The 56085-nt window shown below is 72.2% G+C and carries 49 protein-coding genes and 1 pseudogene (2 of these 50 only partly in view); 27 read left to right on the forward strand and 23 right to left on the reverse strand.

The window, feature by feature from the left end:
- A protein-coding gene (locus ACF07N_RS30475; protein ID WP_392119010.1) for a lectin crosses the window boundary here: on the forward strand, positions 1–487 show its end. It extends 1436 nt beyond the left edge of the window; 487 of the gene's 1923 nt are visible here — the last part of the coding sequence; the start codon falls outside the window, past its left edge; its stop codon occupies positions 485–487.
- 231 nt (positions 488–718) lie between these two features.
- Here ACF07N_RS30475 and ACF07N_RS30480 read toward each other — a convergent pair whose 3' ends face one another.
- Positions 719–1294: an AAA family ATPase gene (locus tag ACF07N_RS30480; RefSeq protein WP_392119013.1), complete on the reverse strand. Its 576-nt coding sequence runs from the start codon at positions 1292–1294 to the stop codon at positions 719–721.
- Between the two features lie 399 nt (positions 1295–1693).
- On the opposite strand from ACF07N_RS30480, the gene ACF07N_RS30485 reads away from it, so the two are divergent.
- Positions 1694–2230 carry a Dps family protein gene (locus tag ACF07N_RS30485; RefSeq protein WP_383326927.1) on the forward strand — a complete coding sequence of 179 codons (537 nt, stop codon included), beginning with the start codon at positions 1694–1696 and terminating at the stop codon, positions 2228–2230.
- A 32-nt stretch (positions 2231–2262) separates the two neighbouring features.
- Here ACF07N_RS30485 and ACF07N_RS30490 read toward each other — a convergent pair whose 3' ends face one another.
- The gene (locus ACF07N_RS30490; protein ID WP_392119016.1) at positions 2263–3771 is read right to left on the reverse strand and encodes a cryptochrome/photolyase family protein; all 1509 of its coding nucleotides are present in this window, start codon (positions 3769–3771) and stop codon (positions 2263–2265) included.
- 192 nt (positions 3772–3963) lie between these two features.
- Positions 3964–4980, reverse strand: coding sequence for an NADP-dependent oxidoreductase (locus tag ACF07N_RS30495; RefSeq protein WP_392119018.1), 1017 nt, complete (start codon positions 4978–4980; stop codon positions 3964–3966).
- Between the two features lie 143 nt (positions 4981–5123).
- Between ACF07N_RS30495 and ACF07N_RS30500 the strand changes: the two genes are divergently transcribed.
- Positions 5124–5675, forward strand: a complete 552-nt coding sequence (locus tag ACF07N_RS30500) for a TetR/AcrR family transcriptional regulator (protein ID WP_392119021.1) — start codon at positions 5124–5126, stop codon at positions 5673–5675.
- A 195-nt stretch (positions 5676–5870) separates the two neighbouring features.
- On the opposite strand, the gene ACF07N_RS30505 is transcribed toward ACF07N_RS30500, so the two are convergent.
- Together ACF07N_RS30505 and ACF07N_RS30510 are read right to left on the reverse strand one after the other, a co-directional pair.
- Positions 5871–6221: a hypothetical protein gene (locus ACF07N_RS30505; RefSeq protein WP_392119024.1), complete on the reverse strand. Its 351-nt coding sequence runs from the start codon at positions 6219–6221 to the stop codon at positions 5871–5873.
- 395 nt (positions 6222–6616) lie between these two features.
- Complete coding sequence (locus ACF07N_RS30510; protein WP_392119027.1) at positions 6617–7090, reverse strand: ATP-binding protein; 474 nt, start codon at positions 7088–7090, stop codon at positions 6617–6619.
- 237 nt (positions 7091–7327) lie between these two features.
- On the opposite strand from ACF07N_RS30510, the gene ACF07N_RS30515 reads away from it, so the two are divergent.
- Entirely contained in the window at positions 7328–7699 is a 372-nt protein-coding gene (locus ACF07N_RS30515; protein WP_392119030.1) for a hypothetical protein, read from the forward strand.
- Positions 7700–7845: 146 nt separating this feature from the next.
- Here ACF07N_RS30515 and ACF07N_RS30520 read toward each other — a convergent pair whose 3' ends face one another.
- From ACF07N_RS30520 to ACF07N_RS30535, 4 genes are all read right to left on the reverse strand, one after another.
- Positions 7846–9096: an NAD(P)/FAD-dependent oxidoreductase gene (locus ACF07N_RS30520; protein ID WP_392119033.1), complete on the reverse strand. Its 1251-nt coding sequence runs from the start codon at positions 9094–9096 to the stop codon at positions 7846–7848.
- Positions 9093–9290 carry a ferredoxin gene (locus tag ACF07N_RS30525; RefSeq protein WP_383326378.1) on the reverse strand — a complete coding sequence of 66 codons (198 nt, stop codon included), beginning with the start codon at positions 9288–9290 and terminating at the stop codon, positions 9093–9095. The genes ACF07N_RS30520 and ACF07N_RS30525 overlap by 4 nt, the downstream gene beginning before the upstream one ends.
- 53 nt (positions 9291–9343) lie before the next feature.
- Positions 9344–10261 (reverse strand): pyridoxamine 5'-phosphate oxidase family protein, encoded by a 918-nt coding sequence (locus ACF07N_RS30530; protein WP_392119036.1) that lies wholly within the window; start codon positions 10259–10261, stop codon positions 9344–9346.
- A 104-nt stretch (positions 10262–10365) separates the two neighbouring features.
- Positions 10366–10821, reverse strand: coding sequence for a VOC family protein (locus tag ACF07N_RS30535; protein WP_392119039.1), 456 nt, complete (start codon positions 10819–10821; stop codon positions 10366–10368).
- A gap of 180 nt (positions 10822–11001) precedes the next feature.
- On the opposite strand from ACF07N_RS30535, the gene ACF07N_RS30540 reads away from it, so the two are divergent.
- The 3 genes from ACF07N_RS30540 (at position 11002) to ACF07N_RS30550 (ending at position 13442) form a co-directional block, all read left to right on the forward strand.
- Positions 11002–11574, forward strand: coding sequence for a CGNR zinc finger domain-containing protein (locus tag ACF07N_RS30540; RefSeq protein ID WP_392119042.1), 573 nt, complete (start codon positions 11002–11004; stop codon positions 11572–11574).
- A 112-nt stretch (positions 11575–11686) separates the two neighbouring features.
- The gene (locus ACF07N_RS30545; protein ID WP_392119044.1) at positions 11687–12931 is read left to right on the forward strand and encodes an NAD(P)/FAD-dependent oxidoreductase; all 1245 of its coding nucleotides are present in this window, start codon (positions 11687–11689) and stop codon (positions 12929–12931) included.
- A 100-nt stretch (positions 12932–13031) separates the two neighbouring features.
- A complete protein-coding gene (locus ACF07N_RS30550) occupies positions 13032–13442 on the forward strand; it encodes an ATP-binding protein (RefSeq protein WP_392119047.1) in 411 nt (136 codons plus the stop codon).
- 125 nt (positions 13443–13567) lie between these two features.
- Here the strand turns inward: ACF07N_RS30550 and ACF07N_RS30555 are convergent, their stop codons facing one another.
- Positions 13568–15001 (reverse strand): glycosyltransferase, encoded by a 1434-nt coding sequence (locus tag ACF07N_RS30555; protein WP_392119050.1) that lies wholly within the window; start codon positions 14999–15001, stop codon positions 13568–13570.
- Positions 15002–15289: 288 nt separating this feature from the next.
- Between ACF07N_RS30555 and ACF07N_RS30560 the strand changes: the two genes are divergently transcribed.
- The 3 genes and pseudogenes from ACF07N_RS30560 to ACF07N_RS30570 form a co-directional block, all read left to right on the forward strand.
- Positions 15290–17365 carry a glycosyltransferase family 4 protein gene (locus tag ACF07N_RS30560; RefSeq protein ID WP_392119053.1) on the forward strand — a complete coding sequence of 692 codons (2076 nt, stop codon included), beginning with the start codon at positions 15290–15292 and terminating at the stop codon, positions 17363–17365.
- 157 nt (positions 17366–17522) lie between these two features.
- Positions 17523–17783: a WhiB family transcriptional regulator gene (locus tag ACF07N_RS30565; protein WP_392119056.1), complete on the forward strand. Its 261-nt coding sequence runs from the start codon at positions 17523–17525 to the stop codon at positions 17781–17783.
- A 37-nt stretch (positions 17784–17820) separates the two neighbouring features.
- Positions 17821–18025 (forward strand): annotated as a pseudogene (locus tag ACF07N_RS30570) (trypsin-like serine protease); the annotation flags it as partial.
- Positions 18026–18133: 108 nt separating this feature from the next.
- On the opposite strand, the gene ACF07N_RS30575 reads toward ACF07N_RS30570, so the two are convergent.
- On the reverse strand, positions 18134–19339 hold the full coding sequence (locus ACF07N_RS30575) for a cysteine desulfurase-like protein (protein ID WP_392119059.1): 1206 nt from the start codon (positions 19337–19339) through the stop codon (positions 18134–18136).
- Positions 19340–19484: 145 nt separating this feature from the next.
- Here ACF07N_RS30575 and ACF07N_RS30580 point away from each other — a divergent pair, with 145 nt between their 5' ends.
- The 4 genes from ACF07N_RS30580 (at position 19485) to ACF07N_RS30595 (ending at position 26485) form a co-directional block, all read left to right on the forward strand.
- Positions 19485–20732 carry a glutamate--cysteine ligase gene (locus tag ACF07N_RS30580; protein WP_392119062.1) on the forward strand — a complete coding sequence of 416 codons (1248 nt, stop codon included), beginning with the start codon at positions 19485–19487 and terminating at the stop codon, positions 20730–20732.
- Positions 20733–20834: 102 nt separating this feature from the next.
- Positions 20835–23027: a discoidin domain-containing protein gene (locus tag ACF07N_RS30585; RefSeq protein ID WP_392119064.1), complete on the forward strand. Its 2193-nt coding sequence runs from the start codon at positions 20835–20837 to the stop codon at positions 23025–23027.
- Between the two features lie 142 nt (positions 23028–23169).
- On the forward strand, positions 23170–25335 hold the full coding sequence (locus ACF07N_RS30590) for a discoidin domain-containing protein (RefSeq protein WP_392119067.1): 2166 nt from the start codon (positions 23170–23172) through the stop codon (positions 25333–25335).
- Between the two features lie 82 nt (positions 25336–25417).
- Positions 25418–26485, forward strand: coding sequence for a DUF1996 domain-containing protein (locus ACF07N_RS30595; RefSeq protein ID WP_392119070.1), 1068 nt, complete (start codon positions 25418–25420; stop codon positions 26483–26485).
- Positions 26486–26518: 33 nt separating this feature from the next.
- On the opposite strand, the gene ACF07N_RS30600 is transcribed toward ACF07N_RS30595, so the two are convergent.
- Positions 26519–27541: a LacI family DNA-binding transcriptional regulator gene (locus tag ACF07N_RS30600; protein WP_392119073.1), complete on the reverse strand. Its 1023-nt coding sequence runs from the start codon at positions 27539–27541 to the stop codon at positions 26519–26521.
- A gap of 242 nt (positions 27542–27783) precedes the next feature.
- On the opposite strand from ACF07N_RS30600, the gene ACF07N_RS30605 reads away from it, so the two are divergent.
- The gene (locus ACF07N_RS30605; RefSeq protein ID WP_392119076.1) at positions 27784–28170 is read left to right on the forward strand and encodes a gas vesicle structural protein GvpA; all 387 of its coding nucleotides are present in this window, start codon (positions 27784–27786) and stop codon (positions 28168–28170) included.
- A gap of 89 nt (positions 28171–28259) precedes the next feature.
- Here ACF07N_RS30605 and ACF07N_RS30610 read toward each other — a convergent pair whose 3' ends face one another.
- Positions 28260–31694 carry a CARDB domain-containing protein gene (locus ACF07N_RS30610; protein WP_392119079.1) on the reverse strand — a complete coding sequence of 1145 codons (3435 nt, stop codon included), beginning with the start codon at positions 31692–31694 and terminating at the stop codon, positions 28260–28262.
- A gap of 580 nt (positions 31695–32274) precedes the next feature.
- Here ACF07N_RS30610 and ACF07N_RS30615 point away from each other — a divergent pair.
- Entirely contained in the window at positions 32275–33468 is a 1194-nt protein-coding gene (locus tag ACF07N_RS30615; protein ID WP_392119081.1) for a serine hydrolase domain-containing protein, read from the forward strand.
- A 109-nt stretch (positions 33469–33577) separates the two neighbouring features.
- On the opposite strand, the gene ACF07N_RS30620 is transcribed toward ACF07N_RS30615, so the two are convergent.
- From ACF07N_RS30620 to ACF07N_RS30630, 3 genes are all read right to left on the reverse strand, one after another.
- Entirely contained in the window at positions 33578–34279 is a 702-nt protein-coding gene (locus ACF07N_RS30620; protein ID WP_392119084.1) for a class I SAM-dependent methyltransferase, read from the reverse strand.
- A 242-nt stretch (positions 34280–34521) separates the two neighbouring features.
- On the reverse strand, positions 34522–35127 hold the full coding sequence (locus ACF07N_RS30625; RefSeq protein WP_392119087.1) for a lytic polysaccharide monooxygenase: 606 nt from the start codon (positions 35125–35127) through the stop codon (positions 34522–34524).
- Positions 35128–35344: 217 nt separating this feature from the next.
- The gene (locus ACF07N_RS30630) at positions 35345–36073 is read right to left on the reverse strand and encodes an SDR family oxidoreductase (RefSeq protein ID WP_392119090.1); all 729 of its coding nucleotides are present in this window, start codon (positions 36071–36073) and stop codon (positions 35345–35347) included.
- Positions 36074–36149: 76 nt separating this feature from the next.
- Between ACF07N_RS30630 and ACF07N_RS30635 the strand changes: the two genes are divergently transcribed.
- The 3 genes from ACF07N_RS30635 to ACF07N_RS30645 all read left to right on the forward strand — a co-directional run bounded on the left by ACF07N_RS30635 (position 36150) and on the right by ACF07N_RS30645 (position 38430).
- The gene (locus ACF07N_RS30635) at positions 36150–36527 is read left to right on the forward strand and encodes a MerR family transcriptional regulator (RefSeq protein WP_383326434.1); all 378 of its coding nucleotides are present in this window, start codon (positions 36150–36152) and stop codon (positions 36525–36527) included.
- 111 nt (positions 36528–36638) lie between these two features.
- Entirely contained in the window at positions 36639–37214 is a 576-nt protein-coding gene (locus ACF07N_RS30640; RefSeq protein ID WP_392119093.1) for a hypothetical protein, read from the forward strand.
- A gap of 217 nt (positions 37215–37431) precedes the next feature.
- A complete protein-coding gene (locus ACF07N_RS30645; RefSeq protein ID WP_392119096.1) occupies positions 37432–38430 on the forward strand; it encodes a YdcF family protein in 999 nt (332 codons plus the stop codon).
- Positions 38431–38477: 47 nt separating this feature from the next.
- Here the strand turns inward: ACF07N_RS30645 and ACF07N_RS30650 are convergent, their stop codons facing one another.
- From ACF07N_RS30650 to ACF07N_RS30665, 4 genes are all read right to left on the reverse strand, one after another.
- Complete coding sequence (locus tag ACF07N_RS30650; protein WP_392119099.1) at positions 38478–39353, reverse strand: geranyl diphosphate 2-C-methyltransferase; 876 nt, start codon at positions 39351–39353, stop codon at positions 38478–38480.
- 14 nt (positions 39354–39367) lie between these two features.
- Complete coding sequence (locus ACF07N_RS30655; protein ID WP_392119102.1) at positions 39368–40711, reverse strand: family 2 encapsulin nanocompartment cargo protein terpene cyclase; 1344 nt, start codon at positions 40709–40711, stop codon at positions 39368–39370.
- A gap of 101 nt (positions 40712–40812) precedes the next feature.
- A complete protein-coding gene (locus tag ACF07N_RS30660) occupies positions 40813–42231 on the reverse strand; it encodes a family 2B encapsulin nanocompartment shell protein (protein ID WP_392119105.1) in 1419 nt (472 codons plus the stop codon).
- Between the two features lie 373 nt (positions 42232–42604).
- Positions 42605–44881, reverse strand: coding sequence for a catalase (locus ACF07N_RS30665; protein WP_392119108.1), 2277 nt, complete (start codon positions 44879–44881; stop codon positions 42605–42607).
- On the opposite strand from ACF07N_RS30665, the gene ACF07N_RS30670 reads away from it, so the two are divergent.
- Complete coding sequence (locus tag ACF07N_RS30670) at positions 44862–45479, forward strand: SAV_915 family protein (protein WP_392119521.1); 618 nt, start codon at positions 44862–44864, stop codon at positions 45477–45479. The genes ACF07N_RS30665 and ACF07N_RS30670 overlap by 20 nt on opposite strands.
- A gap of 143 nt (positions 45480–45622) precedes the next feature.
- Here ACF07N_RS30670 and ACF07N_RS30675 read toward each other — a convergent pair whose 3' ends face one another.
- Positions 45623–46384 carry an isocitrate lyase/phosphoenolpyruvate mutase family protein gene (locus ACF07N_RS30675; protein WP_392119111.1) on the reverse strand — a complete coding sequence of 254 codons (762 nt, stop codon included), beginning with the start codon at positions 46382–46384 and terminating at the stop codon, positions 45623–45625.
- A 194-nt stretch (positions 46385–46578) separates the two neighbouring features.
- On the opposite strand from ACF07N_RS30675, the gene ACF07N_RS30680 reads away from it, so the two are divergent.
- From ACF07N_RS30680 to ACF07N_RS30705, 6 genes are all read left to right on the forward strand, one after another.
- Positions 46579–47361, forward strand: coding sequence for an AfsA-related hotdog domain-containing protein (locus ACF07N_RS30680; protein ID WP_392119114.1), 783 nt, complete (start codon positions 46579–46581; stop codon positions 47359–47361).
- 102 nt (positions 47362–47463) lie between these two features.
- Positions 47464–48108: a methyltransferase family protein gene (locus ACF07N_RS30685; protein ID WP_392119117.1), complete on the forward strand. Its 645-nt coding sequence runs from the start codon at positions 47464–47466 to the stop codon at positions 48106–48108.
- Between the two features lie 8 nt (positions 48109–48116).
- Entirely contained in the window at positions 48117–50813 is a 2697-nt protein-coding gene (locus tag ACF07N_RS30690) for a PEP/pyruvate-binding domain-containing protein (RefSeq protein ID WP_392119120.1), read from the forward strand.
- Positions 50810–51781 (forward strand): hypothetical protein, encoded by a 972-nt coding sequence (locus ACF07N_RS30695; RefSeq protein WP_392119123.1) that lies wholly within the window; start codon positions 50810–50812, stop codon positions 51779–51781. Before ACF07N_RS30690 ends, ACF07N_RS30695 begins: the two co-directional genes overlap by 4 nt.
- Positions 51778–52794, forward strand: coding sequence for a zinc-binding dehydrogenase (locus ACF07N_RS30700; RefSeq protein ID WP_392119126.1), 1017 nt, complete (start codon positions 51778–51780; stop codon positions 52792–52794). Before ACF07N_RS30695 ends, ACF07N_RS30700 begins: the two co-directional genes overlap by 4 nt.
- 14 nt (positions 52795–52808) lie before the next feature.
- A complete protein-coding gene (locus tag ACF07N_RS30705; protein WP_392119129.1) occupies positions 52809–53333 on the forward strand; it encodes an NUDIX hydrolase in 525 nt (174 codons plus the stop codon).
- Here ACF07N_RS30705 and ACF07N_RS30710 read toward each other — a convergent pair.
- A complete protein-coding gene (locus ACF07N_RS30710; RefSeq protein ID WP_392119132.1) occupies positions 53319–53957 on the reverse strand; it encodes a TetR/AcrR family transcriptional regulator in 639 nt (212 codons plus the stop codon). The genes ACF07N_RS30705 and ACF07N_RS30710 overlap by 15 nt on opposite strands.
- A 456-nt stretch (positions 53958–54413) precedes the next feature.
- Between ACF07N_RS30710 and ACF07N_RS30715 the strand changes: the two genes are divergently transcribed.
- Positions 54414–55799: a helix-turn-helix domain-containing protein gene (locus ACF07N_RS30715; protein ID WP_392119135.1), complete on the forward strand. Its 1386-nt coding sequence runs from the start codon at positions 54414–54416 to the stop codon at positions 55797–55799.
- 91 nt (positions 55800–55890) lie between these two features.
- Here the strand turns inward: ACF07N_RS30715 and ACF07N_RS30720 are convergent, their stop codons facing one another.
- Positions 55891–56085, reverse strand: the 3' portion of a protein-coding gene (locus tag ACF07N_RS30720; protein WP_392119137.1) for a hypothetical protein. The gene runs 3 nt beyond the window's last position; only the last 195 of its 198 coding nucleotides appear in the window; its start codon lies off the right edge, out of view; it ends in the stop codon at positions 55891–55893.

Here is a 56085-nt window from a genome sequence, read left to right on the forward strand (position 1 = left end):
CGTGCGCGTCGACTGGGGAGGCCAGTCGTTCCACTACACGCTGCCCGCCCGCACCACCGCCACCTTCACCTGGTCCGGCACACCGTCGGGCAACCCGGGCGGCGCGACCGGCAGCCTCGTGGGACTCGCCGGGAAGTGCCTGGACGTCGCCGGCGGCGGCACGGCCGACGGCACGCCGGTCCAGCTGTACACGTGCAACGGCTCCTCGGCGCAGCGCTGGACGGTCGGCTCGGACGGCACCGTCCGCGCACTCGGCAAGTGCCTCGACGTCAGCGGGGCCTCGACGGCCGACGGGGCCAGGGTGCAGCTCTACGGCTGCAACGGCACCTCGGCGCAACAGTGGTCCTACAACTCCGCCACCCACGACGTGGTCAACACCGGAGCGGACAAGTGCCTGGACATCACGGGCAACAACTCCGCGGACGGCACTCCCGCCCAGATCTGGACGTGCACCGGCGGGGCGAACCAGAAGTGGACGCTGAACTGAGTGGACGACGAGCGTGCTGCCCTCCCGCGCGGTGAAGGGCAGCAGCCCGTCGGTGAGGTCCCGCGTCCGCAGCGCCGGTTCCGCCTGGACGGCCGCCACAAGGTGCACGCTGCGGGCGACGCGTACCTGCTCGACGGTCACGCCGGACAGGATGGCCGCAGGCCGGCCACGGGCTTCCGAGCGCGCGGCCGGGGAGCCCGTGGCCGGGAAGTGCTCCTCCGGCCGGCACGGTCAGGGGACGGCGCCCTCGGTCCAGGCGCGCTTCAGGATCTCGTCGACGGTCTCGTCGACCGTCTGGTGCGAGGTGTCGAGCCAGAGCCCCGTGCGGGGCGTGCCGTCCCGGAGCACCTTGTCCAGGTCCCTGGGCTGCCAGTCGGGCCCGTAACCCGTCTTGGAGCGCTTCTCCTCGCGCTGTTCCACGATGTCCGGGTCGGGTGCCAGCACGACGACGGCCAGCGGGCGGCTCTTGATCATCTCGGTGATCTCCGTCAGGTGCTCGCCGAGCAGGACGTCCTGCAGCACGGCCGTGAACCCGGCCTGGACGTAGGCGTCGGCGCACGCGGCGGCGAGCCGGTACCGCAGCCGCAGTTGGGCGACGGCCTCGGGCGGAGCCTCCGCGGTCATGTGCACCTGGCCGTTGACGATCATGCGGCGGAACGTGTCACCGCGCACGTGCGCCGAACGCGGCAGGCGCTCGGCGAGGGCCTGTGCGACGGTCGACTTGCCCGCGGCGGAGATGCCCGAGACGACGATGACGCCGGGGCGCCGGTCGCCGTGGACGGCGGCGGGACTGGGGTTGTCGGTCATGGACGGATGGGATTCCTCTCCTGCTCCGGAAAACGGGCGCCGGACGTGGCGCCCGGGCGACGCCGGCGCCTCAGGCCCGTTCGAGGACCGGCAGGTCCATCGAGGCCGGGCACCGTGTGCAAACGTCCCAGATCCCCGGTCGGGGGACCCGGCGCATACGCAGACCGTGCCGTTCCGCCACCGACAGCGGGTGCACCTTTCCGGCCGGGCGCGCGGTGCCGGCCCGATGGCCGACGTGCAGGCGCTCTGGATGCCACGGACCGGCGCCGCTCCGTACGGCCGTCCCGAACGGGCAGGCGCCCGGATCCGGTGGTTGTCTGGCACCGAGGACGTTGTTCCGCCGGCAGGAAAGGTACGGCCGTGGCTTCTGAGCCCTCCCTCCAGTACACCGTCCCGGGCATGTCCACCCGGGACAGTTCCGAGATCATCGAGCTGCTCCAGCGGCGGCTGCACTCGCTGAACGATCTGCACCTGACGCTGAAGCACATCCACTGGAACGTCGTCGGTCCGCACTTCATCGCGGTGCACGAGATGCTCGACCCGCAGGTCGAACAGGTGAGGTCGATGACCGACGACCTCGCCGAGCGCATCTCCACCCTCGGCGGTGTCCCCCAGGGCACCCCCGGCGCACTGGTCGCCGACCGCACCTGGGACGACTATTCCATCGGAAGGGCGGAGGCCATCGAGCACCTGGGCGCCCTCGACATCGTCTACACCCGGCTCATCGAGGACCACCGCGCGGCCATGGAGGCCACGGAGACCTCGGATCCGGTCACCCAGGACATGCTCATCGAGCAGCTGCGCGGTCTCGAGCTGTTCCAGTGGTTCGTCCGCGCCCACCTGGAGAGCAGCGGCGGGCGCCTGAGCACCGCCGACGCCAGGACGGAACACGCGGCCGCCGACCAGGCCGCCGACCAGGCCCGCCGACAGCCCTAGCGGCGCGACGCGGAAGCGGCCGTCCGCCCCCGTCACGGTGCCTCGTCGCCCCGGCGGCTCTCCTGGTCCAGCACTTCGTCGAGGTCGTGGAGCCGGTCCAGGCCCTGCACCGCGCGCCGCATCCGGGGGTTGCCCGACAGGCGGTGCCGGTGCCGGTGCAGGAAGGCCCAGTAGCCGGTGGTGTACGGGCACGCGCGCGGGCCGGTGCGGTCCGTCGGGCGGAAGGCGCACCCGCCGCACAGGTCGCTCATACGGTGGATGTAGGCACCACCGGAGGTGTACGGCTTCGTGGTCATCCGGCCGCCGTCGGCGTACTGGGACATGCCGACCACGTTCGGCAGCATCACCCAGTCGTAGCCGTCGACGAAGCAGCGGTGGAACCAGTCGGTGACGGCGGCCGGGTCCCAGCCGCGCTGGAGGGCGTGGCTGCCCAGCACCATCAGGCGGGGGATGTGGTGTGTCCACCCCGTGTCACGGACCTGGGCGAGGACGTGGGCCAGACACCGGGCGGTGACCGCGTCCGCGTCGAGTTCGCTGAAGTAGGCGGGCAGGCCGCCCCGGTGCCCGAGCGCGTTGCCGTGCCGGTAGTCCTCGCCGAAGTGCCAGTACAGCTGCCAGACGTACTCCCGCCAGCCGACGACCTGCCGGACGAACCCCTCGGCGCTGTTGACGGGCACGGAACCCTCCCGCCAGGCGCGTTCGGCGTGCTCCGCGCACTCGGCGGGGTGCAGCAGACCGAGGTTCATCGAGGACGACAGCAGGCTGTGCGCCATCACCGGGTCACCGGCCAGCATCGCGTCCTCGTACGGCCCGAAGGAGGCCAGCCGGTGCGCGACGAAACGCCGCAGTGCCGACAGGGCCTCCCGCCGGGTGGCGGGGAAGCGGCGGGGACCGTCCCGGCCCACGAACCGCACCCCGTCCTCGCGTTCCCACCGGTCGAGGTCCTCGCGGACCTCCGCGTCGATGTCGTCCTCCCGGGGCCGGTACGGCCCCGGCACGTCCAGCGCGGTTGCGCCCCGAGGCGGAGGCTCGCGGTTGTCGTGGTCGTGGTTGAACCGCCCACCGGCCGGACGGCCGCCCTCCATCAGCAGGTCGTGCCGTTCGCGCACCCAGTGGTAGAAGTTCTCCTGCAGCAGCCGCCGTCCGCCGAGTCCCTCGGCCCACCCGGCGAACTCCTCGTGCGCGACCAGGAAGCCGCGGGCGGGCAGCACCCGCACGCGTGGCAGGGAACGTACCAGCCGCAGGGCGGCGTAGGACGTGGGGTGGCACACGGTCACGGCGGCGTCGCCCACCGCGTGCCGCAGACCCTCCCGGTAGGTCTCCGCCCGCACGTACGTCACCCGCTCACCCAGCTCGGCCGCACGGTGCCGCATGGCGGAGAGCACCAGATGGGCCTTGGCACGGTGGAAGCGCCTGCGCCGGAACACCGAGCGGGCCTCGATCATCAGCACGGGCGCCCCCTGGCCGGGGCCCTGCTCGCCGGACGGGGTGAGGAAGTGCGGGCCGAGCTGGTCGCCGAAGAGCCAGTGCCAGGTGGTCATGGCGGGAAGCCTTCCGTCGCGGAGGGAGATGCGTACCGGCAGAGGAGGTTTCGCCGCCCGGGGCGATCCGGATGCGCCCGAGCGCGGGTGTTCCCCTGTTCGGCTGCCGGTGAGCCGAGAGGCCCGCAGCGTGCGCGACGCCCCGGCGGCCGGCCGGTCTCCGCGGGTGCGAGGCCGCGCGGCGGGTTCGGCTCAGGCGACGGTGAGCACGATCTTGCCCTGGACGTGACCGCGGGCGGCGCGTTCGTGGGCGGCTCGTGCCTCGGCGAGCGGGAAGGTGCTGTCGAGGGCGACCCGGATGGTTCCCGCGTCGAGCAGGAGCCCCAGCCGGGCCAGTTGCGCGCCGCTGGAGCGGACCTGGCCGGTGGACACGGTGACGTCACCACCCGCCTGTGCGAGCTCTTCCTCGCCGAACTCGCCCGGCAGTACCGGGTACAGGGCGCCACCCGGCTTGAGCGTGCGCAGGAACCGCCCGCTGCCGGGGCCGCCGACGGTGTCCACGACCAGGTCCACGTCGCGCACCAGATCCTCCGGGCGGGCCCTGGTGTAGTCGATGAACCGGTCGGCGCCGAGGTCACGCAGGAACGACGCGTGCACGCCCGACGCCACGGCGATCACCCGGGCCCCCTTCCACTTCGCCAGTTGCAGCGCGAAGTGCCCGACCCCGCCGGCGGCGCCGTTGACGAGCACTGTTGTGCCGGAGCCGAGCGCCATGGGGCGGTGCGGCGTCCGCTGGAAGGGGGAGGGGTGGTCGTGTCCGACGTCGATGAGGAACTGCCACGCGGTCAGGCCGGCCATGGGGACCGCGGCGGCGTGCGCGTGGTCGAGTCCGGCGGGCTTCGGCGCGAGGTCCGCCGCGGGCGCGGCCACGTACTCGGCGTAGGCGCTGCCGTCGAAGCCGGGAAAGCGCAGGAGGCCGAAGACCTCGTCGCCGACGGAGAAGTCGCGCACGTCCGCGGCGACGGCCTCGACCACGCCGGACACGTCGGTGCCGGGAATCACCGGCAGGCTCACCGTCGCCTCCGGCCGCCCCGGCACGGTGGTCATCCCGCCGCGCAGGTACCGGTCCGGAGGATTGACACCGGCCGCGTGCACGCGGACGAGCACTTCGCCGGGCCCGGGGTCGGGTACCGGCACCTCGTCGTAGCGCAGAACCTCCGGGCCGCCGTACTGGTGCAGCCGGATCGCCCTCATGGTGGGTGTGGCCATCGTCTTCTCCCGTGCATGCCGCGGTAGAGTCTTATCCGGATCGGTGGTCCGAATAAACGGATCGGTGAACCGAATATATGGATCGCTGATCCGGATGGTCAAGTGGGGCCACTGCGGAGGGCGAAGAGGGTGGCGAGAGGGCAATGAGGGCCGACGCGAGGAAGAACCGTGACCACGTGCTCGCCGTGGCGGGTGCCGCCATCGCCGAACAGGGCGTCGATGTGGCGATGCGGGACATCGCGAGAAGGGCCGGCGTCGGACTCGCGACGCTCCTGCGGCACTTCCCGACACGCGAGGCGCTCCTCGAGGCGCTCCTGCGGTCCGGCTTCGAGGAGCTGACGGCCAGGGCGGAGGAGCTGGAGTCGTCGAGTGCGCCCGCGCAGGCCCTCGGTACCTGGCTGCGCGAGTGCGTCGCGTGGACGACCGAGTACCGGGGGGTGACCGTGCTGATGGCGTCCGCCATCGACGACACGGAATCCGCGCTGCACGCCTCGTGCGTCACCCTGCGCGCGACCGGTGCGCGCCTGCTCACTCGTGCGCAGGCCGCGGGCGCGGCACGGAGCGACCTCGACGGCACCGAACTCTTCGCGCTGGTGGCGATGCTCGCCTGGGTCGGTGATCAGCCCTCGCTCGCAGCACGGGCCGATCACCTCTTCGAGGTCGTGGCGAGCGCGGTGCTGACGGACGCGGGGTGATGCCTCGGGCCGGGGCCGTGCGCTGATGCCGTGCGCTGACGCCGCGGGAGCGGACGGCGGCGGCCCGGCCCGCCCGGCCCGCCCGGCCGGTCCCGCCGTCGGCGAGACGCGCCCCGCTCCCGGCCGGGCCATGGGAAGGCCATGAGAAGGCCCATGGGAAGCGGGGCGACGCGTCCTGTCCCGGCGGCAGGGGGCTCAGCCGATGTCGAAGTGCAGGTTCGTCACGTACCAGGAGCCCTCGATCCTGCTGGACTCCACCTCGATGTCCAGCTGGTCCTCGGTCACCCCGGTGGAGTGGGACAGGACGATCTCGTCGAGACCCTGGCCGTCCACGGTGATCCTGTCCGCGGGAACCGTCACCTTCTGGCCGGTGGCCGGAGTCCGCGCCACCTCCACCTCCGGGGCGTCGGACGGCGGGTCGGGGGTGAACGACTCCTTGAACTGTCCGAGCGTCTGTTCCAGCCGCTTGCGCTGGGGCGCGTCGTCGCCGCACGTCTCCTCGCTGCCGACCCGCGCGGGCCCGGAACCGGCCGCCGGTTCCGCCATCAGCAGGCACGCCTCCCCGGCATCGCCCTCGATGACCGCCGCGACCCATCCGGCGACCGCCTTCTCGGCAGTCGACCGGTCGACCCCCGATGCCGGGGCCGTGGCCCCCGTCTCGCCTGCGCCGGCGGAGGGGGAGCTGCTCGCGGGCGTCTTCCCCTTCCCGCCGGCGGTCCCTTCGTCCGAACACCCCGCGAGCACCGTGACCGCCGCGACCACGGCTGTCGCGACCGCGCCGACCCGTCTCGTCCTCTGATCCACTGACACCACTCCGACAGCCTTCCTGGCAACGTCCAACTGCTCTCACGGAAGCCTGAGTTGTTCACGCGACGGCTCCGTACCACCGTGAGAACGGGTGCGTGGAGCGAGTGGTTCAGTTCGAGCGCGCGGTTCTTGCGTCACACCAGGTGGCCGGCCACGCCGCCGCCCGGGTCGTCGGCGAGCACGACCGAGGCCTTGATCCGCTTGCCCACCGGCTCCCGGTGCACCTCGATGCTGCGGCACACGGCCATCACGATCTCCAGCCCGTGCTGGCCCACCCGGTCGGGATCCGCGGCCCGGGCGGTCGGCAGGGCGGGCTCGCTGTCCCACACCGTCACCCCCACAGCCCCGTCGCTGACCTCCAGCGTCAGCAGGCAGGGGCCCGGAGCGTACTTGCGGGCGTTGGTCACCAGCTCGCTGACCACCAGCTGGACCATGCCCATCGCCCGGGCCGACACCGGAAGCCCGTGCACCGACTGCACCTCCGCCAGGAACGAACGGGCCAGCTCCCGGGCCTCGGCGATCTCCGCACTGCCCTCGAACGCGGCCGAGACCGACAGCGGCCCGCTGACCAGGTACGTCCGTCCCTCGCCCACTTCAGCCTGCACCATGCGTCCCGCCTCACACCCGGAGCCTCTTCGACCGCTCTCTGTGTCCTGCCCCCACACCCGGGTTTCAGGCTCCACGGGACAGGTGATCCAGGGAACATCGCTCACGTACGGGGACCTGGCGGATCTGCCGTGGGTCACCCACCGGCGGGCCGACCCCCTCGGTGGCGGGCGCCCGGGCGGAACTGCAGCGGCGCAGAGGCATGGGCCGATGACGGCTCCGGGCCCTAAGCTCCTGCCATGACCGCTTGGTACGTCCTCGTGGAAGAGGACACACGGGAGACCAAGTACGCCGAGGGCACGGAACTGAGGCTTCACCGCTGGAAGTTGGTGGTCACGCGGAGCGTCGGATCGACGGCGGAGGAGGCCGCCGCGGCAGCGGAGCGGCTCGCTCTCGAGCACGTCCCGGCCGTGATCGTCCGGCACGCCAGGCCTGGTGATCAGCCGGCCAGGGAGGCCTATCGCACGCCCGACGGCACCTGGGTGGTGTCCGTCAGGCAGCGGGGCCGGGAAGCCCATGTACGAGTGAGCGTCGCCCAGTTGATGCACAAGCGCACGGAACACGAGGACCCGCCTCCGAGCTGGCGGGAGAAGCTGCGCGAGGCCTTCTGACCGGCGCCGCGACGGCAGCTCTTCCGCCGCCGCAGCCCGGCCACCTCGCTGCTCGTCAGGGGGAAGGTCATGATCGCACCATAGGCCGTGGCACCGACCATGGTGGGAACAGCAGGACGCTCGGTGGTGGTGCCCTCAGGTATGCCTCACACGTGGGCCGGGAGCCCTGCCGCTGCCTCCACGGCCAGGCGTTCCCGCAGCGCGGCGCGGTACGACGCCAGGCGCCGCGTCCGGCCGATGGTCAGCGCTCCGACCAGGCGGCCCGCCCGGTGGTAGCTGATCTCTAGCCGGCGGCCCGCGAGGTCGTGCTCCACGACCCGCGTCTCGTCGGCGGCGGCGGGCAGGCCCACCGAGCGGACGCTCGCGCCGTGCAGGTCCGACCAGAAGGACGGCACGGCCGTGAACGGCACGGGCACCCGGCCGGGGTCCTGCCCGGCCAGGAGATTGGCGGCGGCCGCCGCGCCCTGCTCGACGGCGTTGGTCCAGTGACCGAGCGCCAGGCGCGCCCCGTCGGCCAGCGGTTGGGGCACACGCGCCACGTCACCGGCCGCCACCACGTCGGGCACGGCGGAACCGTCGGTGCGCAGGACGCGCAGATACGGGTCGCAGTGGACGCCGCCGTCATGGGCGAGGCCGGAGCCGGCCAGCCAGCTCGCCGAGGGCACGCCGCCCAGGGCCAGGACCGCCGTGTCGGCCCGCACCGTGGTGCCGTCGGAGAGACGGACGCCGGTCAGCCGGTCGTCGGCCCCGGCCAGGAATCCCTCGACGGTGGTGCCGGTTCTCAGGTCGACGCCCGCCTCGCGGTGCAGCGCGGCGACGTAGGCGCCCGCGGTGCCGCCGATGGCGCGCCGGAGAGGCTGGTCGGCGGCTTCCACGAGGGTGGTGTGCAGTCCTCGCCGCCGTGCGGCGGCCGCGATCTCGCCGCCGAGGAACCCGGCGCCGACGACGACGATCCGTCGCCCCGCGGCCAGCGCGGCCCGCAGCGCGAGCGCGTCGTCCCGGCTGCGGAGGGTGAACACACCGGCCGGGGGCGGGGGTTCGGTGGCCGGCCAGCCGCGGGCGGCCGATCCGGTGGCGATGACGAGTCCGTCGTACGGCAGTCGCGTGCGGTCGGCGAGGGTGACGGTCCGTGCCGTGAGGTCCAGGCGGACGGCCGCCTGCCCGAGCCGCCAGTGAGCCTCCAGCCCGTCCGGCAAAGGGAGTTCGACGCCGCGCGGCCGACCGGGGTCGGTCAGGACCCGCTTGGACAGCGGGGGCCGGTCGTAGGGCGGGTGCGGCTCGGCGCCCACGAGGGTCAGGGTGCCCGTGAACCCCTGCTCGCGCAGGGTCTGCGCTGCCCGCAGCCCGGCGAGCGAGGCGCCCACGACGAGCAGCCGGCGATCTCGGCCCGCCCTCATGAGGCGGCCGGCGAGACGGTGATGGCGCGGACCGGGCAGAGGGCCGCTGCCGTCTCGGCCCGGCCGGGCGGCGCGTCGGCCGGGGCGGCTTCGTACACCAGGCGGTCGTCGTCGTCGAAGGAGAAGAGCTCCGGTGCCGCGAAGACGCACTGGCCGTGGCTCTCGCACAGGTTCATGTCCACGGTGATCTGCATGGTCGCTCCGTTGGGGCCTGGGGTGGCGGTCGTCGGTGTGTGCGGTACGGCGGTCAGCCGACCGGGGGGTTGAAGCGCGAGTAGCCCGGGCTGGTCCACCGCAGCGGGGAAGCGGCGGTGATCTCCCGTACGGCTTCGACGGAGAACTCCACCAGGCGCTGCGCGCCCGGCACCCCGGCGATCTGCTCGGCGTCCCACACGGTGCGGGCGGTGCCGGACAGGTGCAGGGTGGTGCCCGTGGCCCAGTCGGGGAACAGCAGGCCCGCCGACGCGTTGAGCTGCAGGTTGCCCAGGGTCAGAAACATGGCGTTGCCGGCGTAGTCGGGCCAGCGCAGCAGGGTGGGGGAGAGCACCTGCACGAACCCGGGGTTGCCGCCGCGGTGGGAGGCGTCCGCGTCGCCGCGGTCGGAGGCGGTGGCGACGAAGAACGTGTCGGCCGCGCGCACCGCCCGCTGCTGGGCGGGACCGAGCGCGGTGCCCGCGGTGACGGTGGGCTCCGCCGCCCCGCCCTCGGCGGGACCGGCGCGGTGGTGGTCGCGCTTCTGCAGGTACTTGGGGCAGTTGGCGATGACCTGGTCGAGGTCGACGCGCAGGCCGTCGCCCTCCCGCCGGGCCCGGCCGTTGATCCGCATCCGGCGCCGGGTGGCGGGTTCGACGGCGATCATGCCGACCCGGACGGCCGACGGGCCGGTCAGGACGTCGGCCAGGGGGTCGAGCGGCAGGGGCAGGGCGCCGACGAGGACGGTGCGGGGATCGGGCACCCGCAGGAACCCGGCCTGGCCCGTCAACTGGGTGGCCCAGAGACGGCCGTCCCGGTCGGCGGCGCCCAGGACGATCATCGGCTGCTCGGCGAGGAAGTCCCTCGCGACGGGCGGGACGCTGTCGCCGATGCCGCCGAGCGAGAACTCCGCCTGCCGGGCGAGCCCCGCGCGTTCCTGCACCGCGATCTCACCGCTGTGGTACGTGGCCATGGCATGTCCTTTCCGTGGGTGCCGGTTCGACGGCCGTCGGGCGGCGGACGGTCCGCCGGGCCCTCGTACGAGCCCCGGCGGACCGTCCGGCCGAAGGGCTCTCCCTAGAAGAAGCCGCAGGTGGGGGCGCCGGGGGTCGGGGCGTCCGCCGGGTCGGCGCCCGTGGGCGCGTAGATCTCCAGGCGGATGCCGTCCGGGTCGGTGAAGAAGATGCCGCCGGAGGTGCCGTTCTCGCCGTGCGGGACGACACCGTCGTAGGCGAACTCCGTGCCCAGGCCGCGCAGCACCTCCGCGGTGGCCTTGACCTCCTCGACCGTGCCGACCTGGAACGACAGGTGGTGCAACCCCGGCCGGTCGGTGGGGAAGACGCCCGTGCTCTGCTGCCACAGCGTCACGAGCAACCGGTCGTCGCGGCCCAGGAACGCCCAGCGACGGTCGTCCTCCTTGCCCTCCGCCAGCACGTCGAAGTCGAAGACGGCGCGGTAGAAGGCGAGGGAGCGCTCGATGTCGGTGACGTTCACGCCCACGTGACCGGTCTGCAGGGTCTTCGCCTTAGCCATGGTCCATCACATGCCTTCACTCATCGTCACGGGCTCGTCTCGCCCGCAACCACTGAAATCGACTTTAAGGGTTAGGTGGAAAGAGCGTCAACCGCTGATCACTCGATGACCGGTTATGGTGGTTTCCGGATACCGCCTCGGCCGTGATGCCGCCGAGGCCGTGAAGGAAGGACGCCGCACGTGCCGCCGACTCCGGGGCCCGACCCTCGCCCGCTCACCGACGAGCCCCTCTGCATCGACCTGCTCAACACCCGCTGGATCGACGCCACCGGCCGGCACGACCTGCTGGACTCGCTCGACGGTCTGCGGACCTGGCTCGCCGGCCCCCACGTCAGCCGGTCCCTCGGCTTCGCGGCGGTCCCCGCCGACGAGGACACCCTGGAGCGGCTGCTCCAGGCGCGCACCGCCCTGGACCAGGCGATCGCCGACCCGCGGCGCCCGGACGCCGAGGCCATCGACGCCCTCAACGCCGTCCTCGCGCACGGCCGCCGCGGCCACCTGCTGCGCCCCGACGGACCGGACACCTTCGTCGAGGTCGAGACCCCCTCCTGGCTGCCCGCCTGGCGGGCGGCCGAGGACTATCTGCGGCTCCTCGCCGAACGACCCGAACGCATCCGCGCCTGCGGCAACCCCGAGTGCGTCCTGCACTTCTACGACGTGTCCAAGAACGGCACGCGCCGCTGGTGCTCGATGGCCGGCTGCGGAAACCGGGCGAAGGCACAACGCCACTACGCACGGCAGAAGAAGACCTGACCGCACCGGTCAGGGCTCGGCCGGCACGTCCACCGTCCGGGCGCCGGCCCGCATCCGCGGGGGGTGATCGCGGGGAAGCACCCGGGAGGCAACGCAACGCATCCGGGAGGTGGTGGCCGTGGTGGACACGGGCGCGGACGTCGTCGTGGTGGGGGCCGGAGTCGCGGGACTGGCGTGTGCGCACGACCTGGCCGCGGCCGGGCTCGGTGTCACGGTGCTGGAGGCCGGGGACGCGGTGGGCGGGCGGATGCGGACCGACCGCGTCGACGGCTTCACGGTCGACCGCGGCTTCCAGGTCGTCAACCCGGCCTATCCGCAGCTGCGCCGCCGCCTGCCCGCCCGGTTCCTCGCACCGCGCGCCTTCCTGCCGGGCGTCCTCGTGCACACCGGCGAGCGGCGCCTGCTGCTGGCCGACCCGCGCCGCCGCCCCGACGTGGTGGCCTCGCTGCTGTCCGCGCGGTTCGTCCGCCCGCGCGACGTGGCCGCCCTGGCCGTCCTCGGCGCCCGCGACGGGCTCGGACCGGCCCGGGCACTCAAGCACGCGCCCGAGCGCACCACGCGCACGGCGCTGGCCGAAGCCGGTTTCTCCGAGGCGTTCGTCGAGGACTTCTTCCGGCCGTTCGTGTCGGGTGTCTTCCTCGAAGACGCCCTGGAGACCTCCAGCCGGGTGTTCCACCTGGTGTGGCGCAGCATGCTGCGCGGCTCCCTGTGCCTTCCGGCGTTCGGCGTGCAGTCCGTTCCGCGTGCTCTGGCCGCCGCGCTGCCGGACGGCACCGTCCGGCTGGGCACGCCGGCCGACCGGATCGTGGAAGGGGGCGTGCTCACGGCGGACGGCACGGAGGTCACGGCCCGCGCGGTCGTGGTGGCGACGGACGCCGGAGCCGCCGCCACGCTGCTGCCCGGCCTCGACGTGCCCGCGCACCGCACGGTCACCACGTACTACCACGTCGCGCCGCGCTCTCCTCTCGGCCGGCCCGTCCTCCTGGTCGACACCCGCCGCCGCGTCCTGAACACGTGCGTCCTCAGCGACGTCGCGCCCGGGTACGCCCCGCGCGGCAGCGCGCTCGTCGCCACTTCGGTACTGGGCGGCGACGGCGGGCCCGTGCGGACGGCCGTCACCGCGGCCCTGTCCGAGATGTACGGCACGGATGCCACCGCCTGGGACCTGCTGACCGTGCGTACCGTCGCCGGCGCGCTGCCCGCCATGCCGCCGCCGTGGCCGCTGGCCCGCACCTGCCGCGCCGCGCCCGGCCGGTACGTGTGCGGGGACCACCGGGGCACTGGATCGGTGCAGGGCGCGCTCGCCTCCGGCGCCCGGGCGGCCCGGGAGGTGCTGCGCGACCTCGGCGGACGCTGAGGCGCCGGACACGGACCCGCTCCTTCCCGGCCCCCGGAATCCTTCTCGGACCCATCCGGAGATCCGACGGCTACGGATGACTCATGGGAGGAGGTGTCCCATGAGCAGCCACCACGACTGTCCCGGCGTCCCCGACCGGAGCGGCCCGCTGTCCGCGCTGCGGCACGGGCTGCGCGGGCAGCTGGGCGACTGGGGAGCGGACGCCGTGAGCGACGACGCCTGCCTGGTGCTGAGCGAACTCTTCGCCAACGCCCGCCGTCACGGAACGCCGCCGGTCCGCGTCGCCGTCACCCTGCGCACGGGCGGACCGGGCCCGCCGTCGATGCGCCTCGAGGTCGCCGACCGCGGCCCGGGGTTCGACGCCGACGCCGTGCGAGCCCGGTGGCGGCACCCCTCCTACCCGCTGGTGGAACGGGGCCGGGGGTTGTATCTCGTGGACCGTGTCAGCGTCGCCTGGGGAGACCGGCGTACCGACGCGGGCCACACCGTGTGGGCGGACCTCCGCGTGTGAGCCCCGCGGTGCGTCGGCGCAGGAACTTCAGGTCGCGCCAGAACCGCCGGAACAGCACGGGCCGGACAGGGCGCGGCGGCACGGGAGTGAGGGCCTCGGCGCAGACTCCCTCGGCCGCACTCCGTTCAGCGGACATGCGGCCCCCTCGCCTCCACGCCCGCCCCCGCATCCGATTCCCCACCCGTTCCCGCGTCCTCACCCACTCCTTCGCCCGTCACTGCGCCGGTACCCGTGGCCGTCTCCATGGCAGCCAGCAGTCGCCCGGCCGCCCACGCGGGGCCGCACCGCCGCAACTCGCGCGCCATACGGTTCGTACGCCTGCGCACGGGGCCCGCCATGGCCGCCGCGAGCGCGTCCGGTACGTCCGCCGCGCGCAGCGCGTTGGGGTCACGGACCACACCGACGCCCGCCCGTTCCGCGTCCCTCGCCACGCAGAACTGGTCGCTGGACATGGGCAGGACCAGGGCGGGCACGCCGGCGCGCAGGCATTCGGTGAAGGAGTTGCCGCCGCCGTGGTGGACCATGGCGTCCACGTGCGGCAGGAGCTGCCGCTGCGGAACCGTCGGCACCACCACGGCCCGGTCGCCCGTGAGATCCGCGAGCGCGTCGGCGCGGGCTCCCGCGGCCACGACGACGGCCGTGTCGTCCGTGCCGTCCAGCACCCCCGAGACCACGGCGCGCAGCACGTCGTCGCGTGCCGATAGGAAGGTTCCGAACGCCACGAGCACGACGCGTTCGGCCCGCTCGCGCAGCTCCCGCAGCCGGCGCGCCCAGTCGGTGGCCGGCGGCCCGTCGGGCCCCGCCATGTGCCCGGCGAACAGGTGGGCGGGCCCGGCAGGCCGTTCGGGCAACCACGGCAGCGAGGGGTAGGCGTAGACGACGGCGTGCGGCGAGGTCAGCGCGAAGGCGCGGCCCGGAGCGGGTGCCGACGGTGTACGGTCCCGGGCGAAGGCGGCGAACAGGTCGTCGAAGGCCCGGTCGTTGTCCCGTACGGCGGTGTGCAGCGCGGCCAGCTGCGACGGCGCCGGACGGACCGCGTCCGGCCAGTGGTGGGGCAGCCCGAAGTAGGCGCCGGGGCCGGAGAGCACGTAGCTGGGATGACCGGGGCAGTACGACGCGTAGGGCAGGCCCAGGCAGTGCAGGGCCAGGGTGGCCGCGTAGGCGAGCTGGTCCACGACGTACCAGTCCGGGCGCAGCCGCCGGTCGAGCGCCCGCAGGTCCTCGTACACGCCTTCCGGGTCGGCGAGCATGTCCGCGCGCCGGTGCCGGGCCTGGGTGAGCAGGGTCTCGACAGGGCCGTGGCGGGTGGCCGCGAGGAACTCTCCCAGGCGTGCCGCCTCTCGCGCGGTCTGGTCGGTCCGCTCCGCCACACCGGTGTTGGCGTTGCGCGTCACCGTCAGCGGCACGAACCGCACCCCGGCCCGGTCGGCCAGCGACTCGAACGCCGGACCGCACGCGAAGAACACCTCGCAACCGTCCGCCGCCAGCGCCGCCGCCAGCACGGACAGGGGAGCGGCGTGGGAGTGGAAGGGCGGGCTGACGATCACGATGCGCGGCATGTCGGGTGTTCGCCGGGCGGGGGCCCGGCGGATGCGGGCGCCGGGGCTGGTCCGCACCCGCGCCGGGGAACGCGCTATCGGGTCGGCTCCTCACCCGGCCCGGTGCGCGAGCGCCGTGCCCGGCCCGTGGGCGCTCCGCCGCCTTCCCTGCTCCGCCCTCTCCTACGCCGGAGGTGCCGGCGGCCGGGCGCCGGCCGCACGGACGGGTGACGCCTGCTGGGACCCGGTGCATCCGCACCGGGAAGGGCGGGCGAAACACACGCGTACCGACCGCACCGAGGAGGCCCCGTGTCCGTCCCCCCGCCCGCCCCCGCTCCGCCGCCGCTGCCGGGTGCCGGCCCGGCGCAGCCCGGTGCCGAGGGGGACCCGCTGGTGGCGGCCCGTACCGCGTTCTTCACCGGGGCGGAGGCTCCCGCGCACCGAGGCGCCGGAGCCGGCCCGCACGGTCCCGGTGCCGCTCGTCCGGGTGCCCTCGCACGCCTCCTGGAGGCCGAGTACGGCCCCTTGCCCCGCCTCCTGCCGGCGGAGGGTTCCACGGTGCCCGGGCGTGCGGACGCGGCCGTCGCGTCCCTGCGCCGGGCCTGCCGCCTGGATGTCCCGCTGACGCCCGACGCGCTCCTCGCGCACGGCGAGGACGGGCCGTTCCTGACCGCCGTCCTCACCGAGATGTGGCCGGCGACGGTACGGCGGCACGGACCCGCCTGGGCCGAGGAGGCGCTGCGGAAGCGGCTGCTGGACGGCGGGACGACGGCCGAGCGGACCGTGCTGCTGCTGGACCTCGCCGAGGCGGCCGGACTGCGGCCCCTCGGCGCCGCCGAGGCGGCGGACGCGGCCGCACGGGCGGGCCGTCCGGCCCGGCACGCCTTGTGGCGCCATCTGCACCGGCTGCCCGGGGGACCGTCGCATCTGCCCCCGGCATCCGCGGCGCGGGACGTCTACGAACGCCTGCTGCTCTCCCCACCGCCCCCGGTCGCCGCCACCGCATGGCCGGGCGGCGGACTCGTGGTGGCCCAGACAATGCTGCTGGGCCGGCTCGAACGGCCCGGGGAGGGGGCCAGCGGCGGACTGTCCGTGCTCCTCGACGGGCTCGGTGACGCCCTGGCCGGTACCGGCGAGATCGGCGCCGTGGTCACCGTCGTCCTCGCCGGCCGCGACGACCTCGACCGTGATCGCCGCCTGCTCGTACGCCGCCGGGGCGACCACTGGCTGCTGCGGCTGCCGGTCGACGCCCCCGCCGTGCCGCCGCAGCACGCCCTGCATGCCCACCGCCCGTCCCTCGCCTGGTGGGCCGCACGTCTGCTCGCCGGTCTGCCACGCGCCTGCGACGTCATGCACGTGCGCTACGCCGACGACGGCAGCCTGGCCCTGGCGCAGGCCGCCGCACGGATCGGCACCCGCCTCGTCTTCACCGCCACGCCCGACCCGCACCGCCGCCTGGCGGAGACCCACGCGGGCACGGCTGCGGACGATCCGGAGGCCCGCGAGGCGCTCCGCGGCGACCTGCACCGGATCTTTCTCGCCGACCGGCTCGTGGCACGTGCCGACACCGTGATCGGCATCCCGGACGGCTCGGGCACGGGGCAATTGCTGCGTCACTTCCCGGCGCTGATCCGGCGCTACGGTCCCGACGGCCCGCCCGCGCCCCCTGAGGGCATCGCCCCCTACGCGCCCGCCGGGGACGAGCAGCACGGGCGGCGCGCGCTGCTCGACTCCCTCTTCGCGGGCGGTGACCGCCCCGACGCGCTGGACGCCGCCGACCGGGACCTGCCCCTGCTGCTGTGCGTCGGGCGCCTGCACCCGGTCAAACAGCAGGATCTGCTGCTGCGCACCTGGCTCGTCGCGGAGTTGTGGCGGCGCGCGACCCTCGTGATGGTGGGCGGCGCGACCCGGCACCCCACGCGGGACGAGCACCGTGTGCGCGCCACGCTCGAAGCCCTCGTCACCGGGCGCAAGCAGGCGGCACGGCGGCTGGCCCTCCTGCCCGCCCTGCCCAACGACCGGGTTCGCCGTCTGGAGCGCGCCCTCGCCGATCAGACGCACGGCGTACGGGCCTGGTACGTGTGCCCCAGCGCCAAGGAGGAGTTCGGCATCGCCGTCCTGGAGGCCATGGAGGCCGGTCTGCCGGCCGCCGGCCCACGGCGCGGCGGGGTGGGCCACTACCTGCGCGACGGCGTCAACGGCATCCTCCTCGACACCACCTCCGCCTCCGGCCTGAGCCGCGGCCTGCACCGGCTGCTCTCCCTGCCCGAGAGCAGCCGGGTACAACTGGCGCGTGCCGGACAGGAGACCGTGGCCGCCCGCTACTCCGTGCAGCCCATGGCGCGGGCGCTGGCGGGCGTGTACGCCGAGACCGGACGCGTCTGAACCCGCCCCGGGCCGGCACCCTCGCCCCATACGTCTGGAAAATCCGCCTATAGCCATCCGGTCGCCCCGGCATTAGCATGGCGCTCACCTCTGCCGGGACCGCGGCTCGTGCTGCCGCGGTGACACCGATGTGCCCGTCGGCTGCTGGAGGTGCACGATGGCGCGCTCATCCGCGTCCTGGAACGTCGACATCGGCTGGCACGCGCAGGCGTTGTGCGTGGGCGAGGATCCCGAGCTGTTCTTCCCCCTGACGGAGACGGCCGCGGCCACGGCCCCGGCCCGCGCGGTGTGCGCACGCTGCCCCGTCCTGATCGACTGCCGCGACTGGGCCGTCCGGCACGGCGAGACGGACGGCGTCTGGGGTGCCACCACCGCCGGCCAGCGGCGGGCGCTGCGCCGCGCCGCCCTGGACGGATGACGGCGGCCGGCGCTGCCTTCCGTTCACCCGGCCCACCAGCCAGAAGCCCGACGCCATGGCATGCAAGCGGCGACTCGGGAGGGCCCCGGCTCCAGCGGGACCGGAAGGGCCGCCGGGAACTGATCGGCGTCACCTCGGGCCCCGGCGCCCCGGGCGTGCGCTGCAGCGAGGGCCCGGGGCTCTGCACGAGCGCGCCCGCCTACGCGCGCTGGATCCGCGCGGTGATCACCAGGAACGGCTGATCGCGGACCCCCTGCACGGTGCTCGTCCCTCCGGTCCCAGGAACGCGGCCAAGGCACGGTGCTCGTCCTCCCGGTCCCAGGAACGCGGCCAAGGCACGGTGCTCGCCCTCACGTGTCCAGGAACGCGGCCAGCGCCGTCACGAGCCGGTCGACGTCCCCGGAGTCGTTGTAGGGGGCGAGCCCGATGCGCAGGCCGCCGCTGTCGCCGAGGCCCAGGTGGCGGGAGGCTTCGATGGCGTAGAAGTGGCCGGCGGGGGCGTGGATGTCGCGGGCGGCCAGGAAGCGGTAGGCGTCCCTGGTGTCGTGGCGCTCGAAGGTCAGCAGGAGGGTGGGGGTGCGGTCCGCGGCCCGCGAGTGGAGGGTGACCCCCGGGAGCGAGGCCAGATGCTTGTCGAGCCGGCCGCGCAGTGCGGCCTCGTGCGCTTCGAGCGCGGCGAAGGAGGCGGCCAGACGTTCCCGCCGGGTGCCCGTGGCCGCCGGGTCGAGTCCTGCCAGGAAGTCGACGGCGGCCCGGGTTCCGGCGAGCAACTCGTAAGGCAGGGTGCCCAGTTCGAAGCGCTCCGGGACCGCGTCGCTGGAGGGCAGCAGCTTGTCGGAACGCAGGGTGTCCAGCAGCGCGGGCCGGGCGGCCAGGACGCCGTGGTGGGGCCCGAGGAACTTGTACGGGGAGCAGACGAAGAAGTCCGCCCCCAGCGCGGGCAGGTCGACCAGCGTGTGCGCGGTGTAGTGGACGCCGTCGACGTGGGTGAGTGCTCCGGCCTCGTGGGCCAGGCGGCAGATCTCGGCGACCGGGGGGCGGGTGCCGATCAGGTTGGAGGCCGCGGTGACGGCGACGAGACGCGTGCGGCCCGACAGGACGGCACGGATGTCGTCAGCCGTCAACTCTCCGGTCGCGGGGTCGAATGCGGCCCAGCGCACGGTGGCGCCCACTCGTTCGGCGGCCTGCACCCAGGGGCGGATGTTGGCGTCGTGGTCGAGGCGGGTGACGACGATCTCGTCGCCGGGTGCCCAGGAGGCGGCGAGAGCGCGGGCGAGGTCGTAGGTGAGCTGGGTGGCGCTGCGCCCGAAGACGATCCCCGCCGGGTCCGTTCCCAGCAGGTCGGCCACGGCCCGGCGCGCCTCGATGACGACGGCCTCGGCGTTGCGCTCCCCGAGCGAGTACTGCCCCCGGTTGGACAGGGGCCGCGCCAGCGCGTCGGCGATCGCGTCGATGACGGGCTGTGGCGTCTGCGTGCCCCCCGGCCCGTCGAAGTGGACGGTCCCGGCGGCCAGCGCGGGGAACAGGGAGCGCAGGGCGGCGATGTCGTACGTCAATGTCGTGGTTCCTGTCGTGGTCCGGGTCCGGAACCCCGAGTCAACATCACCGGCTGCTCCCGCGGGAGCCCGCCCCCCGGGTGACCTCGGCGCGCGTCATCGTGACCTCGGCATCCCCGCCACTTTCTGAGACAGTGTCATCACTATGAGCAGTCAACATCGCAGCGAAGCGGCTCCGATGGACGACCCCGAGCCGTTCCCCGCCACTGAACCCGGCCCCTCCGAACGCGGCTTCTGCGCACCCGACCCCGTCCCGGAGCCGCTCACCGTCGGGATCGAAGAGGAACTCCTCCTGATCGACCCGGCCGGACGCACCCCCAGCCCTCACGGTCCCGAGCTGGTCGAGGCGGCGGCGGACGCGCTCGGTGACCGGGTGAGCACCGAACTGACCCGCTACCAGGTCGAACTGCGCACCGACCCGCACAGCTGCCTGAAGGAGGCCGACGACCAGATCCGTACGAGCAGAGGGACAGTCGCTCGCGCCGCCGCCCGGCTCGGACTGCGCATCGCCTCCACCGGTACACCGGTGCACGGCCAGGCCGTCCCCGTCCCCATGACGCCCGGGGCCCGCTACGCACGGAGCACCGCCCACTTCCGGGCCCTGGACGACGAACAGCTCGTGTGTGCCTGCCACGTCCACGTCGGCCTCCCCGACCCCCGCGACGCCGTCCACGTCAGCAACCACCTGCGGCCCTGGCTGCCGACGCTGACCGCGCTGACGGCGAACTCCCCGTTCTGGGCGGGCCGGGACACCGGGTACGCCAGCTGGCGCACCACCACCTGGGGGCGCTGGCCCGTGGCCGGCCCGCCCCCGTACTTCGAATCCCCGGCCCACTTCGACGACCTCGTCCACACCCTCCTCGAAGCGGAGGGCCTCATCGACCGGGGCGGCCTGTACTGGGACGTGCGTCCCTCGCACCACCTGCCCACCATCGAGATCCGTGTCGCCGACGCCGCCCTGACCCCCGACGACACGCTCGTGCTGGGCGCCGTCGTCCGGGCCCTGACCGCCACCGCCCTCACCGCCCTCCGGGCCGGCGAGGCGGCCCCGCGCCCGTCGCCGGAGATTCTGCGCGCGGCCTGCTGGCGCGCGGCCCGTGACGGACTGCCGGGCAGGGGCATCGACCCGGTCACCGGGCAGTTGCTCCCCCAGACCTCCCTGGTCGAACGGCTGCTGCACACCATCGCGCCGGCGCTCCGCCGCCACGACGACCTCGATCTCGTACGCGAGCAGTGGCGGCGCCTGCGGACCGAAGGGAACGGCGCCGACCGCCAACGGGCGGCCCACCGGCGGCGTCGCAGCGCGGACGACGTCGTCGACTTCGTCATCGCGGCCACCTGCCCTCAGGAGGGGGACACAGCACCGAGTCCCGACCACCCACTCGACACTTAATGCAAGTCAAAAGAAAAGCCTGCACGGAACCTTGACCGTGTCAGGCGTGGCGGGCATGGTCGGAGAGCGCTCTCCCACTCACCCGTGTCGAGGAGTCTCCCCATGCCCGCTGTCGGCATACCCCCTGTTTCGCCGCCGTCGCACAGACCCGGCCGCCGCGGCCTCGTCGGCGTGCTGGTCACCGCCCTGGCCGCCGCCCTGCTCGCCGTCGTCCCGGCCACGCAGGCCCAGGCCGCACCCGTCCTGCTCTCCCAGGGCAAGCCGGTCACCGCCTCCAGCCAGGAGCACTACGGCACCCCGGCCACGGCGGCGGTCGACGGCGACGACGGCACCCGCTGGTCGAGCGCCGCCTCCGATCCGCAGTGGATCCGTGTCGACCTCGGCGCCCCCGCCTCTCTCAGCCGCGTCGAACTGCGCTGGGAGGCCGCCTACGCGAAGTCCTACCGCATCGAGACGTCCTCGAACGGCACGGACTGGACGACGACCCACTCCACCACCACCGGCGCCGGCGGCACGGAGACCGTGAACGTCTCCGGCACCGCCCGCTACGTCCGCATGCTCGGCACGGTCCGCGCCACCCCGTACGGCTACTCCCTCTGGGAGTTCAAGGTGTACGGCACCACCGGGGACGACCCCGGCCCGGTCACCCCGGGCGGCGACCTCGGCCCGAACGTGCACGTCTTCGACCCGTCGACCCCGGGCATCCAGGCGAAGCTGGACCAGGTGTTCAAGGAGCAGGAGTCGGCCCAGTTCGGCTCCGGCCGGCACGCCTTCCTCTTCAAGCCGGGCACGTACGACAACCTCAACGCCCAGATCGGCTTCTACACCCAGATCGCCGGCCTCGGCCTCAGCCCCGACGACACCACGATCAACGGCGACATCACCGTCGACGCGGGCTGGTTCAACGGCAACGCCACCCAGAACTTCTGGCGCGGCGCGGAGAACCTGGCCGTGAAGCCGGTCAACGGCACCAACCGCTGGGCCGTCTCCCAGGCTGCCTCGTTCCGCCGGATGCACGTCAAGGGCGGCCTCAACCTCGCACCCAACGGCTACGGCTGGGCCAGCGGCGGCTACATCGCCGACAGCAGGATCGACGGCCAGGTCGGCAACTACTCGCAGCAGCAGTGGTACACCCGCGACAGCTCCATCGGAGGCTGGTCCAACAGCGTGTGGAACCAGGTCTTCTCCGGCGTGGAGGGCGCGCCCGCCACCAGCTTCCCCGAGCCCCGCTACACCACGCTCGGCACGACACCGATCTCCCGCGAGAAGCCCTTCCTCTACCTGGACGGCGGCGAGTACAAGGTCTTCGCGCCCGCCAAGCGGACCGACGCGCGCGGCACCACCTGGGCGAGCGGCACCCCGCAGGGCGAGTCGATCCCGCTGAGCAAGTTCTACGTCGTCAAGCCCGGCGCCACGGCGGCCACCATCAACGCCGCGCTCGCCCAGGGCCTGCACCTGCTGTTCACCCCGGGCGTCTACCACGTCGACCGGACCATCACCGTCGAGCGGGCCGACACCATCGTGCTGGGCCTCGGACTCGCCACGATCATCCCGGACAACGGCGTGACCGCCATGAAGGTCGCCGACGTCGACGGCGTCAGGCTCGCCGGCTTCCTCATCGACGCCGGACCGGTCAACTCCCCGACCCTGCTGGAGATCGGCCCGCAGGGCGCGTCCGCCGACCACGCCGCCAACCCCACCACCGTGCAGGACGTGTACATCCGCATCGGCGGAGCGGGTGCGGGCAAGGCGACCACGAGCATGGTCGTCAACAGCCACGACACGATCATCGACCACACGTGGGTGTGGCGGGCCGACCACGGCGAGGGCGTCGGCTGGGAGACCAACCGGGCCGACTACGGCGTCCGCGTCAACGGCGACGACGTCCTGGCGACCGGCCTGTTCGTGGAGCACTTCAACAAGTACGACGTCGAGTGGTACGGCGAGCGCGGCCGGACGATCTTCTACCAGAACGAGAAGGCGTACGACGCCCCCAACCAGGCCGCCATCCAGAACGGCACCACGAAGGGGTACGCCGCCTACCGGGTCGACGACTCGGTCGACACCCACGAGGCATGGGGCCTGGGCAGCTACTGCAACTACAACGTCGACCCGAGCATCCGCCAGGACCACGGCTTCAAGACCCCCGTCAGACCGGGCGTGAAGTTCCACAGCCTCCTGGTCGTCTCCCTCGGCGGCATGGGCCACTACAACCACGTCATCAACGACACCGGCGCCTCCACGGTCCCGGCCGGCACCTCGACCGTGCCGTCCACGGTCGTGTCGTTCCCCTGACGTCCCACCCCTGATCGGGCCGTCCGCCGGCCACGCGTCCCCTCCGGGCCGGAGGACATCCCCGCGCCCCGGCCCGGAGGGCCCTCACCGGTGCTGCCACAGTGCCGGCCCGTTGGCTCTCCCCACCCCGCCAGGAGCAGACGTGTCCCCCTCACCCCCGTACCCCGGACCAGCCGCCCGGCGCGCCGTCCCCCTGCTCGCCCTCGGCGCACTCGTGGCGTCGTCGCTCACCCTCGCGTCCCCGCCCGCCCAGGCCGCGGAGACCCTGCTCTCCCAGGGCAGACCCGCCACCGCCTCCTCCCAGGAAGGGGACGGTTTCGCTCCCTCGGCGGCCGTCGACGGCAACCTGACCGGCACCCGCTGGGCCAGCCGGTGGAGCGACCCGCAGTGGTTGCAGGTCGACCTCGGGCAGCGGTCCGATCTCAGCCGTGCCGTACTGACCTGGGAAGGCGCGTACGGCAGGAGCTACCAGATCCAGGCATCCGACGACGGCTCGGACTGGCGGACGCTGAAGACCATGACGGGAGGCGACGGCGGCACGGACGAACTCGCCGTCACCGGCTCCGGCCGCTACGTCCGCATGCTGGGCACCGAGCGCTCCGGCGGCTACGGCTACTCCCTCTGGGAGTTCCAGGTGTACGGCTCCACGGACGGCACACCGCCCGCCACGGGAGCGGTCGAGGTCACCGGCTCCCAGGGGAACTGGCACCTGACCGTCGGCGGGCAGCCGTACACCGTCAAGGGCCTGACCTGGGGCCCCGCCATCGCCGACGCCCCGAAGTACCTGCCCGACGTGAAGTCCATGGGCGTCAACACCATCCGCACCTGGGGCACCGACGGCGGCACCAAGCCGCTGCTGGACAGTGCCGCCGCGAACGGCCTCAAGGTCGTCAACGGCTTCTGGCTGCAGCCCGGCGGCGGCCCCGGCTCCGGCGGCTGCGTGAACTACGTCACCGACACCACCTACAAGAACACCATGCTCACCGAGTTCACCCAGTGGGTCGAGGCGTACAGGAACCACCCCGCGACGCTCATGTGGAACGTCGGCAACGAGTCGGTCCTGGGCCTGCAGAACTGCTACAGCGGAGCGGAGCTGGAGGCACAGCGCAACGCCTACACCGGCTTCGTCAACGACGTCGCGAAGAAGATCCACAGCATCGACCCCGACCACCCCGTCACCTCCACCGACGCCTGGACGGGCGCCTGGCCGTACTACCGGCGCAACGCGCCCGACCTCGACCTGTACTCGATGAACTCCTACGGCGACATCTGCGGAGTGCGCCAGGCCTGGGAGGAGGGCGGCTACACCAAGCCGTACCTCATCACGGAGGGCGGACCGGCGGGGGAGTGGGAGGTACCGGACGACGCCAACGGCATCCCCGACGAGCCGACCGACGCGCAGAAGGCCGAGGGCTACACCAAGGCCTGGAACTGCGTCACCGGCCACCGGGGCGTCGCCCTCGGCGCCACCCTCTTCCACTACGGCACCGAACACGACTTCGGCGGCGTCTGGTTCAACCTCCTGCCCGACGGGCTGAAGCGGCTCTCCTACTACGCCGTGAAGCGGGCCTACACCGGAACGGCCGGCACCGACAACACCCCGCCCGTCATCTCCGCCATGGCCGTCAGCCCGGCCTCGTCCGCCCCGGCGGGCGGTGAGTTCACCGTCCGCGCGGACGTGCGCGATCCCGACGGCGACCCGGTCACCCACAGGATCTTCCTCAGCGGCAACTACGCCAACGGCGACAAGCGTCTCGTCGAGGCCTCCTGGCGGTCCACCGGCAACGGCACGTTCGCCGTGACGGCTCCCGAGAAGCTCGGCGTGTGGAAGGTGTACCTCCAGGCCGAGGACGGCCGCGGCAACGCCGGCATCGAGACGAAGTCGGTCAAGGTCGTCGCCCCACCGGTCTCCGGCACGAACGTGGCGCTGAACAAGCCCACCACCGCCTCCTCCTTCCAGCCCTCCTACGGCGACTGCCCGTGCGAGCCCGCCAAGGCGACGGACGGGCGGCCCGACACGCGCTGGGCCAGCGACTGGAGCGACCCGCAGTGGATCCGGGTCGACCTCGGCACAGCCACGCCCGTCCGCAGGCTCCAGCTCGTCTGGGACCCCGCCTACGCCAAGTCCTACGAGGTCCAGGTCTCCGACAACGGTACCGCCTGGCGCACGATCCACTCCACGACCACCGGCAACGGCGACATCGACACCATCGACGTGGCGGCCACCGCCCGGCACGTACGACTGCACCTGACGGCGCGTGGCACCGGCTGGGGCTACTCGCTGCACGAGTTCGGCATCTACAGCTGACGGCGGCGGAGGGCGCCCGGCGTCGCCCTCCGCACCACCGCGGCTGCCACCACACCGGCACCTCGGCGGGCAAGGAGGCCCCATGAGACCACGCTCGAAACTCCCCGCACTGCTGCTCGGCACCGCACTCCTCGCCGGCGTCCTAGGCGTCGGCACCGTCGCCACGGCGGCGGACCCCGGCGCCCCTGCCGCCGGGCACACCGGGCACACCACGGCGGTGTCGACCCGGGCGTCCGCCGACGACCCCGACGGCGACGGATACATACCGGCAGTACCCCAGGTCACCGGCGTGACCCCGTCCACCGCGACCCCGCCGCCGCGCTACCACAAGGAGTTCCAGGCCAACTGCTCCGTCACGCACACCGCGCCGGACGACCCGATCATCTACCCGGGACAGCCCGGCAGGTCCCACGACCACACCTTCATGGGCAACACCACGACGAACGCGGGCAGTACCACGGCGAGCCTCTACGGCGGGAACACCACCTGCAACGCACCGGCCGACGCCTCCGCGTACTGGATGCCCTCCCTGTACAACGGGGACAAGAAAATCCTCCCCGTGGGCCCGCAGGTCATCTACTACAAGTCGGGCATCACCGACTACACCAGCGTGCGGCCGTTCCCCCGAGGGCTGCGGTACGTCGTCGGTGACCCCCTGCAGAGCGCCCAGCAGTTCCGCGCCCACAAGGGCTTCGTCGAGGGCTGGGAGTGCGGGGACAGCTTCTTCAACGTCGACTTCCCCGCCACCTGCCCGAGCCGTCCCGACGTGCAGCTCAACATCCGCTTCCAGGCGCCCAGTTGCTGGGACGGCAAGTACCTCGACACCCCCGACCACAAGAGCCACATGGCCTACCCGGTCGTGAAACCCGGCACGAACGACAATATGTGCCCGGCCTCCCACCCGGTCGCCCTGCCGATGATCGAGTTCAAGATGGCCTTCCCGGTGAACGGCGACATGAGCCAGGTCCGCCTGGCCAGCGGCCGCGGGTACTCCTTCCACTACGACTTCTTCAACGCCTGGGAGGAGCGGACCCTCAAGGCCCTGGTCGACCACTGCATCGTCGGCGGCCTCCAGTGCGACACCCGCGGCTACGACCAGAACCACCCCGAGCGCGGAGCGGTGCTGAACGCAGACCACCGTCTGCCCTGACCCGCCCGGGGAACCGGGGCGCGGGCGCGACGCTCAGGCGGAATCGCGTACGACCAGCTCCGGTGCGAAGACCAGGGTGCGGGGCGCTGCGCTGATGCCCCGCACCTGTTCGTCCAGCATCCTGGCCATGGCCGCCGCCATGTCCTCCACCGGCTGGCGCACGGTGGTCAGCGGCGGCCGGCAGGTCACGGCGACGCTCGAGTCGTCGAACCCGACCACGGCCACGTCCTCCGGTATGCGCCTGCCCTGCTCCCTCAGCACGCGGCAGGCGCCCTGGGCCATCAGGTCGTTGGCCGCGAACACGCCGTCCAGCGCCGGGTGGTCGCGCAGCAGCGCGGCCATGGCCGCCGCGCCGCTGTCCAGGCTGAAGGAGCCCTGGGCGGCGGGCACGGCCTCGTGGCCCGCGCGAGCCAGGGCGTCACGGAAACCGGCGAGGCGGGCCCGGCCCGCCCTGACCTCCGGCCCGGTGCGGATCGTGACCATGCGGCCGCAACCGCGGGCCAGGAGGTGCTCCCCGGCGAGTCGCCCTCCCGCGTAGTGGTCGAGATCGACCCAGCTGACCGGTGTCTCACGGGCGGGACGCGCGAACAGCACCGTGGGGACACGCGCGGACAGGAGCAGGTCCGGCAGAGGGTCGTCCGGCTGGACGGAGACGACCAGGGCGCCGTCCGCACTGCCCTGCCGCAGATAGCCGACCACCTGGTGCCTGGCCGGCTCCGACTCGGCGAACAGCAGCACCGGCTGCATGGCGCGGGCCCGGAGATACCCCATGACGCCGTGGACGACCCGGCCGAAGAACGGGTCGGCGAACACGCGGCCGGCGAAGGCGTCGCCCGCGCCGGAGATGATCAGGGCCACGCTTCCGGTGGGATGCCGCGTGACCAGGGCCCGCGCCGCGCGGTTCGGCGTGTAGCCGGTCCGTTCGATCGCGCTGCGGACCAGCTCCTGGATGCCGGGATCGACGTTGCGCACGCCGTTGACGACCCGCGACACGGTGGCGCGGGAGACCCCCGCCTCGCGCGCGACGTCCTCAAGCGTGGGGGCCTGCCGGTTCATGGGGGGACTCTAACCGGGGCATTCCGCCGGGCACAGGGCGCAAGGCACAGGGCTCAGGGAACTTGGCGCGGGGCACAGGGCGCCGGACCGCCGGCACCGCCACCTGTCCGGCCCCGAGTGTCGTACGTGCGTTTGATACGGCGCAAACGGGTCATCCGCATGCCAAGCCTGCCTCCGAGGCGGGCGGAGCCGACGACAGGCCATGCCGTCACAGACGACGCGTGCGACGAGGGGTGAACGCGATGACCGTCGCGACACAGCAGGGAGGCGGAGGCGGTTCCAGCGGCCTCTACGACGTTCTGGAGCTCATCCTCGACCGCGGGCTGGTGATCGACGCGTTCGTGCGGGTCTCCCTCGTCGGCATCGAGATCCTGAAGATCGACATACGGATCGTGGTGGCCAGCGTGGACACCTACCTGCGCTTCGCCGAGGCGTGCAACCGTCTCGACCTGGAGGCCGGGCCGCGCAAGCCCGCCGGGCTCACGGAACTCACCGGGAAGATCACCGAGTCCGGCGCCCGGGGCAAGACCAAGGGCGCCCTGTCCGGTGCGGCGGAGACGATCGCCGATGCCTTCCAGCAAGCCCGTGACGAGGGCCGGGACCGCCGGAGCGAGCGGCGCCGCGCGTAGGGCCGGGGCCCGCGATCCGGCACGCCGGAGCGACGGTCGCCGGACAGGTGTGCCTCCGGCCCCGGTCGTGAGGGCCGGAGGCTCCTGCCTCAGCGCCGCGTGCGGGCCGCGGACGCCCCGCTGGGCGTGCCGGTGATGGTGAACTGAGAGCCCGGCTCTATCAGTACGCTCCCTTCGGCCGAGTCGCTGATCGTCACGTTCGTCAGGGTGGCGCTGCCCCGGGCCCCGCTCATCGCGAGGATCCCGGAGCCGTTGCGGGAACCGTCGATCCGGACATCGGTGATCTTCACGCCCGGCATCGCACCGCCGCCCGTCTTGAACTGGATGCCGTCGTACGTCGAGTCGAGGATCTCGGTGTCGCGGACGGTCACCCCCGGGATGTCCTGTCCCTGCGCGAAGAGGGTGATGGCGCCGAACTCCTGCGCCTCGTTCCAGAACGCGCCGCCGGTGCGGTGCAGGGCGTTGCCGGAGATGAGGGTCTGCCCGGAGAACGGCAGGGGGTCGTGGTCGGTGGCGAGCATGATGCCGGGGTAGTTCATCGTGTCGGCGATGACGTTGTTCTCGATCGTGTTGCCGTAACCGCCGTACACCGCCACGCCGTTGGCCCGCCACGGCAGCTGGATCGTGTTGTTGCGGAAGTGGTTGTCGTGGCCGATGTCCACCGAGGTGTCCTTCACGTACTTGCTCGACCAGACGGCGAGCGCGTCGTCGCCGGTGTTGCGGAACGAGGAGTTGTACACGGTGGAGTCGCGGGTGCCGTTGGCGAAGTTGATGCCGTCGGCGTAGGTGTTGCGGATCCGGACGCCGGTGAACTCCAGCCCGTCGCCGGGACCCCACAGCTCAGGGATGTCGGAGTAGTCACGGCCGGCCCACACGCCGACGTTGGCGTGCTCGATCCACACGTTCGTGATCTTCGTGCCCTTGCCGAAGCGGCCGTTGAGCCCCACGCCGCCCTCGGCGTTGCCGTCCCCGCCGCGGATGGTGCCCGAGCCGAAGATGGCGATGTCGGAGATCTGGGTGTTGTGGTCGATGTCGAAGCCGAAGTTGCCCTCGTGGGGGTGGTTGATCCCGCCGGCCTGGTGCGGCGGGGTGAGCGTGTAGAGCTGGGAGTGCCACATGCCCGCACCCCGGATCGTCACGTCCCTGATGCCGACCTGGTTGAACTGGCCGCGGTTCAGCGGGTCGTCGGTCAGGATCTTCTGTTCCTGGCGCCACTGGCCGGCCGGGATCCACACGCAGGAGATCTGCCCGTTCTGGTCGGCGGTGACCGCCCGTTGCAGAGCGTCGGTGTCGTCGAGTCCGTCGTTCGGGACGGCCCCGTACTCGGTGATCGAGGTGCAGGCGGCCGGCTTGTCCGCCGGGGGCGCGACCTGCTCCAGGTCCACCAGGTCGATGACGTGGAACGCGGCGGTGTCACCGGCGTCCCGCTGCAGACGGAACCTGGTGCCGGCCGGGTAGGTCTGCGTCAGCAGGGCGTGCGACTCGTCGAAGAGCCGCCGGGCGTCTGCGCCGGGGGTGTTGGTGAGGCCTTCCGGATCGTCGGTGCTCCCGTACAGCCAGCTGTGCTTCGACGACAGCGTGAGCTTCCGTACGAAGGTGCCGTCGGCGTACAGGCTGATGGTGGCGTCCGCGCCGCCGCCGCGCGCCGCGTCCGGGACCGAGTTGCGCACCACGAGGGAGTTGGACGGCGCGGTCGAGGTGACTTCGACGAACTCCCCGGGCGCGTCGAGCCGGACGGACTCGCGGCCCGAGGACTCGGTGGCGAAGTTGGTGTGCCCGAAGGTCCGTTTGGCGTCGGCGGTGAGCAGCGTGCCCTGGTAGCGGCCGTCCTCGGCCTCCAGTTCCGTGTAGGGGACGGCGGCACCTCGCCCGACCACCAGGGATCTGGTGAGCACGTTGTTGTTCTCGTTGGTCTCGTCGACGACTCCGGTGGCGTCGGTGGTCGCGGCGAGCGTGACACCGCCGCTGGTCGCCCGCCACGTTCCGTCGATCGGCACGTTCACGGTGGCTCCGGCCGCCACCTGAGGGGTGGTCCCGTCGAGGGTGGTGGAGTCGGCCTGCAGCCGGGTGACGGAGCCGGCGGCCGCCGCGGTGGTGCCGCGGTTGTGCACGGCCACACTGAAGGAGACGGATGAACCGGCGGCCGGATGGGCCGGGTTGGTGGTGATGCCCCGGACTTCGAGGTCGGGGCCCGGGGCACGGGTGACGACCAGGCGGGTCGCGGCGGTGTGGCTGTTGTTGCTGTCGTCGAGTTCGGCGACCGTGCCGCGCGGGTCGACCGCGGCGGAGACGGAGTAGTCGCCGGCCGGGCGGGTGCCCGCGGCGACGGCCACGGTGGTGGACGCGCCCGGGTCGAGCGCGGGGACGTTCCCGCTGCCGGCGACCGTGCCCTCCAGACTGGCCTCGACGGTGGTGGCGGCCGAGCGGGCCGTGCCGGCGTTGCGGACGGTGGCGTGCACGCTCACCGCGTCCCGCTCGGACGGTGCGGAGGGCGTCCAGTCCAGGCCGGTGACGGTGAGGTCCGGTGCGGGCGCGGCGGTTCCGACGACCTGGAGCTCGGCCGCCTGGCCGCCGGGGGCACCGGTGTTGGAGAAGAAGCGCAGCCGTACGTCGGACGCGCGGCCGGTGACCGGGATGGTCACCGAGTTGCCGTCACGGGACGGACTGAAGGCGTAGTCGGCGCGTTCCTTCAGCGACGTGAAGCTGCTCGCGGCATGCTCACGGCCCAGCACCTGGATGCCCTGGGTGCGCGGCCCCCAGACCTGGTCCGGGTTGAGCTTGACCACCACCGCTTCGAGGTCGGCGTCGGCTCCCAGCTTCACGGTGAGATCGGCGGGGTGACCGGCCGCCTCCCAGTACGTCGAAGTGGAGTCGTCCGTGGCGTTGGCGGCGACGAACTGGTGGACCGACGAGGTGGCTTCGACCGGCTTGTTGCGGGCGAGGTTGGTGCCGGCGGGCGGCGGGATGGTCCCACCGTCGTCGCCGTGCACCTCCAGCTCGGAGAGCTGGGCGGCGTTCCAGCCGGTGTTCCCGGTGATGTGGACACGGACATAGCGCGCCTCGGCGGGGGAGGCGAGGTCGACCGGGACGGTGTTCGCGCGGGCGGGGTCGAAGGTCCGGTCCGTGGAGGCCGACAGCGTGCGGAAGCCGGTGCCGTCGGTACTGCCCTGCAACGACAGCGTCTGTCTGCGGCTCTCCCAGGCCGCGGGCAGTTTGAGCACGACCCGGTCGACCGTCCGGGTCGCTCCGAGGTCGATCTGCACCCACTGCGGGAACGAGCCGGCCGGCCCCTCCCAGTAGGACGCCTGGACGCCGTCGGTGACGTTCACGGCGGTGTACGGGCCGTTCGAGCCGCCCGCGGTGGCCGGACGGCCGAGGGCGAGATTGACGTCGGCTGCCGCCCCGGTCCGTCCGGTTGCGGCATGGGCGTGCGACGAGAAGGCCATCGGTATCAGCCCGGTGGCCGCGAGCGCGGCTGTGACGGCACCGGTCACCGACCGGCGGCCGAAGGGTCTCCATCTCATGGCGGTCCTCAGTTCCGTGGGGATGCGGAGCGCGACAGGCCCGGAGAGGTGCGGAGGAGCCGGTGTCCGTTGCGTATCGCGCAGGGCTTGTACGCAAATTCAGCTGATCAGTCGATTTCTTGCAGAAACCTCGCCCACAGAGTTCTAGGGGACCTTTGCTTTGTCAACGGCTGCGGAATGGGAGGGTGTTCGCACGCAAGCAGCTTGCGCAGCTTACGGATCCTTACGGTGCTCTCGGTCGGTTGCGGGGGGCGCGCCGAACAGCAGGAACGCGACCACGGGGCCGTGCCGCACGCGTCCCAGCGTGACATTTGGCGCTGTTTCTCTGCAACTCCCTGACCAGTCAACGCAAGTAGCGGCTCACGCGTGTGCAGGTACAGCAAAACACTGTCCCCGGCAAGCACGCCGTGGGCGCCGTGCCGAGGGAGCGGCAGGGGCATCGCGGGCCGTGCCGCACCTGTGGCAGGTTAGGCAGCCGTCGCCGACGTGCGGGCGGGCGCCGCAACCCAGCATGGGAGAACGGCGCTTGGCGCACGCGTGCGCCGGCGTCACCCCCACAGACCATCGCAGAGAGACGTGCATGCGAATCAAGAGAGCAACGACCGTACTGATCGGGGCGACCATGGTGGCGGTGTCCGCCACCCCCGCCTTCGCCTCCACCCCCGCCCTCGCCGCACCGGACACCGAGGCCTTGCGCGCGGTGCAGCAGAAGGCCGTCTCCTTGGGTGCGCCCGGTGCGCTGACCCGTGTCGACGACAGCGGGCGGAGCTACCGCGTCGTGACCGGCGTCGCCGACACCGGCGAGCAGACCCGTATGGACACCGGACGCCGTTTCCGCGTCGGGAGCGTGAGCAAGACCTTCACCGCTGTGGTGATCATGCAGCTGGTCGCCGACGGCCGCATCGACCTGGACGCCCCGGCCAACCTCTACCTGCCGAAGCCCCTGCCGAGCGACGCGATCACCGTGCGGCACCTGCTCAGCCACCGCAGCGGCCTGTACGACTACAGCAACGACATGTTCGCGCAGACGGTCCCCGGCTTCGAGGCCGTCAGGAACAAGGTCTTCACCTACCAGGAGCTCATCGACCTCTCCACCGCCCGCCCGCTCAACAACGCGCCCGGCGCGGCCTACAGCTACTCCAACACCAACTTCGTCGTCCTCGGCCAGATGATCGAGCACATCACCGGCACGTCCGTGGGCGCCAACTTCCAGGAGCGCATCTTCACGCCGCTGGGTCTGCGCAACACCTTCTACGTGCACCCGCGCACCACCCTGCCCGGCTCGTACGCGCGGGGCTACCTGCGCCAGGACGACACCACCCTGCCGCTGGTCGACTCCACCGAACAGACGGTCTCCTGGGCGCAGTCGGCCGGAGCCGTGATCTCCAACGCCGAGGACCTCAACCGCTACACCACGGCGCTGGTGAAGGGTGAACTGGTCCGCGAGGACCTGCTGGAGGAGATGATGCGGATGACCCCGGTCACCTCGGACGGCACGCAGATGTACGGACTGGGCCTGCGGGCGCGCAAGCTGTCCTGCGGCGTCACCGTCTACGGTCACACGGGGACCGTCCAGGGCTACTACACGTATGCGTTCACCACCCACGACGGCTCGCGCAGCATGACGTCATTGGCCAACACCTCCAACAACGGCGCGGTCAACAGCGCGCTGGGCGGCACCCTGGAGGCCGCGTTCTGCGGCGCCCAGCCCGCCGCCGCGGCCGTCAAGGACTCCTCCACCGGTTACGGCCCGCAGGCACCGGCCGTCGACTGATCCGGCCGTCGGTCACCCCCGCGCACCGCAGCGGCCCGCCCGCCTTCGGACGGCCGGGCCGCTGTCGGGTCGGGCCCACCCGAGGCCCGCCCCGTGAGAGGCCGCGTCGTCATGAGGGGAAGCGGGCGCTCACCAGCAGCGTCGCGGCGCTGCGCGGTCCACGGCCGGTGGCCGGCAGCGTGCTGACCGTGATCGTGGCGAACCCGGCCGCATCGAGGGCCTTCGCCCAGACGGGGCCTTGCAGCACCCAGCGGTGCAGCGTGGCCTCCTCCCCGTCCGGGGTCCTCGCGCGGACAGCGGCGGGTGCCACGTCGGCTCGGGCGCCGGCCCCGGTCAGGTAGTGGGCGAGGGTGGAGAACACCAGCCGCCCGCCCGGTCGCAGCGCCGAGGCGGCCGCCGGCAGCAGCGCGCGCGGGTCGGTGAAGTCCACGGCACCGAAGACGCTGTAGAGCACGTCGTACGTGGCGGGCCGGGCGTGCAGGTGACGCACGACGTCGGCGTGCACGAGGCGCAGGCGGGGGGAGAGGTGCCCGTACAGGTCCGCGGCCATGGCGTGCTGGGCGGGCGAAGCGTCCACGGCGACGATCCGGGCGGGCCGGTGACGGGTCGCCAGGTGAGCGGCGTGCCGAGCCGCGCCGGCGCCGAGGTCGGCCACGCGCGTTCCCGTCAGGTCGCCCAGGACTTCCGGGCCGGGCCCGCCGTCCTGGCCCCACGTCCAGGAGAAGGTGCCGGGCACGTCGCGGTCGGTCAGGGCGCGCATACGGCCGTAGTGGTGCCAGAGGTCTTCGGTTCCGGACGTCACCCGCCCCATCCTGGCGGCTGGGCGAGCAGCACGTGGCGCTCCGCGCGATGCCGGTGGCCCGGTCGGGCCGGTGCCGGGAAACGAACCACTCTTCCATGGGCGACTGGGTGCCCCGCGCTCTCGGGGAACGCCGGGAGCCCCGTCGGGGCGGAGTGACCACATGGGTCCCCTGCCCCGACGGGGCTCGATCGGTCGGGCGGCGGATCACCGGCGCCCGACGGGGGTCGGTGCCGTGTGCGGTGCTCGTCGGCTCAGCCGAAGTTCACGTCGCTGCACCACATGTAGGCCTGGTCGAGGTGCGAGGCCTGCCAGATCACGAACAGGATGTGGTGTCCGGTGTAGCCGGAGGTGTTGACGTTGAACCTGATGTCCTGCGCCGGGGCGAAGCGTCCGGTCTGCGTGATGAAGTCCAGGTTGCCCCAGCCCAGGGTCTGGGTCTTGGGGTTGAAGCCCTGCTTGCTCACGTAGACGCGGAAGTAGTCGGCGCCGTGGGACGCCTGGTCGTGCAGCTGGACCGTGAAGTTGTTGCTGACGTTGGTCGTCTTCCACGGCCCGGGCTTGTCCAGGCTGGCGTTCCTCGAGAGGTTGTTGCTGCAGAGCGTTCCGTCGGGCGTCCGCGCCTGGAACTGGCCACCGAGGCCGTCGCGCAGGGCGCTCATCCAGTTCCACATGGTGTCGGGGTTGGCCTGGAACGCCTGGTAACACATGGGGTCCTGCGTCTGCATGGCCGGGTTCGTGTGGTTGCTGCCCCACGTCTTCCAGCACTGGTACGCGCGTGTGGCGGGGTTGACGATGGTGCCGTGGGCCTGGGCGGGGGTCGACCAGCCCAGTGCGCCGACAACCACGGCGAACACCATGACGAGCGCCTGCAGAGGCCGGCGGAGGAACGACCGCGAACGTCCGGTTAACGGACTCTCTTCGGGCATGTGGGGGGACTCCTTCCAAGTGAAGGGGCTGTCATGGGAGCGCTCCCAACAGTACGACCGCTGAGTGAAATGTCAATGAAACAAACAGAGTTGAATGCAGGGGTGGCGGAGACCCGTGGGGTTCACGCCACGACGGCCCGATGGCTCCTCAGGCGGCCATCAGCGCCGCCAGCGCGCGGCCCATGGCGGCGTCGAACTCCTCCGGCGCCAGCGGCAGCCGGGACTTGACGTCACGGCTCCACTGGTCGGCGAGCACCTCGGCGGAGCCCGCCTCGACGCCGTCGAGCGCCGCGTCAGCCAGGTCCAGCGGGGCGATCTTGTCCACGGGCCAGCCCGCTGCCATGTCGGTGTCGGCCAGGCCGAGGTGTACCGCGGTGACGAGCGTGCCCTGGTCGGCCAGCTCCAGGCGGACACCGTTGGTCATGGCCCACGCGGCGGCCTTGGTCAGGTGGTAGGCGTTGGCACCCTTGCCCCCGAACCACGACATGGCGGAGAGGACGTTGACGATCGCGCCCCCGCCGCTCCGGGCGAGCCCCGGAGCGAACTCCCGGATCATGTGCAGGTGGCCGAACATGTTGGTCTCGAGCTCGTGCCGCACCGCCTCCAGCGAACCGGTCACCAGGTCGGTCCCCGTGCTGATTCCCGCGTTGTTGACGAGGAGCGAGACGTCCGGGGCGGCCTCGGCGGCGGCCCTCACGGACGCGGGATCGGTGATGTCGAGGGGGAGTACCTCGACCCCGGGCAGGTCGACGGTCTCCGGTCGGCGGGCCGTCGCGTAGACCTTGCGGGCGCCCCGTTCGAGCAGACGCTGGGCGAAGGCGCGGCCCAGGCCGCGGTTGGCACCGGTGACAAGGGCGACGGAGTGGTTGATGTCCATGGCAGGTACGCTAAAACCTGACGCCGACGTCAGGGGCAAGTGCTGCTCGGCAGGGCCAGGGGTGAAAGGACGCACCATGACTGTCACGGTGGCCGCGGGCGAGCGGCTGATCCGCATCGGCGAGGTGGCGCGAGGTGCCGGTGTCTCCGTGCGCGCCGTGCGCTACTACGAGCAGCAAGGGCTGCTCACCTCGGAGCGCAGCCCGTCCGGCCAGCGCCTGTACCGGCAGGACGCCATCACCCTGGTCCGCTTCTTCCAGCAGATGTTCGCCGCCGGCCTGACCAGTCGGAGGATCGCCGAACTCCTGCCGTGCTGGGACACCGGGCACACCGACGCCGATCAGCGAGCCATGCTGCGAGCCGAGCGCGAGCGCATCCAGGCCAAGATCGACGAACTGCAGGCCGCCGCGGACCATCTCGACGAGGTCATCGCGATCACGGACACGCATCCGTAGGCAGGCCGGCCGCATCATATTGGTCGGTGATTTCCTGCATCCTCGTGCGCCGCCGGTGAGTCCAACTGCACGTATCACCGGCACACGATGACGGGGAAGTGCGGCATGCGAATGGGTAAGCGAGCAGCGATCACCGGTGCGCTCACGGCGGCATTGCTGACGGCAGCGCCGACGGCGGTCGCCGACGACCGGGCGGGGGCGGCCACCCCGACCAGGGAGAAGGGGCACGCCGTGGCGTGCCAGGCGGAACAGAACGGGATCCAGGTCTCGCTGGAACTGTACGAGAACTCGGCCTTCGGCACGCACGTCGGCCTCTCCGCGGAAGCTGACGGACAGCAGTACGGGGGAGGCGGAGCCGTCGAGCATGGTCTGTTCGACCGTGGCGTCATCTCCGGCCAGGTGGCCTACAGCCGCCTGAAGGAGGCCGCGGCCGACGAGCGGATCGCTCACGTGCAGGGCTCGTACGAGGTGTCAGGCCCGCGGGTGCGGGTCCGGGAGACCCACACGGAGCCCTGGGGGAAGGTGGTGACCAGGGGGTGGCGGACTCCGCTGGCCGCCGAGGTGACCGTGCACATGCTGGGCAGGCAGGTGGAGCTCACCTGCGGTGAGGCGTTCGCCTTCGATCTGCGGGTCAAGCGTGTCGGAGAGCCGGGCGCCGGCGAACGGGCATCCCGGACAGGGCTGTAGCCGCGTCGGTGTGAGCCCTCGGCAGTTCGGCGATCCACCAGGGACATCGGCGGACGGCCGAGGGCGCGCGCCCGCCCGCGTTCGGCGCGGCCGTGCAGGTCTGGGAGGATGGGCGGCAGCCGTCCGTGCCGGGCCCGGAACCCGCGGGTCGCGAGAGACGGGCGGGTGAACGGGCAGCCATCCGGCGGGCCGGAGGGGAAGAGGAGCGGTGCGGCACATGCCGGAGTACCCGGAGTACCTCGCCGCGGTCGTGTTCGCCGCCGGCGGTGCCGTCACCGCCTGGCGTGCACCGCACCGGTTCTCCGCCGCTGTTCTGCTCTGCCTCGCGGTGACCTCCGCCGGACTCGGCGTGACCGTTCGCGGTGCGTCGGCCCGCCCGGCCGTCGCCACCGTCCTCACCGTCGCCGCCCTGCTCCTGGTGCTCGCGGTGGGGCTGACACTGCTCGCCGACGGTGTCCTGCTGGTCCGGCGCTACGGACCCCAGGCCGCCCTGCTGGCGACCGGGGCCGTCGGCTGCGCGGCGCTGGCGGTGCTCGGTCTCGACGCGGTCTTCCACGCGGCCGGCGGCGAGACGTTCGGTGCTCTCATGGTCGCGGTGAACGCGGCCGCGGGATACCTCACCCTGCTCTTCCTCGTTTTCGCCGGCTACGCGTTCGTCTGGGGCCGCGGTACCCCGCCGCCGGAGACCACCCATGTCGTCGTGCTGGGTGCCGGGCTCGACGGCGACCGGCCCGGCCCGCTGCTGACCCGCAGGCTGGAGCGCGCCCTCGCGATCGACGCCGCCCGCGCGCCGGACACGCCTGGTGTGGTCTTCGTCGTCTCGGGCGGCCAGGGCGAGGACGAGGTCTGCTCCGAGGCCGACGCGATGGCCGACTATCTGCGCGGACGCGGAGTGCCCGCCGACCGGATCATCAGGGAGGACCGCTCCGTCAACACCGGCCAGAATCTCCGCTTCAGCGCGGCCCTCGTGGACGACGCGACTCCCGGCCACTGCGCCACGGTCGTCACCAGCGGCTTCCACGTCTACCGCACGACCCTGCTGGCCCGCCGCGTCGGCGTGCGCGTGCACGTCGTGGGCGCGGCGACCTCCCCCGCTTACTGGCTGGCCGCGACGCTGCGTGAGTTCGCTGCCGTCCTGTGGCTGGACCGCCTGCCGCTGGTCGGACTCAGCCTGCTGCTGGCGGTGCCGGTGGCGACGGCGGTCTTCCAGCACTGAAGCGCCGGCCACCGCCCGGCGGCGGCCGACGCCTCGGCGCGACCGGTTCAGACGCGGTCGGCGGCGATCAGGACGTACTGGAAGGACCCGTCGCGGTAGGACTCGATGAACGCCTTCTCGATCCCCGTCACCAGCGACGACGTGGCCCGCAGCTCCCAGTAGGGCAGCGTGTCGGGCGTGAGGTCGATGACGGTCTGCGGCACGAGCCGGTTGTCGGCCATGGCGCGCAGGTACTCGCGACGCGAGTGGATGTTGCACTCGAAGTGGGCGTTGATCTGCGACACCCACTTCGACGGCTGCCCGTAGCGGGGGTTCCAGCAACCGGTGATCGTCACGTACCGGCCACCCACCTTCAGAAACCGGGAGTGCTCGGCGAACAGGTCGTGCAGGTCCACGTACATGGTCGACTCGTTGTTCCACGAGGCGGTGACGCTGCCCTTGTCGAAGGGCGTGTCGAGCATGTTGCACACCCGTGAGCGGACGTGGTCCTCGATGCGCAGTTCCCGCGCGCGCTGGTTGCCGAAGTCGGCCTGCGTGGCGGACAGGGTGACACCCTCGACCTTGCAGCCGAAGCGACGGTGGGCCATCACCATGGACCCCCCGCGCCCGCAGCCGGCGTCGACGAGAGTGTCGCCGGGCTGGACGTCGCCGAGGTGGTCGAGGAGGAACTCCGCCTGCGCGGACTCCAGCCGGTGCAGCTCCGCGATGAGCCTCTTCTCGTACGCGCTGTCGGCCGGGTCGCCGAGGGCGCTGTGGTCCACGGCGCCGATGCCGTAGTGGTGGTGGTAGAGCCCGTCCACGTCACCCAGGCGCAGGTTGACCGGCCGCGCCTCGTTGTTCCAGTACCGTGCGATGTCCCTCTGGTACGGCGTCGCCGGGGCCGGGATCCTGGCGGTGGTGGTGGAGGTCGTTTCAGTGGTCACAGAGAGATCCGTTCTTACCAGAAGTCGGGCAGGCTGTAGCGGTAGGTGTTGGTGCGGTGCCAGTCGTGGTTGCCGTCGACCCAGGCGGCCACGCCCCTGAGGAAACGCAGCACGGTGGGCACGGGGCAGGCCTTGGCGAGGTCGGCCGCGGCGGCCTCGAAGGCGTGCATGAGTTCGTTGTGGACCTCGACGGCCTTCAGGTAGGCGTCGCGGTCGGAGAGCTTCTCGCGTTCCGCGATCACCACCGGCAGGTTCAGGTGCCGGCCCGGGCTGTTGAGTTCCTTGGTGTACGAGTAGAGGTCGTTGACGATGGTGGTGGCGTTCCCGGCGAGGGCGATCACCCGCTGCATGTCGGGCCGGGCGTGCAGGTCGGCGGGCAGTTCGTAGCCGCCGACGGTGTCCGTGATCGTCGGGCAGGGGCGGAAGTTGTTGAACTGGCGCATCGCCAGGTACTCCCACACCTCGGGCACGTGGTCCGTCTGTGCCCAGGCCGCCTCGGCGAGGTAACCCATGTGCAGCCGCGCCATGTCGTGCCGGTAGCGGTCGGCCTGTGAGGGCGTGGCCGCGCCGACGAAGTAGTCCATCGCGCTGCGGTAGGCCCGGCGCGGGGCGTCCGAGGTGAGGGATTCCTGCCACGCCGGGGCGTACTCCCCGGTGGTGTGGAGGTGGTCGAGCGCGGTGTGCGCGAGGAGGATGCGCCCGCCGAGACCCACGGGTGAGCCGCCGTGGTCCTCGCAGTAGCAGTCGTCCAGGGCGTTCTCCGCGACCATCAGCCGGGTGGCGAGCATCAGATGGTCGACCGTCGGGGCGTCGGGGTGGCAGCCGACCATGTAGCGCCCGACGGAGAACCCGTCGAACTGGCCCTCCCATTCCTCGGGATAGAGCTGTACCTCCTCCTCCGCCCAGCGTTTGATCCGGCGGCTGACCTCCTCCACGCGTACCGGGTCGGGCTCCGGGACGGGATGGTGGTAGAGACCGGGGACGGCGCGCCCCTCGCCGGCGGGGGCGGCTGCCGGGAGCACCGGATCCGGGACCACGGACGCGTTCGTGAGGACCGGGGAGAGGCTGTGTGTGCCCCGTCCGGTCGGTCCGCGCAGGATCCGCTGGAGGGCGGAATCCCACTCGGGCGCGTCAGGCGTGCGCACAGGGGCGTCCGCCGACGGCTTCGACGGGGCGGGGATCCCGACGGGCGGATGCAGCGCCGCCAGGAAGTCGGAGGCGGAGGAGCGGGCCGGGTGGCCGGGAGCCGTCGCCGTGGTGTCCGCCCCGACCGCGGGTGCGGGGGTGGGCGCCGCGGGGGCGGGCGCCGCCGGCCGTTGTGGGTGAGGAGGTGGTCCGAGGGATTCGGGGTCGGGCATCGGCGGCTCCTTGGTGCCGGTGGCGTGGGGCGTGGATGACGGGGGGCGTGACGGGGGCGTGACGGGGGGCGCCCGTGGTGACCTCACCGCGGTCCGGGACCTCAGTGCGGCCTGGGGGCGATCTGCACGTTCTCCAGCACGCCCAGGGCGTCGGGCAGGAGCACCGCCGCGGAGTAGTAGGTGCTGACGAGGTAGGAGATGACCGCCTGCTCGTTGATGCCCGTGAACCGCACGGACAGGCCCGGCTCGTACTCGTCGGGCAGTCCGGTCCGCCGCAGGCCGATGACCCCCTGGTTCTCCTCCCCGGTGCGCATCGCGATGATGGAGCTGGTCTGCTCCTTGCTGATCGGGATCTTGTTGCACGGCAGGATGGGCACCCCGCGCCACGCGGGAACCGACTGCCCGCCGAGGTCGACGTGGTCGGGGTAGAGACCGCAGTCGTTGAAGCCGCGCCCGATGGCGGCGATGGTCCTGGGGTGGGCGAGGAAGAGCTTGGTGCCGCGCCGGCGGCACAGCAGATCGTCCATGTCGTCCGGGGTCGGCGGGCCGGAGCGGGGCTGGATGCGCTGCTTGAAGTCGGCGTTGTGCAGCAGCCCGAAGTCGCGGTTGTTGACCAGCTCGTACTCCTGGCGCTCACGCAAGGCCTCGACGGTCAGCCTGAGTTGCTCCTCCGTCTGGTTCATCGGGCCGTTGTAGAGGTCCGCGACCCTGGTGTGGATCCTCAGCACCGTCTGCGCGACGGAGAGTTCGAACTCGCGGGGCGCCGGCTCGTAGTCGACGAAGGTGCCCGGCAGGTCGACCTCGCCGACGTGGCCGGCCGACAGGGCGATCTCCGCCTCGCCGTGCTTGTTCTGCCGCTGCCGCCCGCGGGAGACGAACTCCTCGGTGTGGCTCCGCAGGTGCGGTGCGGAGGCCTGGACGGCGGCGAAGTCGGCTCGGGAGAGCGTGAGCAGGGTGCCGGCGGTCTGCGCGGTGTACGTGCTGTCGTGGCGGGCGTCGGCGTCGAGCAGGACGGCGCTGGCACCGAAGTGCTCGCCGTCAGCGAGCACCGCGAGGGCCGTGTCGGCGCCGTACGGGCCCTCGGAGGTCTGACTGACCCGGCCGTGGGCGATCAGGTGGATCCGGTCGGCGGGGCTGCCGCGCTCGGCGAGGACGTCACCCGCCGCGAAGTCGTGCTGTGCGCAGCGATCCGCCAGGGCGGTGAGAACGTCGGTGTCGTCGAACCCGCGCAGCAGGGCCAGTTCGCCGAGTTCCCGCGGAATCACCCGGACGGTGGCGCCTTCCTGCACGAACTCGATGCGCCCGTCGCCGACCGTGTGGCGCAGCCGCCGGTTGACCCGGTAGGCGCCTCCCTCGGTCTCGACCCAGGGCAGCATCCGCAGCAGCCACCGGGAGGTGATCTCCTGCATCTGCGGGACGGACTTGGTGGTGGTGGCGAGGTTGCGGGCGGCGGCGGTACTCAGGGACTGCTGTTGCGTCCCGGAGGTGATCCGGGTTTCCGGACTGCTGTCGACGGTCATCGAGAGGAGCTTCTCCTTGCACGACGGGGCGTCCGGCCCACACGGGTGCGCGACCGGGAGACAGGGAGGAGTGGGCAATGAGCGGGCGGGACGACCAGGTTCCGTCCACCCGCAGCAAGCTAGCCGCTGAAGGGCCCACATCCACCGGGGAGACCAGCTGCTTACCTCGAAGCAGTGACAATCCGTCGAGGGCGGTTTAGCGGATCGTGAGGTGAGAACGCCCTGTCTTCACCGGCCCCGGACGGCCGATGACGCGCCCGGGCACCCGTCCGTGCCGGCCTTGCCTTCCCGTCGTGCGGGGATCCGGCCGTCGACGCCGGACGGGGGAGTGGAGCGGCTGCGGCGGACCTCCCCGCTCCACCCCCCCGCTGCCTCAGACCGTCGTGCCGAAGCGTTCCCACACGCGGTGCGTGGCCATCAGTTCGCGCAGCCGCTCCAGCACGGACGTGCCGTTCTGCCCGACCACGACGCCGGGCGCGTCGACGGGAATCCCCAGCGCCTCCAGTGCCGCTTCGCCGCCCGCCCAGGTGCCGATCGCCTTGCCGTGGCGGAACGCCTCGGCCAGCAGCAGGCCCACCCTCGGATCGACGGCGCCCGGGCGCCCGGAGGGCAGCGCCTTGGCGTCACGCGAACCGTGCGCGTCGCCGCCCGCCGCGGGTGCCCCGGCCACGAGCAGGGCGTCGAACTCGACGGACCGCGCGGTCACGAACGTCCGCTGCACGGTCAGCGCGTCGTCGCCCGCCCCCAGGATGCCGCCCGTGGGGGCGACGACCAGGGGCACCATGCCCGCGCCGAGCACCGCCTCGCGTACGGCGCGCACGCCGTCCAGGTCTCCGTCGGGGCCGGTGACGATGCCGATGAGGCGGCCGTCGGTGGGCCAGGTCTGCCCGACCTGGGACAGGGCGGGGCTGGGGGCGACATCGGCCGGCGGCACGGTCGGCTCGGGGGCCGGCAGGCCGAGGCCCTGGGCGACGCCGGCGCACAACTCGGCGTCGATGTTGGCCAGTACTTGCAGCGCCCGCTCCTTGACGGCCTGCTCGTAGCACTTGCCGAGCTCGAAGGTGTAGGCGCCGATGATGTGCTCCCGCTCCACCGGGCTCATGCTCAGCCAGAACCGGCGGGGCTGGCTGAAGTGGTCGGAGAACGACTCGGAGGCCGCCCGCACCTTCGTCGCCTCCGGCACCCGAACCGGTGTCTCGACATACGCCCCGTTGTCGGCTCCGGCGAGGAACGGGCAGCCGCCGTCGAGCGAGTTGGGGCGGTACGGGGCGACGCCGCGGTGCACCGCGTCCTGGTGGAAGCCGTCCCGCTGCATGTCGTTGACCGGCGCGTGCGGCCGGTTGATCGGGATCTGCGCGAAGTTGGGGCCGGCCAGCCGCGTGATCTGGGTGTCCAGGTAGGAGAACAACCGGCCGGCGAGCAGCGGGTCGTCCGTGATGTCGATGCCGGGCACGAGGTGCCCGACGTGGAAGGCGACCTGCTCCGTCTCGGCGAAGTAGTTCGACGGGTTGCGGTTGAGGGTCAGCAGCCCGATCGGCTGCACGGGGGCGAGTTCCTCGGGTACGAGGTTGGTCGCGTCGAGCAGGTCGATGCCCTCGAAGGTCTGGTCGGGCGTGTCCGGGAACGTCTGGATGCCCAGTTCCCACTCCGGGTACGCGCCCGCCTCGATGGCGTCGGCGAGGTCGCGGCGGTGGAAGTCGGGGTCGACACCGCCCGCGAGCTGCGCCTCCTCCCACACCAGGGAGTGCACCCCGAGCTTCGGCTTCCAGTGGAACTTCACCAGCGTCGTGGAGCCGTCGGCCGCCACCAGGCGGAACGTGTGGACGCCGAAGCCCTCCATCATCCGGTAGGAGCGCGGGATGCCCCGGTCCGACATGTTCCACAGGGTGTGGTGGGTGGCCTCCGTGTGCAGGGTGACGAAGTCCCAGAAGGTGTCGTGCGCGCTCTGCGCCTGCGGGATCTCACGGTCCGGGTGCGGCTTGGCGGCATGGATGATGTCCGGGAACTTGATGGCGTCCTGGACGAAGAAGACCGGCATGTTGTTGCCGACCAGGTCGAAGACGCCCTCCTCGGTGTAGAACTTCGTCGCGAACCCGCGGGTGTCGCGCACGGTGTCGGCGGAGCCCCGGGACCCCAGCACCGTCGAGAAGCGCACGAACACCGGGGTCTCCGCGCCCGGTGCCAGGAACGCCGCCTTCGTCACACCGGCCGCGGTGCCGTAGCTCTTGAAGACCCCGTGCGCGGCCGCGCCGCGGGCGTGCACGACGCGCTCCGGGATGCGCTCGTGGTCGAAGTGCATGACCTTCTCGCGCAGGTGGTGGTCCTGCAGCAGCACCGGTCCGCGCGGGCCTGCCTTGAGCGAGTGGTCGGTGTCGTACAGCCGGGTGCCCTGCGCGGTCGTCAGGTAGGCGCCGGACTGGGCCATGCGGGCCTGGGCGGCGCCGGTCGCCTGCCCGGTGGGCGACATCGTGTCGGGTCCGCTCTGGTCCAGCTTGGGCGGCAGCGGCTCGCGCGGCTCCACCGGTTCCGCGACGCTCGGGGATTCCGGGGCCGGCTTGCCGGGGACGCCCTCCTCGGGGCCGCCGCCGGTGCCCTGGATGGCTTCGGTGACCTTGTCCGCCGCCCGCTTGATGGGGTTGGGCTGGCTCATCGCTATCGTTCCTCTGCTTCCGACCGGCCACGACCTGCGCGGCCAGGTGGGTGGGGGGCTGCGTGATCCGGCGCCGGGTACCCGGTTGCGGCAGACGAATCCCAGGTCGGCGGTGCGGCGCCCATGGGCCCGCACCGGTCCGGCGGCCGGCTCGGTCGAGATCCTTGCGCGACGCGACGCGACGCGACGAGATGGCCGTCCCTGCCTCGACATCGGGGTGGACGGAGCCGAGCACCCGCCGCGCCGGCAGGCCGTCAAGGCCACCGGGAGCGGCGTCAGCGTCCGTCAGAGACATGCCGCAGCAGGAAGAGCCGGTCCAGACGTCGTCGCTGAGCCCCGGTTCGCCTCCCCGCGTCCGGGGCCTGCCAACACGCCCCTCGGAGTCCGTACGGCTGCCGGCTTCACCTCCGAACGCCGGCTGACCGACACACTCGGCCCGCACCGGCAGTGGATCCGGCTCCCCGCACCGGCCCTCCGCGCACTGACCGCCCCGCTCGGCATCACCACCGTCACGGTGGACCCGCTCCTCCTCGCCCCGGCTCCCACGCCGGTCGCCACCCCCGCACCGGCACACACCGTCGCGCTGCAGACGACCTGACAAGGAGCCGCCACGACGGCACGCTGCACGAAAGCGCCACCACGACCAGATCGAGCCCGGGCGGGCGATCGCGGGACCGGCCGGAGTCGCTCTCCACCGTGTGTTCCTCGCAGGACGACCGGCGGCCGGGCCCGGTCAACGGCTCACGGCGCCCAGGGCCTGAGCATGTCCTTCATGGTGTCCGCCATGGCCAGTTGCAGCAACGGGCCGTAGGTGATCCGGCCGACACCGAGACGGCGGAAGCGATCGAGGTCGTGCCTGACGGGATGGGCCGTGGAGTTCACGGGTACGGCGACGGCGGCGGTCACGGCGGCGAGCAGCGCGTCGTCGTCCTGAATGCCCACCGGGTACACGCTGTCGGCTCCGGCCGCCTCCAGTGCCCGCAGTCGCTCGATCGCCTCGTCGAGGACCTCGGCAGCGTCCTGGGCGTGTACGAAGAGGTCGGTGCGTCCGTTGACCCAGATCGGAACTCCCGCGTCGTCGGCCGCTGTCCGCAGATCGGCCACGAAGGCGGCGTGTTCCTGCGTGCTGCGCACGCGTCCCCCGTCGGAGTGGACGGTGTCCTCGATGTTGAGGCCGACCCCGCCGACCTCGATGAGCCCGGCGACGAGTTCAGCGGGCTTCCGCCCGTACCCGGACTCCAGGTCCACGGACACGGGGACGTCGACCGCCGCGATGATCGGCCTGACGGCGGCCATCACCTCCTCGAAGGTCTGCCCCTCGTGGTCCTCGGCTCCCCGGGAGTCCGCGAGGGGATGGCTGCCGACCGTCAGCGCGGGGAACCCGGCGGCCACTGCCGTGCGCGCGGACCAGGCGTCCCAGACGGTCGGCAGCACGAGCGGCTTGTCCTGGGCGTGCAGGTGCTTGAGGCGTTGAGCACGCTCAACGGTGGTGTGAAAGTCCATGCGGGGAACGCTACCTCGGCATCGCCGGACCGCTCCCGAATCGGGCAGGACCCTTCGGCAGGGGCATGCACCCTTGCCGTCGGCTTGTCACCGCCTGACCGCCCGCTGCCACCGAATCGTCCAACGGCACACAAGCCGTCGGCCGAAGACTGAAGCCCACTAACTCCTGAATTTCCTGTGGAGCGGGAGGAACCATGCTGGGAAATCTGGTGTTCGTCGTGGGTGACAATCTGGCCAGCAGATCACATGCGGCCGGCTTGGTTCCCTTGTCCCGGCTCGGTGCCCTGCTCGATGGTGAACCGGCATCCGGTTCACCGCCGGTGATCGTGCCCGGCCAGGGCATCGAGGCGTACGAAAGGGAGATCCTGCGCAGTACGCTGCGCAGCCGCGGGCTGCCGGAGTCGCTCCTGGTCGACGTGCCGTTGCCGACCCCGCTGAAGCACTGGGAAGTGCACAAGCGGAATCCGGACAACGTGCTCATCGCGGGACTGCGGAGGATCTCGGAGAACCGGTTCGAGGCCGTGCTCAGAATCTCCGACCGGCAGGAGATGGTCCTCGACCACACCACGGGATCCCACATCACGGGCATGGTCATCACCGAGGGGGTGCGGCAGCTCTCGCTCGCCGTCGGGGAGCGTTTCCTGCTGACGCCGTCGCGCACGCCCCGCCGGTTCATCCTGAACTCCCTCCAGACGCTGTTCCACAAGTTCCTGCTTCCGCTGCCGACCCGGCTGGAGTACACGCTGGAGGAGGTCGAGCACAAGGGCCCGGACCGGCTGCGCTTCACGGGCCGGTGCGACGTGCTGCAGACGGACGTCCTCGCCGCGTCGGGATCGATGGACATGCTGGTGATGGAGGAGTCCCGGGCCGACCGGATCGAAGCCCGGCAGATCCACGAGACGACCCACGCCCTGGCCGAACTGCAGGAGCGGCCGGCGCTCCACGAACCGGAGAGGACGCGGCGCCTTCCCCTCTGACCGTGGCCGCGACCTCCGGACGCCCGCCCCGGGCGACCCGTGGCCCCGTCGCACCCTGAGCTGCCTTCGCCTTCCCTTCGCCTTCCGGAGGTTCCGTCCTTCATGAACTGGTTCTTGCGCAGATACCCGCTGTTCGTGCTCGGTGCCTGTGTGGCAGCGACCACCGCCACGATGGTGCGCGGACTGCTCGACTTCTCCGACCCCTGGCAGCGGCTGGCGGCGGTGCTGGCCGGCCTGCACCTGGTGTGGCTGCTGCTGGAGACCTGGACGACCGTGCGCAGCTCGCAGTCGACCGACTCGGCGACCGACCGCGGCACTCTCTACGCGTACGGCACGGCGCGCACGGCAACGCTGGTGGCGGCCTGCCTGGCGACCGCCGACGACCGGACGTACCGGCCGTGGCTGCTGACGCTGCCGGTGATCTTCGTCGGCGCGGTGGGCCTGCGGCTGTGGGCGATCCGTACGCTGGGCCGGTTCTACTCCCACCGCGTGCGGGTCCTGGGTGACCACCAGATCGTAAGGAGCGGCCCGTACCGCCTGGTCCGCCACCCCGCCTACCTCGGGATGGCGCTGGCGCACATCGTGTACGTGCTGTTCTTCCTCAGCACCTACAGCGCGGCGGCACTGATGCTCCTCCTGATGGCCTTGGTGGTCCGCATCCTGATCGAGGAGCGCACTTTGCTGACGCTGCCCGGCTACTCCGACTACGCGGCGACCCACCGCCGTGTCATCCCCTGGGTCTGGTGAGGCACCCCATGGAACTCCGTCCCTCGACACGCCGTCCGGTGCTGCGTGGACGCGCCCTGCTGGCCGAGCGGCAGGTCGGCCCCAAGTTCGCCCGGCAGGCGCGGATGGCCGCCGCCGGCCTTCCTGTTCCCCGGTTCTTCTGTGTGTCCGCTGCGGTGTTCAGGGACGTCCTCGAGCCGATCCGGGCCGACGTGGATGCGCTGCTCGCCACGGTCGACGCGGCCGATCCCGAGGGCCTGGAGCACAAGGCCGCGCGGCTGCGGGAGCTGGTGCTCGGCGTCCCGGTTCCGCCCACCGTGGAACGGGAGTTGTACAAGGCGTTCGACGCGGTCTTCGGTGCCGACGCCGTGGTGTCCGTGCGCTCGTCCGTGGTCGGCGGCGGCGAACAGGCGGATGAGGACTCGGCGCACGACGCCTTCGCGGGAATCAGCGACAGCTTCCTGTACGTCACCCGTGATCAGCTCATCGAGCGGGTCCGGCAGTGCTGGGCGTCCGCCTTCGGTGCCCAGGCGCTGCTCTACCGGGCGGCGCGGGGCAGCACCCAGCACGGGTTCGCGGTGGCTGTCGGCGTGCAACGCATGGAGTTCGGGCGGCGGTCGTTCGTCCTGTTCACGTGCGACCCGCTGACAGGTGCCCGGGACCGGGTGCTCGCGGCGGGCCTGGGGATCGGTGAGGGCGTCGTGCAGGAAAAGGTCCCCGTCGACCACTACTTCATCAGCCGGCGCGGGGACACGATCCGTTCGGTGCCGGCGCACAAGACCCAGGCGTTGCGGGAGATCCCGGGGCAGCTCGCCCTCGGACCGCGCGCGGTGCCCGTGCCGCAGGACTTGCGTGACCTGCCCGCGCTGTCGGAGGAGCAGATCCGGGAGGTGGTGGCGACCGGGGACCGGATCGAGGAGCTCTTCGGTTGCCCGCAGGACGTCGAGGGCACCTTCACGGAGGACGGCCGGCTGCACATCCTGCAGGCCCGCCCCGTGGTGCTGGAACTGGACCGGCAGCGGCTGTGGAGCAACGCCAACATCACCGAGTCCTATCCCGACGTCACGACCGCCCTGACCTATTCCTTCGCGCAGCGCTTCTACCGGGAGGACTTCCACGACTTCTACCGTCTGCTCGGCGTACCGCGTAAGACCCTGGACCGGCACGAGGGCGAGCTCCGCGGCATGATCGGCCTGCTGCGCGGCCGGGTCTACTACTCGCTGAGCACCTGGTACACGCTGCATGGCATGAGCCGGACCTTCCCGCTCTGGCGTGGCAGCTTCGAGCGGATGATGGGCATGTCGCCGTCGGTGACGCATGTGACGCCGACCCCGCCGCTCACCGACCCCACGCTGCTGCCGGCCACCGCGAGAGCCCTCGCAGGGCTGGCGTGGCGGATGCTGACGCACGGCAGGGCGGTGAGGGAGTTCGAGTCCTGGTGGGAGAGAGTCCTCCAGGCGCACCGGGAGGCCGCCGAGACCGCCGATCCGCTGCAACTGACCCAGCTGATGAGGTCGTTGTGGAAAGAGGCAGGCGACCGCTGGGGCATCACACTGGTCAACGACATCTTGCTCCAGATGCACGAGACCATGGCCATGAAGATGCTCGAGCGCTGGGTACCGGGAGCCGACCCGGGGCTGCACAGCGACCTGCTGTGCGGCGGAGAGGAGAACCGCAGCGTCGTCATACTGATGTCCATCGTCGAGATCGCCGAGCACATGCGCGCCACGCCGGACGTCCTGGAGGCTCTCGACGTCAAACCCGCCGACGAGGTGTGGGCGGAGATCGACCGAGGCCTGCACGGGGAGGGGCTCGCCCACCGCATCCGCAGACATGCCGAGCTGCACGGCGACCGAGGCTTGCAAGAGCTGAAACTGGAGGTGGCGGTGCCCCGCGATCAGCCTTCCCAACTCCTGCGCATGGCAGCCGATTACGCGCGCAGCGGTCTGACCCGCGCGCTGCTGCGGCGGCGGGAGACCGAGGCCCGGCGTGCGGGCGAGCGCAGGCTGGCGGAGCAGCTCGCCGCGCGGCCGCTGCGCAGGCGGGCACTGCGGGCGGTACTGGCCGGACAGCGCCGGCACATCAACATGCGCGAGAACACGCGCTACCGGCGCAGCGAGCTGTTCGGCTTCGGCCGTCAGGTCTATCGCCGGCTGGGCGCCGACCTGGTCACGCGCGGACTGCTGGACCGGGCCGAGGACGTGGTGCACCTGACGGAGGAGGAGATCCTCGGAACGTACGACGGCACCGCGGTCACCGACGACCTGCGGGGCCTGGCTGCCGTCCGCAAGGCCGAGTTCGACTCCCGGGGAGGCGAACTGCCCATGGACTTCGTGACGATGGGCCCGGTCCGGGCGGCCCTGCCGGAACGCCCCCGGGTGACGGCCGACGCCGGGGTGCTCCACGGACTCGGCTCCAGCGGCGGTGTCGTGCGCGGAACCGCGCGGGTGGTCGTCGATCCGAACGACTTCGGTGTGCCCGGTGACGACATGATCCTCATCGCCCGCGAGACCGACCCCGGCTGGCTGTTCCTGATGCTCTCGGCACGCGGCATCGTCGTCGAACGCGGCACGCTGCTGTCGCACACCGCGATCTCCGGACGGAAGTTCGGGATTCCGACCATCGTGGCACTCCCGCACGCGACGAGCCGCATCCCTGACGGCGCCCTGGTGGAGATGGACGGCGCGGCCGGCACCGTGACGATCCTGGAGGGGGACGGAGCATGACCGTCACCGGCACCCCCCGCCGCGTGACCGGCACGCCGAGGCGGGCCGCCGGCAGTGTCCGTCGCCTCGGTGCCTTCTTCGCGGAGCGGGCACCCTGGCGGGTCTACGCCACCTACGCCTTCCTGTGGGTGCTCGCCCTGGAGAGCATCCTGGCCTTCCTGACCCCCGGGGCCGAGTGGACGACTGGAGGGCCGCTGCTCGCCGAGATGGCCACGGTCTATCTGGCGCTCCTGTTCATCCGGGTCGTCGACGAGCAGAAGGACCTGGAGTACGACCGCGTCCACCATCCGGGCCGGCCTCTGCCACGCGGCGCGATCGATGTGCGGGAACTGCGGACGGCGATGGCGCTCATCGTCGTCGCGGAACTCGCCCTCACCGGATGGCGGTCGCCGTTGCTGACGGGCTGGCTGCTGTTCGGCCTGCTCTACATCTGCTTCCTGGTGCTGCTGGAGCGCTGGTCGGCGACCGTGCGGAACCGGATCTTCGTCAATCTGCTGGTGAGCTATCCGGTACAAGCCATCCTGAGCGTGCACATATGGCTGTCGTTCCGGGAGACGACCGGCGGCGGCTCGGCGCCGCACGCACTGGTGGGCGGGTTGTTGTGCATGCTCGTTTTCCTGCACTTCGAGTTCGCGAGGAAGACCGGCGCTCAGGTGGTGCCGGGGGCGACGCTCTACTCGAACGTGATCGGGCTGCGCGGCTCGCTCGCGCTGACCGTGGGGTGCGCGCTGGCCGGGACCGGACTGGCGCTGGCGGTGGTGAAACCCTGGGAACTGCACGGCACGGAAGCGCTGGCGGGCTGGCTGCCGGTGACGGCGCTGGGCTTCCTGGTGACGGGCGCGGAGCGGTTCGCCTCACTCTGTACACCGACCTGGCTGCCCGGGCCTGCGATGGGCTACCTGGCCTGGCTGTATCTCGGGGTGTCGGTCGCCGCGCTCGCCGTGGTCCGGCCGGGAGCCGGCGGATGACCACCAGGGCGCTGCCGGATACCGCCGAGGAGGTCCGGCTGGCCGTCCACGTGGCAGGCGGGCTACGCCCCGAACACTTCGAGACCGTTCGGGTGCCGCTGCGCCGGGCGGGAGCCGGGCAGGTGCTGGTGCGCAATCTCCTGCTGCGCGTCGGCGCCGCGACCCGCACCCTCATGGCCGCGGAGCAGGTGCTGCCGATGGCTCCCTACCGGCCCGGCCGGGCCCTGGGCGGTGCGGCACTCGGTCACGTGGTCGAAGCGCCCGGAACGGAGCTGCGCCCCGGTCAACTGGTCCGGCACGACCGCGGCTGGCAGCAGTACGCCCTGCTGCCGGCCACGGCCGTACGCCGGATCGATCCGGCCCGCTGGCCCGATCCGGCGGCCTGCCTGTCACAGGGGTTCGCCGGCTGGCTGGCGGTCGACCGGGTGGGCATGCGTACCGGGGACACGGTCATGGTCACCGGTGCGGCAGGCGGGGTCGGTACGGTCGCCGGGCAGTTCGCGCGGCTGCGGGGAGCCGGGCGGCTGATCGGAACGACGAGCGAGCCCTGGAAGGCGGAACGGTTGCGGCGTGAGCTGGGCTTCGACGCCGTGCTGCTGCGCGGTCGGGGCCCGATCGCCGAGCAGTTGCGGGCGGCTGCTCCGGAGGGCGTGGACGTGCTGGTCGACACGGTCGGCGGGCAGCAGTTCGAGGCCGCCTTGTCCTGCGCTCGGCGCGGGGCCCGTTGCGCGGTGGTCGGTGCCCTGGGCCGGCAGGCGGTCGGCGGCACCAGGGCCCCTGCCACGCTGGACACCCTCGCTCTGGTGAGCCGGGGCATCACCGTGCAAGGGCTCACGGTGAGCGACCATCAGGCCTCCACGGAGCGCTGGGAAGCCGAATTCAGCGCAGGGCTGCGCGAGGGAAGGCTGCGCTTCCCGCACGTCAGGGTGGCCGGACTCCACAGGGCGCCGAGCGCGTTGCTCGATCTGCTGGCGGGCCGCCACCTGGGCACGGTTCTGGTGGAGATCCGGTAGGGGAGAGGACGGGCATGGAAGAGATCGTCGCTCTGTACGCACCGGACGAGCTGCCGGGCCGGGCCGTCGGCCGTGCGACCAGAAGCCGGATGCGAGCACGCAACCTGCCGCACGCCGCCGCGAAGACCCTCGTCAGGGACGGCCGCGGACGGGTGTACGTGCATCGCCGTACCGACACCAAGGACCTGTACCCCGGGCTGCACGACGTCTGGGTGGGTGGTGTGGTCGCGGCGGGGGAGCACCCGGACGAGACGGCCGAGCGGGAACTGGCGGAGGAACTCGGTGTGACGGGCTGCATGCTGCGGCCGGTCGGCCGGAGCTGGTTCAAGGACCCGCACACCCATTTTCTGGCCCACCTCTACGAGACGGTGTACGAGCCGACGCTGCACGGCCCGATCGTCCACCAGCCGGAGGAGGTCGCCGAGGGCCGCTGGCTGCCCTGGGACGCGCTCCGGGCCCGACTGGCCGACCCCGGCTGGCCGTTCGTCCCGGACGGGCGTGCGCTGCTGGTCCACTATGAAGGGCTACGCGGGGACTGAGATCGTCTCGGGGCGGCCGACGGACACGTCGCGGCCCGGTCCGCACTGGTTCGCCGGCGCCCCCGCCCGCAGCGCGTCCATGACCAGGTCCAGCAGGCGGGTCGCGCGGGTCTGCCAGTCGTCGTGCGGGTCGAGCGTCCACAGGCCGCCGATGGCGAGGAAGAGGTCCTCCGCGGTGATGCCCGGTCGGATGGTGCCGGCCCGCTCGGCGGCGCGCAGCAGTAGTTCGGCCGCCTCCGTCACCGGCGCGTGCCCCGGCTTGTCCGGCTTGCCGGGCGCGCTGGTGGCCTGGCGGATCGCGTCGGCCAGGCCGGCCTTGGTCATGGCGAACCGGGCGAGGCGGTCCATCCACTCGCGCAGCGCCCGGTCGGGCTCCCGGCTGTGCAGCAGCGGCGCCGCCGACTCGGCGACCTGCAGCATCTCGTGGCGGTAGATCTCCAGCACGAGTGCCTCACGGCTGGGGAAGTGCCGGTAGAACGTGCCCTGTCCGACGCCCGCCTTCTTCGCGATGGCGCTCAGCGGCGCGTCCGCCGAGCGCGTCAGCTCGGCCAGCGCCACCTCCAGGATGCGCTCGCGATTGCGCTGCGCGTCCGAGCGCAGGGGTGCGTCCTTCCGCTGCGGCACCGGCCCTCCCCGCGATCGTGGCCGAAGCCCGTCCTCGTGCAACGGACGCATGGCCGTGACCTCTCCAGTAAATCGGACATGTGTCCGATGTTTTCGTGACCTTATCGCCTTCCTCGATGGCGCGCACAGCCGCCACCGTGAGGTCGCCCCGGTCGGTGGAACGCATCTTCTCGTGAGGCACTTGCTCGATGCTTGCGGCCCGGCGGCCGCGGCCGAACGTGCCTCGCCGGGGATGGTTCTCCCAGGGGAATCGGTGTGACGGTCCTGTCGATGGCACAATCGCATGCGGGCAGGCTCACGCGGTCTCCGTCACACGGGACGAAGGTCCGGTCCGCCGTCGCGGCACGGCCGGCCCGACGCTCCCGGGCGGCCTCCACCCCCACCGTGCCGGCCCGCCCCACATCGCTGCCGTCAGTACCGCGTCATCGTCCGGCAGGGACACTGGAACGACGTCACATGGGAGGCGATCACGTGAGCCGACATCCCGAATCGGAGCACACGGCTGTCGAGGCGGATGTCGGTGCGCGGATTCGGCGGCTGCGTCGGGCCGCGCGCATGTCCCAGGCGGAGCTGGCAGGTGACGACCTCTCACCCAGCTACATCTCGCTGCTGGAAGCGGGCAAGCGCACGCCATCGCCCGAGGTGCTCGCGCAGCTGGCCGCGCGGCTGGACTGTGACGTCTCGGAGCTGGGCGGTGAGCCCGCGCTGTCCGTCACCGGGCTGGCGGTGGAACTGAGCTTCGCGGAGACCGCCTTGAACGCCGGTGACGCCCAGGCGGCGTGCGAGGCGTACCTCGCCGTCCGCGGCAAACTGGACAAGGCCTCCCGGCCCGAGTCGTGGTACAAGGCGACCTACGGTGTGGCCCGTGCTCTGGAGAACCTCGGCAGGCTGGAGGAGGCGGTCGTCCACCTCGAGGAGCTGCACGCCACCGCGGTGGCCAGGCCCGACTCGGTGCCGCGCCTGACCACGGTGATCGCCCTGTGCCGGTGCTACCGCGAACTCGGCGACCTCTCCCACGCCATCGAAGTGGCCGAGGACACGCTGGCCGAGCTGGACGGACTCGGCCTCACACCGACGGTCGTGGGCGTCGAGTTGCTGTCCACGCTCGTCGGTGTCTACATGGAGCGCGGTGATCTGCACCGTGCCTCGTACCTGGCCGGCAAGGCCATCGAGCAGGCCGACCTGGTCACCGACTCCCGTGCCCGGGGCGCGGCCTACTGGAACGCCAGTGTCGTCCTGCACCGCAACGGCAAGACTGCGGACGCCCTGGTGCTGATCGAGAAGGCGTTGGCAAGCTACGCCGAAGGGGAAGACGCACGGGCCCTGGCGCGGCTGCGCAACGCCTACGCGATGCTGCTGCTGGAGTCGGACAGGCCGGAGCCGGAGCCCGTGCGCGAGCTGCTCCAGCAGAGCTACGCGTCCTTGCGCGAGGTGGGCAGTAGCGTGGACGTCGCGTACTGCTTGTCAGCCCTGGCCCGCATGGAGTTGCGGCTGGGCGATCCCATGATGGCCGTCAGGAACGCGGAGGAGGCGCTGGAGCTCCTCGGGGCCCAGCACCGTCTGCAAAGCGCGCGGAACTACCTGGTGCTCGCTGCCGCTCACCTCGCCATGGGCCGGCGCGAAGCGTGCCAGGAGGCCTACGAACGGGGCGCCCTGATGCTGGAGGCGTCCGAGGCGAACCGCCAGGCAGCCTTCGCCTGGGCCGAGTTGGCGGAGATCTTCCGGTTGTGCGGTGAGGAGGCGCGCGCCGTGTGGGCCTACCGTCAGAGCATGCGCTGTCTGGGGCACCGCGAGACCTTCTCCGAGGATTCGCTCGAGCAGTCGCCGACGCCGGGAGGCTGAGGGCCGGCGCCGTGTCCGAGTTGCCGGCGCCCCATGACTGGCACCCTCCGTGCGGACGTCAAGACGACTGCCGTCCTGGCGTCCGTCTTCCCTAGCAGCAGACGGGGATGTCGCCGTTGTCCGCGGCGAGCTTGCCGTCGGCTCCGGACGGTGAGGCGAACGTCTTGGTGGCCGTGCCGACTGCCGAGGCCTCCGCCGCCGGGCCGAAAGCGCCCGTCACCGCGAGTGCTGCGGCGGCCAGCGCCAGTGCTGCGGCGCGCACGAAGTTGCTTATGTGAACCTGTTC

It is taken from the genome of Streptomyces sp. NPDC015242, from assembly GCF_043079125.1.
Taxonomy (GTDB): Bacteria; Actinomycetota; Actinomycetes; order Streptomycetales; family Streptomycetaceae; genus Streptomyces.

Bases quoted from the DNA above. Each gene is read 5' to 3' on its own strand.
- ACF07N_RS30480 (WP_392119013.1), bottom strand. From the start codon at position 1,294: ATGACCGACAACCCCAGTCCCGCCGCCGTCCACGGCGACCGGCGCCCC.
- ACF07N_RS30485 (WP_383326927.1), top strand. From the start codon at position 1,694: ATGTCCACCCGGGACAGTTCCGAGATCATCGAGCTGCTCCAGCGGCGG.
- ACF07N_RS30490 (WP_392119016.1), bottom strand. From the start codon at position 3,771: ATGACCACCTGGCACTGGCTCTTCGGCGACCAGCTCGGCCCGCACTTC.
- ACF07N_RS30495 (WP_392119018.1), bottom strand. From the start codon at position 4,980: ATGGCCACACCCACCATGAGGGCGATCCGGCTGCACCAGTACGGCGGC.
- ACF07N_RS30500 (WP_392119021.1), top strand. From the start codon at position 5,124: ATGAGGGCCGACGCGAGGAAGAACCGTGACCACGTGCTCGCCGTGGCG.
- ACF07N_RS30505 (WP_392119024.1), bottom strand. From the start codon at position 6,221: ATGGCGGAACCGGCGGCCGGTTCCGGGCCCGCGCGGGTCGGCAGCGAG.
- ACF07N_RS30510 (WP_392119027.1), bottom strand. From the start codon at position 7,090: ATGGTGCAGGCTGAAGTGGGCGAGGGACGGACGTACCTGGTCAGCGGG.
- ACF07N_RS30515 (WP_392119030.1), top strand. From the start codon at position 7,328: ATGACCGCTTGGTACGTCCTCGTGGAAGAGGACACACGGGAGACCAAG.
- ACF07N_RS30520 (WP_392119033.1), bottom strand. From the start codon at position 9,096: ATGAGGGCGGGCCGAGATCGCCGGCTGCTCGTCGTGGGCGCCTCGCTC.
- ACF07N_RS30525 (WP_383326378.1), bottom strand. From the start codon at position 9,290: ATGCAGATCACCGTGGACATGAACCTGTGCGAGAGCCACGGCCAGTGC.
- ACF07N_RS30530 (WP_392119036.1), bottom strand. From the start codon at position 10,261: ATGGCCACGTACCACAGCGGTGAGATCGCGGTGCAGGAACGCGCGGGG.
- ACF07N_RS30535 (WP_392119039.1), bottom strand. From the start codon at position 10,821: ATGGCTAAGGCGAAGACCCTGCAGACCGGTCACGTGGGCGTGAACGTC.
- ACF07N_RS30550 (WP_392119047.1), top strand. From the start codon at position 13,032: ATGAGCAGCCACCACGACTGTCCCGGCGTCCCCGACCGGAGCGGCCCG.
- ACF07N_RS30555 (WP_392119050.1), bottom strand. From the start codon at position 15,001: ATGCCGCGCATCGTGATCGTCAGCCCGCCCTTCCACTCCCACGCCGCT.
- ACF07N_RS30565 (WP_392119056.1), top strand. From the start codon at position 17,523: ATGGCGCGCTCATCCGCGTCCTGGAACGTCGACATCGGCTGGCACGCG.
- ACF07N_RS30580 (WP_392119062.1), top strand. From the start codon at position 19,485: ATGAGCAGTCAACATCGCAGCGAAGCGGCTCCGATGGACGACCCCGAG.
- ACF07N_RS30585 (WP_392119064.1), top strand. From the start codon at position 20,835: ATGCCCGCTGTCGGCATACCCCCTGTTTCGCCGCCGTCGCACAGACCC.
- ACF07N_RS30595 (WP_392119070.1), top strand. From the start codon at position 25,418: ATGAGACCACGCTCGAAACTCCCCGCACTGCTGCTCGGCACCGCACTC.
- ACF07N_RS30600 (WP_392119073.1), bottom strand. From the start codon at position 27,541: ATGAACCGGCAGGCCCCCACGCTTGAGGACGTCGCGCGCGAGGCGGGG.
- ACF07N_RS30605 (WP_392119076.1), top strand. From the start codon at position 27,784: ATGACCGTCGCGACACAGCAGGGAGGCGGAGGCGGTTCCAGCGGCCTC.
- ACF07N_RS30610 (WP_392119079.1), bottom strand. From the start codon at position 31,694: ATGAGATGGAGACCCTTCGGCCGCCGGTCGGTGACCGGTGCCGTCACA.
- ACF07N_RS30615 (WP_392119081.1), top strand. From the start codon at position 32,275: ATGCGAATCAAGAGAGCAACGACCGTACTGATCGGGGCGACCATGGTG.
- ACF07N_RS30620 (WP_392119084.1), bottom strand. From the start codon at position 34,279: ATGGGGCGGGTGACGTCCGGAACCGAAGACCTCTGGCACCACTACGGC.
- ACF07N_RS30625 (WP_392119087.1), bottom strand. From the start codon at position 35,127: ATGGTGTTCGCCGTGGTTGTCGGCGCACTGGGCTGGTCGACCCCCGCC.
- ACF07N_RS30630 (WP_392119090.1), bottom strand. From the start codon at position 36,073: ATGGACATCAACCACTCCGTCGCCCTTGTCACCGGTGCCAACCGCGGC.
- ACF07N_RS30635 (WP_383326434.1), top strand. From the start codon at position 36,150: ATGACTGTCACGGTGGCCGCGGGCGAGCGGCTGATCCGCATCGGCGAG.
- ACF07N_RS30640 (WP_392119093.1), top strand. From the start codon at position 36,639: ATGGGTAAGCGAGCAGCGATCACCGGTGCGCTCACGGCGGCATTGCTG.
- ACF07N_RS30645 (WP_392119096.1), top strand. From the start codon at position 37,432: ATGCCGGAGTACCCGGAGTACCTCGCCGCGGTCGTGTTCGCCGCCGGC.
- ACF07N_RS30655 (WP_392119102.1), bottom strand. From the start codon at position 40,711: ATGCCCGACCCCGAATCCCTCGGACCACCTCCTCACCCACAACGGCCG.
- ACF07N_RS30660 (WP_392119105.1), bottom strand. From the start codon at position 42,231: ATGACCGTCGACAGCAGTCCGGAAACCCGGATCACCTCCGGGACGCAA.
- ACF07N_RS30670 (WP_392119521.1), top strand. From the start codon at position 44,862: ATGGGGTTGGGCTGGCTCATCGCTATCGTTCCTCTGCTTCCGACCGGC.
- ACF07N_RS30665 (WP_392119108.1), bottom strand. From the start codon at position 44,881: ATGAGCCAGCCCAACCCCATCAAGCGGGCGGCGGACAAGGTCACCGAA.
- ACF07N_RS30675 (WP_392119111.1), bottom strand. From the start codon at position 46,384: ATGGACTTTCACACCACCGTTGAGCGTGCTCAACGCCTCAAGCACCTG.
- ACF07N_RS30680 (WP_392119114.1), top strand. From the start codon at position 46,579: ATGCTGGGAAATCTGGTGTTCGTCGTGGGTGACAATCTGGCCAGCAGA.
- ACF07N_RS30685 (WP_392119117.1), top strand. From the start codon at position 47,464: ATGAACTGGTTCTTGCGCAGATACCCGCTGTTCGTGCTCGGTGCCTGT.
- ACF07N_RS30690 (WP_392119120.1), top strand. From the start codon at position 48,117: ATGGAACTCCGTCCCTCGACACGCCGTCCGGTGCTGCGTGGACGCGCC.
- ACF07N_RS30695 (WP_392119123.1), top strand. From the start codon at position 50,810: ATGACCGTCACCGGCACCCCCCGCCGCGTGACCGGCACGCCGAGGCGG.
- ACF07N_RS30700 (WP_392119126.1), top strand. From the start codon at position 51,778: ATGACCACCAGGGCGCTGCCGGATACCGCCGAGGAGGTCCGGCTGGCC.
- ACF07N_RS30705 (WP_392119129.1), top strand. From the start codon at position 52,809: ATGGAAGAGATCGTCGCTCTGTACGCACCGGACGAGCTGCCGGGCCGG.
- ACF07N_RS30715 (WP_392119135.1), top strand. From the start codon at position 54,414: ATGGGAGGCGATCACGTGAGCCGACATCCCGAATCGGAGCACACGGCT.